The organism is Ruegeria sp. CDSB029 (genome assembly GCF_059611125.1).
Window position 1 is genome coordinate 1 of sequence record NZ_JBXWOX010000021.1, and the last position, 56272, is coordinate 56272.

General features: G+C 53.9%; 55 protein-coding genes, 1 tRNA gene and 2 pseudogenes (1 of these 58 cut by a window edge). 25 read left to right on the top strand and 33 right to left on the bottom strand.

The window, feature by feature from the left end; all coding sequences use genetic code 11:
• Positions 1 to 267: 267 nt before the first annotated feature.
• Positions 268 to 882 (bottom strand): protein-methionine-sulfoxide reductase heme-binding subunit MsrQ, encoded by a 615-nt coding sequence (gene msrQ, locus AC2FI8_RS19740; protein WP_496780695.1) that lies wholly within the window; start codon positions 880 to 882, stop codon positions 268 to 270.
• A 4-nt stretch (positions 883 to 886) separates the two neighbouring features.
• Positions 887 to 1789 (bottom strand): protein-methionine-sulfoxide reductase catalytic subunit MsrP, encoded by a 903-nt coding sequence (gene msrP, locus AC2FI8_RS19745; RefSeq protein WP_496780696.1) that lies wholly within the window; start codon positions 1787 to 1789, stop codon positions 887 to 889.
• A 337-nt stretch (positions 1790 to 2126) separates the two neighbouring features.
• Between msrP and AC2FI8_RS19750 the strand changes: the two genes are divergently transcribed.
• Together AC2FI8_RS19750 and AC2FI8_RS19755 are read left to right on the top strand one after the other, a co-directional pair.
• On the top strand, positions 2127 to 2942 hold the full coding sequence (locus AC2FI8_RS19750) for a cyclase family protein (protein ID WP_496727428.1): 816 nt from the start codon (positions 2127 to 2129) through the stop codon (positions 2940 to 2942).
• A gap of 130 nt (positions 2943 to 3072) precedes the next feature.
• A complete protein-coding gene (locus tag AC2FI8_RS19755) occupies positions 3073 to 3999 on the top strand; it encodes a class I SAM-dependent methyltransferase (RefSeq protein WP_496780697.1) in 927 nt (308 codons plus the stop codon).
• 63 nt (positions 4000 to 4062) lie between these two features.
• Here the strand turns inward: AC2FI8_RS19755 and clpB are convergent, their stop codons facing one another.
• Positions 4063 to 6681, bottom strand: coding sequence for an ATP-dependent chaperone ClpB (gene clpB / locus AC2FI8_RS19760; RefSeq protein WP_496780698.1), 2619 nt, complete (start codon positions 6679 to 6681; stop codon positions 4063 to 4065).
• 127 nt (positions 6682 to 6808) lie between these two features.
• Positions 6809 to 7129, bottom strand: coding sequence for a hypothetical protein (locus AC2FI8_RS19765; protein ID WP_496769952.1), 321 nt, complete (start codon positions 7127 to 7129; stop codon positions 6809 to 6811).
• Between the two features lie 148 nt (positions 7130 to 7277).
• Here AC2FI8_RS19765 and pyrF point away from each other — a divergent pair, with 148 nt between their 5' ends.
• Positions 7278 to 7997, top strand: coding sequence for an orotidine-5'-phosphate decarboxylase (gene pyrF / locus AC2FI8_RS19770; protein ID WP_496769951.1), 720 nt, complete (start codon positions 7278 to 7280; stop codon positions 7995 to 7997).
• 308 nt (positions 7998 to 8305) lie between these two features.
• Here the strand turns inward: pyrF and AC2FI8_RS19775 are convergent, their stop codons facing one another.
• Positions 8306 to 8713: an NUDIX domain-containing protein gene (locus tag AC2FI8_RS19775; protein ID WP_496780699.1), complete on the bottom strand. Its 408-nt coding sequence runs from the start codon at positions 8711 to 8713 to the stop codon at positions 8306 to 8308.
• 88 nt (positions 8714 to 8801) lie between these two features.
• On the opposite strand from AC2FI8_RS19775, the gene AC2FI8_RS19780 reads away from it, so the two are divergent.
• Positions 8802 to 10055, top strand: a complete 1254-nt coding sequence (locus AC2FI8_RS19780; protein ID WP_058278559.1) for a DNA polymerase IV — start codon at positions 8802 to 8804, stop codon at positions 10053 to 10055.
• Between the two features lie 2 nt (positions 10056 to 10057).
• Here the strand turns inward: AC2FI8_RS19780 and AC2FI8_RS19785 are convergent, their stop codons facing one another.
• Entirely contained in the window at positions 10058 to 10918 is an 861-nt protein-coding gene (locus AC2FI8_RS19785; protein WP_496780700.1) for an N-formylglutamate amidohydrolase, read from the bottom strand.
• 149 nt (positions 10919 to 11067) lie between these two features.
• Between AC2FI8_RS19785 and AC2FI8_RS19790 the strand changes: the two genes are divergently transcribed.
• Positions 11068 to 11142: transfer RNA gene (locus tag AC2FI8_RS19790), tRNA-Val, on the top strand.
• A gap of 93 nt (positions 11143 to 11235) precedes the next feature.
• The gene (gene ykgO / locus AC2FI8_RS19795) at positions 11236 to 11361 is read left to right on the top strand and encodes a type B 50S ribosomal protein L36 (protein WP_005648635.1); all 126 of its coding nucleotides are present in this window, start codon (positions 11236 to 11238) and stop codon (positions 11359 to 11361) included.
• Positions 11362 to 12240: 879 nt separating this feature from the next.
• Here the strand turns inward: ykgO and AC2FI8_RS19800 are convergent.
• Positions 12241 to 12401 (bottom strand): annotated as a pseudogene (locus AC2FI8_RS19800) (integrase); the annotation flags it as partial.
• A 210-nt stretch (positions 12402 to 12611) separates the two neighbouring features.
• The gene (locus AC2FI8_RS19805; protein ID WP_496780701.1) at positions 12612 to 14186 is read right to left on the bottom strand and encodes an arylsulfatase; all 1575 of its coding nucleotides are present in this window, start codon (positions 14184 to 14186) and stop codon (positions 12612 to 12614) included.
• A 157-nt stretch (positions 14187 to 14343) separates the two neighbouring features.
• Between AC2FI8_RS19805 and AC2FI8_RS19810 the strand changes: the two genes are divergently transcribed.
• On the top strand, positions 14344 to 15243 hold the full coding sequence (locus AC2FI8_RS19810; protein ID WP_496780702.1) for a LysR family transcriptional regulator: 900 nt from the start codon (positions 14344 to 14346) through the stop codon (positions 15241 to 15243).
• Between the two features lie 480 nt (positions 15244 to 15723).
• Positions 15724 to 16740, top strand: coding sequence for a Fe(3+) ABC transporter substrate-binding protein (locus tag AC2FI8_RS19815; RefSeq protein ID WP_496769938.1), 1017 nt, complete (start codon positions 15724 to 15726; stop codon positions 16738 to 16740).
• Between the two features lie 67 nt (positions 16741 to 16807).
• On the opposite strand, the gene AC2FI8_RS19820 is transcribed toward AC2FI8_RS19815, so the two are convergent.
• Complete coding sequence (locus AC2FI8_RS19820; protein WP_496769936.1) at positions 16808 to 17737, bottom strand: autotransporter domain-containing protein; 930 nt, start codon at positions 17735 to 17737, stop codon at positions 16808 to 16810.
• 241 nt (positions 17738 to 17978) lie between these two features.
• Here AC2FI8_RS19820 and AC2FI8_RS19825 point away from each other — a divergent pair, with 241 nt between their 5' ends.
• The 3 genes from AC2FI8_RS19825 (at position 17979) to AC2FI8_RS19835 (ending at position 20459) form a co-directional block, all read left to right on the top strand.
• Positions 17979 to 18194, top strand: coding sequence for a hypothetical protein (locus AC2FI8_RS19825; protein ID WP_496737020.1), 216 nt, complete (start codon positions 17979 to 17981; stop codon positions 18192 to 18194).
• A gap of 293 nt (positions 18195 to 18487) precedes the next feature.
• Positions 18488 to 20020: a phospholipase D family protein gene (locus tag AC2FI8_RS19830; RefSeq protein ID WP_496780703.1), complete on the top strand. Its 1533-nt coding sequence runs from the start codon at positions 18488 to 18490 to the stop codon at positions 20018 to 20020.
• A 73-nt stretch (positions 20021 to 20093) separates the two neighbouring features.
• Positions 20094 to 20459 (top strand): cupin domain-containing protein, encoded by a 366-nt coding sequence (locus AC2FI8_RS19835; protein WP_496769932.1) that lies wholly within the window; start codon positions 20094 to 20096, stop codon positions 20457 to 20459.
• 127 nt (positions 20460 to 20586) lie between these two features.
• Here AC2FI8_RS19835 and AC2FI8_RS19840 read toward each other — a convergent pair whose 3' ends face one another.
• From AC2FI8_RS19840 to AC2FI8_RS19860, 5 genes are all read right to left on the bottom strand, one after another.
• Entirely contained in the window at positions 20587 to 21858 is a 1272-nt protein-coding gene (locus tag AC2FI8_RS19840) for a TRAP transporter large permease (RefSeq protein ID WP_496769930.1), read from the bottom strand.
• A 3-nt stretch (positions 21859 to 21861) separates the two neighbouring features.
• The gene (locus tag AC2FI8_RS19845) at positions 21862 to 22380 is read right to left on the bottom strand and encodes a TRAP transporter small permease (RefSeq protein WP_496769928.1); all 519 of its coding nucleotides are present in this window, start codon (positions 22378 to 22380) and stop codon (positions 21862 to 21864) included.
• A 73-nt stretch (positions 22381 to 22453) separates the two neighbouring features.
• The gene (locus AC2FI8_RS19850) at positions 22454 to 23443 is read right to left on the bottom strand and encodes a TRAP transporter substrate-binding protein (protein WP_496780704.1); all 990 of its coding nucleotides are present in this window, start codon (positions 23441 to 23443) and stop codon (positions 22454 to 22456) included.
• A 115-nt stretch (positions 23444 to 23558) separates the two neighbouring features.
• Positions 23559 to 23990, bottom strand: a complete 432-nt coding sequence (locus AC2FI8_RS19855; RefSeq protein WP_496769925.1) for a TetR-like C-terminal domain-containing protein — start codon at positions 23988 to 23990, stop codon at positions 23559 to 23561.
• A 79-nt stretch (positions 23991 to 24069) separates the two neighbouring features.
• On the bottom strand, positions 24070 to 24618 hold the full coding sequence (locus AC2FI8_RS19860) for a hypothetical protein (RefSeq protein WP_496780733.1): 549 nt from the start codon (positions 24616 to 24618) through the stop codon (positions 24070 to 24072).
• A 350-nt stretch (positions 24619 to 24968) separates the two neighbouring features.
• Here AC2FI8_RS19860 and AC2FI8_RS19865 point away from each other — a divergent pair, with 350 nt between their 5' ends.
• From AC2FI8_RS19865 to AC2FI8_RS19880, 4 genes are all read left to right on the top strand, one after another.
• Positions 24969 to 25532: a GbsR/MarR family transcriptional regulator gene (locus tag AC2FI8_RS19865; RefSeq protein ID WP_496769922.1), complete on the top strand. Its 564-nt coding sequence runs from the start codon at positions 24969 to 24971 to the stop codon at positions 25530 to 25532.
• Positions 25533 to 25572: 40 nt separating this feature from the next.
• The gene (locus AC2FI8_RS19870) at positions 25573 to 26274 is read left to right on the top strand and encodes a DUF4166 domain-containing protein (RefSeq protein ID WP_496780705.1); all 702 of its coding nucleotides are present in this window, start codon (positions 25573 to 25575) and stop codon (positions 26272 to 26274) included.
• Positions 26271 to 27443, top strand: coding sequence for a saccharopine dehydrogenase family protein (locus AC2FI8_RS19875; protein ID WP_496780706.1), 1173 nt, complete (start codon positions 26271 to 26273; stop codon positions 27441 to 27443). The genes AC2FI8_RS19870 and AC2FI8_RS19875 overlap by 4 nt, the downstream gene beginning before the upstream one ends.
• Positions 27444 to 27972: 529 nt before the next feature.
• The gene (locus AC2FI8_RS19880) at positions 27973 to 28128 is read left to right on the top strand and encodes a hypothetical protein (RefSeq protein ID WP_496769916.1); all 156 of its coding nucleotides are present in this window, start codon (positions 27973 to 27975) and stop codon (positions 28126 to 28128) included.
• A gap of 581 nt (positions 28129 to 28709) precedes the next feature.
• Here the strand turns inward: AC2FI8_RS19880 and otnC are convergent.
• From otnC to AC2FI8_RS19915, 7 genes are read right to left on the bottom strand one after another with little or no spacing between them, the layout of a single operon-like run.
• Positions 28710 to 29351, bottom strand: a complete 642-nt coding sequence (gene otnC / locus AC2FI8_RS19885; protein ID WP_496727414.1) for a 3-oxo-tetronate 4-phosphate decarboxylase — start codon at positions 29349 to 29351, stop codon at positions 28710 to 28712.
• Positions 29348 to 30625 (bottom strand): 3-oxo-tetronate kinase, encoded by a 1278-nt coding sequence (otnK, locus tag AC2FI8_RS19890; protein WP_496780707.1) that lies wholly within the window; start codon positions 30623 to 30625, stop codon positions 29348 to 29350. The genes otnC and otnK overlap by 4 nt, the downstream gene beginning before the upstream one ends.
• Positions 30622 to 31419, bottom strand: coding sequence for an N-acyl homoserine lactonase family protein (locus tag AC2FI8_RS19895; protein WP_496780708.1), 798 nt, complete (start codon positions 31417 to 31419; stop codon positions 30622 to 30624). The genes otnK and AC2FI8_RS19895 overlap by 4 nt, the downstream gene beginning before the upstream one ends.
• Entirely contained in the window at positions 31416 to 31703 is a 288-nt protein-coding gene (locus AC2FI8_RS19900) for a putative quinol monooxygenase (protein ID WP_496769909.1), read from the bottom strand. The genes AC2FI8_RS19895 and AC2FI8_RS19900 overlap by 4 nt, the downstream gene beginning before the upstream one ends.
• Positions 31703 to 33214, bottom strand: coding sequence for a tripartite tricarboxylate transporter permease (locus AC2FI8_RS19905; RefSeq protein WP_496780709.1), 1512 nt, complete (start codon positions 33212 to 33214; stop codon positions 31703 to 31705). Before AC2FI8_RS19905 ends, AC2FI8_RS19900 begins: the two co-directional genes overlap by 1 nt.
• Before the next feature lie 4 nt (positions 33215 to 33218).
• Positions 33219 to 33968 carry a hypothetical protein gene (locus AC2FI8_RS19910; RefSeq protein ID WP_496780710.1) on the bottom strand — a complete coding sequence of 250 codons (750 nt, stop codon included), beginning with the start codon at positions 33966 to 33968 and terminating at the stop codon, positions 33219 to 33221.
• 57 nt (positions 33969 to 34025) lie between these two features.
• On the bottom strand, positions 34026 to 35033 hold the full coding sequence (locus AC2FI8_RS19915; RefSeq protein WP_496780711.1) for a Bug family tripartite tricarboxylate transporter substrate binding protein: 1008 nt from the start codon (positions 35031 to 35033) through the stop codon (positions 34026 to 34028).
• A gap of 135 nt (positions 35034 to 35168) precedes the next feature.
• On the opposite strand from AC2FI8_RS19915, the gene AC2FI8_RS19920 reads away from it, so the two are divergent.
• The 5 genes from AC2FI8_RS19920 (at position 35169) to AC2FI8_RS19940 (ending at position 39714) form a co-directional block, all read left to right on the top strand.
• Positions 35169 to 36257, top strand: a complete 1089-nt coding sequence (locus AC2FI8_RS19920) for an isocitrate/isopropylmalate dehydrogenase family protein (protein WP_496780712.1) — start codon at positions 35169 to 35171, stop codon at positions 36255 to 36257.
• Positions 36254 to 37285, top strand: a complete 1032-nt coding sequence (locus AC2FI8_RS19925) for a Gfo/Idh/MocA family protein (protein WP_496769903.1) — start codon at positions 36254 to 36256, stop codon at positions 37283 to 37285. Before AC2FI8_RS19920 ends, AC2FI8_RS19925 begins: the two co-directional genes overlap by 4 nt.
• Positions 37282 to 37959, top strand: coding sequence for a GntR family transcriptional regulator (locus AC2FI8_RS19930; RefSeq protein ID WP_496769901.1), 678 nt, complete (start codon positions 37282 to 37284; stop codon positions 37957 to 37959). The genes AC2FI8_RS19925 and AC2FI8_RS19930 overlap by 4 nt, the downstream gene beginning before the upstream one ends.
• A 215-nt stretch (positions 37960 to 38174) precedes the next feature.
• Positions 38175 to 39275 carry an Acg family FMN-binding oxidoreductase gene (locus tag AC2FI8_RS19935; RefSeq protein WP_496780713.1) on the top strand — a complete coding sequence of 367 codons (1101 nt, stop codon included), beginning with the start codon at positions 38175 to 38177 and terminating at the stop codon, positions 39273 to 39275.
• Complete coding sequence (locus tag AC2FI8_RS19940) at positions 39265 to 39714, top strand: MarR family winged helix-turn-helix transcriptional regulator (protein WP_496780714.1); 450 nt, start codon at positions 39265 to 39267, stop codon at positions 39712 to 39714. Before AC2FI8_RS19935 ends, AC2FI8_RS19940 begins: the two co-directional genes overlap by 11 nt.
• Before the next feature lie 216 nt (positions 39715 to 39930).
• Here the strand turns inward: AC2FI8_RS19940 and AC2FI8_RS19945 are convergent, their stop codons facing one another.
• The 6 genes and pseudogenes from AC2FI8_RS19945 to AC2FI8_RS19970 all read right to left on the bottom strand — a co-directional run bounded on the left by AC2FI8_RS19945 (position 39931) and on the right by AC2FI8_RS19970 (position 46497).
• Positions 39931 to 41103: an adenylate/guanylate cyclase domain-containing protein gene (locus tag AC2FI8_RS19945; RefSeq protein WP_496780715.1), complete on the bottom strand. Its 1173-nt coding sequence runs from the start codon at positions 41101 to 41103 to the stop codon at positions 39931 to 39933.
• A gap of 126 nt (positions 41104 to 41229) precedes the next feature.
• On the bottom strand, positions 41230 to 41784 hold the full coding sequence (locus AC2FI8_RS19950; RefSeq protein WP_496769893.1) for a CIA30 family protein: 555 nt from the start codon (positions 41782 to 41784) through the stop codon (positions 41230 to 41232).
• An 11-nt stretch (positions 41785 to 41795) separates the two neighbouring features.
• A pseudogene (locus tag AC2FI8_RS19955) lies at positions 41796 to 42137 on the bottom strand (TspO/MBR family protein); the annotation flags it as partial.
• Between the two features lie 304 nt (positions 42138 to 42441).
• Positions 42442 to 44331 carry an SLC13 family permease gene (locus AC2FI8_RS19960; protein ID WP_496780716.1) on the bottom strand — a complete coding sequence of 630 codons (1890 nt, stop codon included), beginning with the start codon at positions 44329 to 44331 and terminating at the stop codon, positions 42442 to 42444.
• 340 nt (positions 44332 to 44671) lie between these two features.
• Positions 44672 to 45778 carry an alkene reductase gene (locus AC2FI8_RS19965; protein ID WP_496780717.1) on the bottom strand — a complete coding sequence of 369 codons (1107 nt, stop codon included), beginning with the start codon at positions 45776 to 45778 and terminating at the stop codon, positions 44672 to 44674.
• Positions 45779 to 45900: 122 nt separating this feature from the next.
• Positions 45901 to 46497 (bottom strand): TetR/AcrR family transcriptional regulator, encoded by a 597-nt coding sequence (locus AC2FI8_RS19970; RefSeq protein WP_496780718.1) that lies wholly within the window; start codon positions 46495 to 46497, stop codon positions 45901 to 45903.
• A gap of 621 nt (positions 46498 to 47118) precedes the next feature.
• Between AC2FI8_RS19970 and AC2FI8_RS19975 the strand changes: the two genes are divergently transcribed.
• Positions 47119 to 47487 carry a hypothetical protein gene (locus tag AC2FI8_RS19975; RefSeq protein WP_298855186.1) on the top strand — a complete coding sequence of 123 codons (369 nt, stop codon included), beginning with the start codon at positions 47119 to 47121 and terminating at the stop codon, positions 47485 to 47487.
• A gap of 329 nt (positions 47488 to 47816) precedes the next feature.
• Here AC2FI8_RS19975 and AC2FI8_RS19980 read toward each other — a convergent pair whose 3' ends face one another.
• The 3 genes from AC2FI8_RS19980 to AC2FI8_RS19990 form a co-directional block, all read right to left on the bottom strand.
• Complete coding sequence (locus tag AC2FI8_RS19980) at positions 47817 to 48587, bottom strand: lysophospholipid acyltransferase family protein (RefSeq protein ID WP_058282256.1); 771 nt, start codon at positions 48585 to 48587, stop codon at positions 47817 to 47819.
• A 529-nt stretch (positions 48588 to 49116) separates the two neighbouring features.
• Positions 49117 to 49887, bottom strand: a complete 771-nt coding sequence (locus AC2FI8_RS19985) for a hypothetical protein (RefSeq protein WP_496742079.1) — start codon at positions 49885 to 49887, stop codon at positions 49117 to 49119.
• Positions 49888 to 49961: 74 nt separating this feature from the next.
• A complete protein-coding gene (locus AC2FI8_RS19990) occupies positions 49962 to 50477 on the bottom strand; it encodes a DUF805 domain-containing protein (protein WP_496780719.1) in 516 nt (171 codons plus the stop codon).
• A gap of 560 nt (positions 50478 to 51037) precedes the next feature.
• Between AC2FI8_RS19990 and AC2FI8_RS19995 the strand changes: the two genes are divergently transcribed.
• The 4 genes from AC2FI8_RS19995 (at position 51038) to AC2FI8_RS20010 (ending at position 53668) form a co-directional block, all read left to right on the top strand.
• Positions 51038 to 51337 (top strand): hypothetical protein, encoded by a 300-nt coding sequence (locus tag AC2FI8_RS19995; protein WP_117870867.1) that lies wholly within the window; start codon positions 51038 to 51040, stop codon positions 51335 to 51337.
• A 185-nt stretch (positions 51338 to 51522) separates the two neighbouring features.
• Positions 51523 to 51897 (top strand): DUF4345 domain-containing protein, encoded by a 375-nt coding sequence (locus AC2FI8_RS20000; protein ID WP_496769868.1) that lies wholly within the window; start codon positions 51523 to 51525, stop codon positions 51895 to 51897.
• Between the two features lie 16 nt (positions 51898 to 51913).
• The gene (locus AC2FI8_RS20005; RefSeq protein WP_496780720.1) at positions 51914 to 52771 is read left to right on the top strand and encodes a DUF302 domain-containing protein; all 858 of its coding nucleotides are present in this window, start codon (positions 51914 to 51916) and stop codon (positions 52769 to 52771) included.
• Between the two features lie 276 nt (positions 52772 to 53047).
• On the top strand, positions 53048 to 53668 hold the full coding sequence (locus AC2FI8_RS20010; protein WP_321250554.1) for an isochorismatase family protein: 621 nt from the start codon (positions 53048 to 53050) through the stop codon (positions 53666 to 53668).
• Positions 53669 to 53872: 204 nt separating this feature from the next.
• Here the strand turns inward: AC2FI8_RS20010 and AC2FI8_RS20015 are convergent, their stop codons facing one another.
• The 3 genes from AC2FI8_RS20015 to AC2FI8_RS20025 form a co-directional block, all read right to left on the bottom strand.
• Positions 53873 to 54514 (bottom strand): adenylate/guanylate cyclase domain-containing protein, encoded by a 642-nt coding sequence (locus tag AC2FI8_RS20015; RefSeq protein WP_496780721.1) that lies wholly within the window; start codon positions 54512 to 54514, stop codon positions 53873 to 53875.
• Positions 54515 to 54790: 276 nt separating this feature from the next.
• Positions 54791 to 55108 (bottom strand): hypothetical protein, encoded by a 318-nt coding sequence (locus tag AC2FI8_RS20020; RefSeq protein ID WP_496769862.1) that lies wholly within the window; start codon positions 55106 to 55108, stop codon positions 54791 to 54793.
• A gap of 264 nt (positions 55109 to 55372) precedes the next feature.
• Positions 55373 to 56272: the 3' portion of an adenylate/guanylate cyclase domain-containing protein gene (locus AC2FI8_RS20025; RefSeq protein WP_496769860.1), read on the bottom strand. It continues 75 nt past the right edge of the window; 900 of the gene's 975 nt are visible here — the last part of the coding sequence; the start codon falls outside the window, past its right edge; the stop codon is at positions 55373 to 55375.

Below are 56272 nucleotides of genomic sequence, written 5' to 3' on the forward strand. Positions count from 1 at the left end.
GCGTCCGGCTGTCTCTCCAACCCGTCCGGCCGTCTCTCCGACCCGTCAGCACCGCCTCAGCAGCGCCGGTGAAGGGGGTTCTAAGTATAACCGCATAAGTCCGCAAGCAGAAAATACGATAAACTTGCAAAAAACCGAAAAATCACATTTTATTGCTCAAAACCAATAAGTTATACGATAATAACCATTCCAACAAAAGCGGTCGTCAGAGCAACCGGCAGCGAATCTGGAGCTTTGGACAGAGTTACCCACAGACTCGACACCGAGTCAGGCGGAATCGGCCGGGCGAAACCGAGTCAGCAGGCCAGAAACCGGAATGCGCAGCAGAATCAGGCTAACGATCAGAGACAGGTAGACCAGCGGTTCGATCTGAAATCCCTTGGCAAGCATAACATAGTGCAGCCCGCCCAGAATCGCCGCAGGTAAGACAAGCCTCTGCAGGCTGCGCCACCGGGGCCCCAATTTGCGTACCGACAGATTGTTTGACGTCACCGCCAACGGGATCATCATGACAAACGCTGCCATGCCGACTGTTATATAAGGGCGCTTCACAATATCCGCCCAAATCTGACTGGGCAGCTGCACGTCCAGCACCAGCCACACCAAAAGATGCAGGCTGACATAGGCAAAGGTCAGCACGCCCAGCGCCCGGCGAAACTTGAGCAGGTTCAGCCCAAAGAATCGCCGCAGCGGCGATATTGCCAACACGACGATCAACAGCTGAAGCGCAAGTTCGCCATACCGGTGTTCCAATGCCTCAATCGGATCCACGCCCAGACCGCCGGTCAGCCCCTGGTAAAACAGCCAAGGGGCCGGAAGCGCCCCCAGCAAGTAGACCAGCCACACCGGAATGCGGCGCAATATCTGATTCAGCGTCTGCATGGTCTTAGTAGAATTCCTTCAGATCCATACCGTCGTAAAGTCCGGCGACCTCTTCTTCGTATCCATTGAACATCAGCGTCGGGATACGCTTGGCAAAGAGACCGCCGCCAATCTGACGTTCCGAGGCCTGTGACCAGCGTGGGTGATCCACGTTGGGGTTCACGTTACTATAGAAGCCATATTCGCGCGGAGCGGACATGTTCCAACTGGTGGGCGGTTCAACATCCGAAACGGTGATGCGAACAATAGACTTGATAGACTTGAAACCGTATTTCCACGGCACCACCAGACGCAGAGGCGCGCCATTCTGGTTGGGAATGGGTTTGTCGTAGATGCCAGTCGCCATGATAGTCAGTGGGTGCATCGCCTCGTCCAGGCGCAAACCTTCCCGGTAGGGCCATTCGAGGATCGGAAATTGAACGCCCGGCATCTCATCGGGACGGTTTGCTGTTTCAAACGCCACGTACTTGGCGCCTTCCTGCACACCAGCCATATTCAGCAGATCAGCCAGTTCAAACCCGTTCCACGGGACCACCATCGACCAAGCCTCAACACACCGGAACCTGTAGATGCGCTCTTCAACCGTCATCTCGGACATGATGTCTTTGAAATCATAGTCACCCGGTTTGTCGACCAAACCGTCGATTGTGACGCTCCAGGGCTCGGTCACCAGAGTATGCGCGTATTTCGCGGGATCGTCCTTGCGAGTGCCGAACTCATAAAAGTTATTGTACGAGGTGATCTCTTCCCAGGTGTTGGGTTCCAGAACTTCCTGTGCCGCCGCCGGTCTGGCTAGCCCCGCCAATCCCACACCTGCCAGGCCGGCCATCACCTGCCGCCGGTTCAAGAACGCCGCCTGTGGCGTGACGTCGGCATGTGTCAGTGTATTGGTCCAGCGATGCGCCATTTAAGTCTCCTTGGTAAGCTAGCCTGAGATTCCAGATAATCCGCTGATACCACACCGCCAAGGCAACATGCGTCACGATTGGGAGAAGAGACTGTAACGTTTCACGCCAAATCAAATACAAATTACCTATGACAATCCCCGGGAACCAATTGCGGCAATACCGTTGATACCTGTCACGCCAAGTTGATCGCATCCCGCCCAATTTAGGCGGTACACCAAGGCCTTCAATCTTTACAACTGCTTCACGCAACTTGCAGTCTTGTTGCCAGGATTGGCCAACAGGCCCTTAGATCCGCTGTCCACCCGATTGTCGGGCAAGACTAAAGGGAGAAGACGAATGTGTGACATCTGCGTGATGAACGCGGTCAAAGACCGTATGCTGTCTAGAAGAGGGTTCTTCAAAGCTGCCGCTGCCTCTGGTGTGGCTGTTGCCGCAACTGGCACCAGTGCATCGTTCGCCCTCGCCGCTGGTGAGGGTAAGGTCGAGGATATGACCCATACGATCAGTGCCGATTTCCCAACCTATTTTGGCGAACCGGGGTACGCGTCCGAACAGGTTTTCAATTTTGGCGAACACGGCTTTAACCTGCAGCGCCTGACAGTCAATGAACACACAGGCACACATATCGACGCGCCGCTGCACTTTTCAGCGGATGGTGCTTCGGTGGACGAAATCCCCGTGTCCGATCTTGTGGCACCGCTTTGCGTTGTCGACATTGCCGCCCGCGCAGCCGAGGATGTCGATACGCTGCTGACACCAGATGACCTGAAGGCATGGATGTCTGCCAACGGAGACATTCCGGATGGCGCTTGCGTGGCCTTGTATTCCGGTTGGGCCGCCAAAGCTGACAGCGACGCGTATCGCGGTTTCGACGGTCAGGCACAACATTACCCGGGTTTCCACCCCGAAGCCGCAATGATGCTGATCGAAGAGACCGGTGCACGCTCGATCGCATCCGACACGCTGTCCCTGGACCACGGCATATCGACCGACTTCGCCACCCATTATGCTTGGCTGCCCACGGGCCGTTTCGGGATTGAGAATATCGCGGGACTGGATCGCGTACCGGCGGCTGGCGCAACGCTGGTGATCGGTGCGCCAAAACATGCCGGTGGCACCGGCGGGCCTGCGCGCATTTTTGCAATGGTTTGAACGAAGTGGCCCGCCTGCTGGCGGGCCTTATCTCCAAAAGACTGGCGACTTTGACCGGATAATCTGAACTCTGCCAATTGGTAGGGTATTCAGGCTACGTTGTCATACAGACAATTGAAGCGAGCTTTTCATGTTTTATGTTCCGCAAAGTGCCATTCCCGGCCTAAGCCGCACCGCTCTTGGGGTTTGCGCCTTTTGCGCCTTGGTAAACCGCAACCCAACATATCGGCGTGTATTCTATGACCCATTTGCCGAGCAGCTGTTTCGCAACGGTTCTACCGAGGGGCCCGAGGTCCTGGATCAAGCTACCGACTGGGATGCCGTGCTCAAGTTCGCCGATGACCGTTCAGTGGCGCGCCGTCTCGTCGCGTCGGTCCTGTGGCGCAAGACATTCATGCAAAGCCGCGCGCTTACTGCAATCAAGAATGGTGCACGTCAGATCGTAGTACTTGGCGCAGGTCTTGATACGCTGGGTCTGAGGCTGTCCAACAGTCACAGCCACATTCCGGTTTTCGAGGTCGACCGCCCCGAGACCATCGAAGCCAAGCGGTCTTTGATCAGTTCAAATTTTGGCGTTCCACCAAACGTTCGATATACGGCGGTTGATTTCTCTCGTGAGACAACGCTCGATAAGTTGCAGTCGCTCGGTTACGACCATGAACTGGGCACGGTCTTTATTGCTGAGGTTTCGCTGGAATATGTAGCACCGCCCGAAGTTGCAGATGTCTACACAATGATCCGGTCGAATGGTTCAAATGAAACGCGTTTTCTGACAACATACGCGTCAACCGCCGCAGCGTCGCAAGCGCAAAAGGAAGTCGACAGTATCGGAAATGCGGTGGCCGGAGTCGGCGAACCCTTTCGTTTCAACATCTCTCCCACTGAGGTCAGCGCCTACGCGTCTGAACAAGGGTTTTCTGTGCTTGAGCACATATTTGGGCGCAGAGGGACCGAAAAATACTTGAGCGAATTGGGCCTGGGTCCAGAGACGATGGATTTCCCTATGGATTCTTTGGACGCCTCGTCTTTCTCACTTGTTCAACTGCGACCCACTTGAACAAGTTGCTTTTGAAGTGACTTAAAAAAGAAGGCCCGCCGGTGTGGCGGGCCTTTGTTTGGTTTAATGCACCACGGCATCATCCGGACGGGGCCGCTCTGACGTACCCAGCCGGTCGCCGATAATCAGACCGTCTGAGCCTGCGGTCACAGGGACGGTCTCACCATCCTTGATCTCACCGGCAAGCAGAGCCTCGGCCAGCGGGTTTTGCAAGGCACGCTGGATAACGCGTTTCAGCGGGCGTGCACCGAAGACCGGGTCATAGCCCTCGTCGGCAAGCCATTCCTTGGCGCCGCCATCCAAGACCAGCTCGATCTTGCGGGCGGCCAGACGTTTCTGCAGACGAGCCATCTGGATATCGACAATACCATCCATATCGGCCCGCTTTAGGCGATCAAAGATGATCGTTTCGTCCAGACGGTTCAGGAACTCAGGCCGGAAATGCGCCCGGACCGCGTCCATCACGTCACGCTTGGCCTGCGCACTGTCGGCACCTTCTGGCAACTGGCTGAGCGCCTGAGACCCAAGGTTCGACGTCAGGATGATCAGCGTCTGCTTGAAGTCCACGGTGCGGCCCTGACCGTCGGTCAGAACGCCGTCATCGAGAACCTGCAGCAGAACGTTGAACACATCCGGGTGCGCCTTTTCGACCTCGTCAAACAGCACAACCTGATAGGGCCGGCGTCGTACGGCTTCGGTCAGCACACCACCTTCGTCATAACCGACATAGCCCGGAGGGGCACCGATCAGACGGGCAACCGCGTGTTTCTCCATGAACTCGGACATATCGATACGCACCATCGCGTTGTCGTCGTCGAACAGGAAGTTCGCCACGGCTTTGGTCAGCTCGGTCTTACCTACACCCGTGGGCCCGAGGAACAGGAACGAGCCCAGCGGGCGGCCTTCGTCGTTCAGGCCCGCACGCGCACGACGTACAGCATTGGCCACAGCAGTGACCGCCGCATCCTGACCGATCACGCGGGAATGCAGATCGTCTTCCATCCGCAGCAGTTTCTCGCGCTCACCTTCCAGCATCTTCGAGGTCGGGATACCAGTCCAGCGTTCAACCACCGAAGCGATCTGTTCCGGACGCACCGTTTCCTCGGCCATCATCTGGCTGCTCTCGGCGTTTTCGGCCTCGGTCAGCTTTTTCTCAAGCTCGGGAATGACGCCATAGGACAGCTCACCGGCTTTCGCCAGATTGCCTTCGCGCTTGGCGATCTCCAGATCAGCGCGCGCCTTGTCGAGCTGTTCTTTCAGATCACGCGCGCCAGCCAGCTTGTCACGTTCAGCTTGCCATTGGGCGGTCATCTCGGCGGATTGCTCCTGCAGATCGGCCAGATCCTTTTGCAAGGTTTCCAGGCGATCCTTCGAGGCCGCGTCGTCCTCAAGCTTCAGCGCTTCTTCCTCGATCTGCATCTGCAGGATCTGACGATCCAGCTGATCGAGTTCTTCGGGCTTGGAATCCACCTCCATCCGCAACCGAGACGCCGCCTCATCGACAAGGTCGATGGCTTTGTCGGGCAGGAAACGGTCGGTGATATAGCGATGCGACAAGGTCGCGGCCGACACCAGCGCCGAGTCCGAGATACGCACGCCATGGTGCAGCTCGTACTTTTCCTTGATGCCGCGCAGGATGCTGATCGTGTCCTCGACGGTCGGTTCAGCCACAACAACAGGCTGGAACCGGCGGGCAAGGGCTGCATCTTTCTCCACGTATTTGCGATACTCATCCAAAGTGGTCGCGCCGATACAATGCAACTCACCCCGCGCAAGCGCGGGCTTGATCAAGTTGGCGGCATCCATCGCACCGTCAGATTTCCCGGCACCAACCAGCGTGTGCATCTCGTCGATGAACAGGATGATCTCACCAGCGGCCTCGGTGACCTCTGTCAGAACGGCCTTGAGGCGTTCTTCGAACTCACCACGGTATTTCGCACCGGCAATCAGCGCACCCATGTCGAGCGCGAGCAGCTTCTTGTCTTTCAGCGATTCCGGCACGTCACCGTTGACGATGCGCAGGGCCATACCCTCGGCAATCGCGGTTTTACCCACACCAGGCTCCCCGATCAGAACCGGGTTATTCTTGGTCCGGCGCGACAGAACCTGCATCGAGCGACGGATTTCCTCATCCCGCCCAATGATTGGGTCGATCTTGCCCTCAGCCGCAGCCTCGGTCAGGTCGCGCGCGTATTTCTTGAGCGCATCATAGCCCTCTTCCGCCGACGCGGTGTCAGCGGTGCGGCCTTTACGGATGTCGTTGATCGCTTCGTTCAGCTTTTGCGCAGATACGGCACCGGCTTCCAACGCCTCTTTGGCTTTGGACTTCACCATGCACAGCGCCATCAGAACGCGTTCGACCGGCACAAAGCTGTCGCCTGCCTTGGTCGCAATTTTCTCGGCTTCTGCAAAAACCTTAGCGGTCTGGCCATCCATGTAAATCTGGCTCGCATCACCGCTGACTTTTGGAATCTTGGATAGCGCGGCGTCCAGTGCTTCGACCACACGGGTCGGCGCGCCGCCCGCGCGTGTGATCAGGTTGCTGGCCAGCCCCTGATCGTCATCCATCAATGCTTTCAAAAGGTGTTCGGGCATCAATCGTTGGTGCCCCTCACGCAGCGCAATGGTCTGCGATGCCTGCACGAATCCCCGTGCCCGCTCGGTGAACTTGTTTAAGTCCATAGTATTCTCCTTTTCCTAAGCGCCCTGAATGTGATGCGCCCGCTTGGCGGCACGCGTCGGTCTGGGCCTCACATTCAATCTGGGAAATATCTTTGCCCGTTCAAGAGGCTGGAGCGCAGATTCAGACTTATCGTCGGGGTACGGTGTAGACATTGTATCCGCCCGTCTGCGCGACCTCGCGTGCAGGGTACATTTCCACCAACGATTGTGCGGCGTCGCTGCCCGTCGGGCAGGAAACAAGGTCTGCTGCATCATCCAGAAAATTGACTGTAAAAGACGTCTCGCCGGTCAATTGGCAATCATCGTCGGTCGAACGATACCCCCCCACCAGGCGCAAATTGTCATTTGTCGGGGATTTGATGACCGTATCCGCGGCCTCATTTTCCAATGGCATATCCTGACATCCCATCAGGGCCAGAAGTATCCCAACACTAAATACCTGTTTCATAGTCCCCCCATCGAGAAATTCTTATGAATGATCGGCACCATATCACAGTCCGGCCAAAGCTGCGTGATCTCGATCACGCGCGCGCTGCATGGACACGGCCGCCCGAAACCGCTAGGACGCAGACGTTTGCCAAAAAGGAGCCCGCACCATGTCCGATGATCGCCTGATCGTAGCCCTAGATGTTCCCAATGCCCTTCAGGGTCTGGCAATGGCAGAACAGCTGGGCGACAGCGTTTCCTTTTACAAGATCGGGCTGGGGATGCTGACCGGTGGCGGGTTGGCTTTGGCCAATGAACTGAAACAGGAACACGGCAAGCGCATCTTTCTGGACATGAAGCTGTTCGATATCGGTAACACCGTCGAAAACGCCGTTCGCGGGCTGGCGCAATTCGATCTGGATTTCCTGACGGTGCATGGTGATCCGCATGTGGTTCGGGCCGCGAAAGAAGGGGCCGCTGGCAAAGACCTCAAGATTTTGGCCGTTACCATCTTGACCTCGCTGAACCGCGACGACCTGGATGCCAGCCTACTAAAAGAGGGCGACGTTCAGGATCTGGTTGTCGAACGCGCTGCACGCGCGCTTGAGGCTGGTGCCGACGGCGTCATCGCCAGCCCGCAAGAAGCCGCGCTAATCCGTGCCCTGCCCCAGGCCGAAGGTCGTCTGATCGTGACCCCGGGCGTCCGCCCCGCAGGTGCCGCGCTTGGCGATCAGAAACGAGTTGCTACACCCGCAAATGCCGTCGCAGATGGCGTGGACCACATCGTCGTGGGCCGACCTGTCTATCAGGCCGACGACCCTAAAGCTGCTGCCGAGGCAATCCTTGCCGAATTGTCCTCACCGCAGGCAAAAGCACCGAACAGGGCTTAATTCTCGACGCATTGCAGGCTAAAATTTTTTAGGGCTTGATGCCGGGTGGTCGCGTCCGCGCAGACAATTTCTGACGGTTTCTGCGGCTCAAGCAGTTGACCCAACGTCACTTTTTGCCAATTCCGCGCCAAATCGTCCCTGTGCCCCAAAACACACATGAAATATGCGAGTTTTCGTTGTGTGACCTGGGTCCTATCTAAATCTCGGAATTTGCGCGATTCTGGGGACGTGATACTCCCCGCGGACCATCTCTTCCTGAGGTCCGTCACCTCCCCCCGCCAATCGCGGGGGGTCTTCTTCTGAAAACCTCACATGTCAAAAGACGGCCTACCTTGGGCCAAGTAGTCACGTAGGCGGATCGCGAAATTCGGCACCGTCAACGCATTCTCAAGGTAAATATCCGGCGACATCAAACACCATCCTTGCCCCTCATCGCCAAACCTGATCAGGTTGACGTCGCTGGGTGGCCGGTGTGCTGCGAAGAACCAGTTTTGCCCATACATGCGCGACCAGACAAAATCAGCCTTGGCGAGGTGCAGCCCGACTTCTTCCAGTGTTTCGCGCCTGACGCATTGCAGCGGCGTCTCTGACCCTTCGCGCCCACCGCCGGGAAAGTCGAAATGGCCCGGGAATGGAATGTCCTTCTTGTCGTCCCGTTGAATCACCAACAGGTCCGATCCAAGAAACAGTGCGACCTTCGCCCCCGTGAATTGCATGAGCGCTTTCGCTTTGTTGCCCAACCGGATAAATTTTAGCCAGTAACGCCTGATATGACAAAGCGCATAAAACTGAGATGTAAATGTAATGCCCGCTTTATGCCGCGACTGCTTTTCGATTCTGGAACAGGAAGCGCGCTGCCCTTCCTGCGGCAGCCCGCGGATCAAGACGCACCCCGAGCTGTTCGACCTGTCCATCGCGCATATGGATTGCGACGCATTCTATGCCTCGGTTGAAAAGCGGGACAATCCCGATCTGGCCGACAAACCGGTGATCATCGGAGGCGGCAAACGCGGTGTTGTGTCAACCGCGTGTTATGTGGCGCGTATTCGGGGTGTCCGCTCTGCGATGCCGATGTTCAAAGCCTTGCAACTGTGCCCGGACGCCGTGGTCATCAAGCCTCGCATGTCGGTCTACGCCGAGGTGTCACGACAGATCAGAGCCATGATGGACGAATTGACCCCTGTGATCGAACCACTGTCACTGGACGAAGCATTCATGGATCTGTCCGGTACGCAGCGGCTGCATGGCGCGCCACCGGCAGCCATGCTGGCAAGACTGGTTAAGCGGATGAAGGACGAGTTGGGCGTAACAGGCTCAATCGGTCTGTCGCACAACAAGTTTCTGGCCAAAGTCGCCTCGGATCTGGACAAACCGCGTGGGTTTTCAGTGATAGGCAAAGCTGAGACGGCCGAGTTTCTATACGATAAACCAGTGCGCTTGATCTGGGGGATCGGCCCGGCGGCACAGGAATCGCTGGATCGTGCCGGCATCCGCGCCTTCTCGGATTTATTACGCTGGGATCAGGAGGCACTGACAGCCCGGTTCGGATCAATGGGTTATCGGCTATGGCATCTGGCGCGCGGTCAGGACAAACGGCGCGTGTCTTCGCACGAGCCAATGAAGTCGATCAGCAACGAAACCACGTTTTTCGAGGATACAGCCAGCCTGGACATCCTTGACGGGCATCTGTGGCGCATGTCCGAAAAAGTTGCGGATCGCGCCAAAGCCAAAGGGCTGGCCGGGCGGGTCGTAACCCTGAAACTCAAACAAGCAAACCACAAGGTCATCACCCGACGTGTCTCGTTGCGGGACGCCACTCAGATCGCGGACCGCATCTACCGCACCGCACGTGGGCTATTCGATCAGGTCGGCGACAAAGGGCCATATCGTCTGTTGGGTTGCGGAATATCCGATCTGTGCCCCGAAGATCAGGCGGACATCTCGGGAGACCTTTTGGATCCCGACGCGTCAAGGCGGTCTCAGGCGGAACGCGCAACGGATGAAATCCGGCGCAGATTCGGAACGGATGCGATTGTCAAAGGCCGGGCTTTGCGCTGAGGTTACTCAGCCGCCAGACGCAACGGATCGCGGCCAATACCCGAAATTTCCCGTATGACCTGCCGCAATACGTCCTGAAACGCTGCGAAATTGCCGTTCGGCGCGATTTTGACCTCATCCATATACAGAGAGCGGTCGATCTCAATCTGGATAGCGTGCTGATTGCGCCCGGGCCGCCCATAGGTCTGTGTCACGTAGGCGCCCGCGAAGGGCGCGTTGCGCGCCACGATCAGACCCGCCGAGGCAAACGCGGATTCGATCCGGTCCACAATCTCGGTCGAAGCCGAAGCGCCAAATCTGTCACCCAACACGATCTGCGGGCGCTGGGACGTGGTCGTACTGGCCATCGAAACCGCTTCATGCGGCATCGAATGGCAATCAATCAAAATGGCCTGACCAAAAGCGGCGTGCGATTCGGCCAGCAGCGACTTGAGACGCGCATGATAAGGACGCCAGCAGGTGTCGATGCGCAAACGCGCCTCATCCATCGTTAGCTTCCCGCGATAGATTGCGCGCCCATTGGCGACGACCCTGGGAATCACGCCCAGCCCCGAAGCGACACGCGGGTTATGGCCGTGGCGGCGCGCGCCCTGGATCAAAGCCGGGTCCAGCTCCTCAGCACTGCGGTTAAGATCCAGATAGGCTCTTGATTTTGTTGCGGATATCAGGGGCGCACCATGATCAGTCGCTGCGGAAAACAACTGATCCACGAATGCATCTTCCGAAGATCGAATCACATTCTGGCTCAGAACCGTCCGGTTCAGCATCGCTTCGGGGTAGTTCCGGCCACTGTGAGGAGAAGAAAATACAACGCAAGACGTGCGCTTGACGGGCATATCCAATACGTAAGCAGCGTTCTTCATGGTGACTCCTTGTTCGCATTGAACATAGACCGGAAAATAGTTCTACCAAACCCCTTGAACCCCTTTGCGACTCCTTTTATAGACCCCGCTACCGGCGCGGGGTTCCGCGCCCCATTTCGTTATGGGGCAGGGCACCGCAAAGGTTAAGTGGGCGGTTAGCTCAGCGGTAGAGCACTTCGTTGACATCGAAGGGGTCACAAGTTCGATCCTTGTACCGCCCACCATCTATTCACTGTTTCGGGTCTGACCCGGGACACCCGCAAACCCAGGCGCTGGCCACGTCCTTGATGAAGGCGCCGCAGATTGGAGACAGACCCATGAAGGTCAAGAACTCGCTCCGCTCGCTCAAGAACCGGCACCGTGATTGCCGTGTTGTGCGTCGCAAAGGCCGCGTCTACGTGATCAACAAGACGCAGCGCAAGTTTAAAGCTCGCCAGGGCTAAGAACTGCACTCTACCGAATTTTAAAGCCGCGCTTTCGAGCGCGGCTTTTTTTGTTTGCGGTGTTAATGTCTGCTATGCGGAAAAAGTGTGAATTCGCTGCGCCAGAACCAAGGCCTGCAATTGGTGTATAGCGTCTTGGAGTAACGGGTATTCTCGGACTCAGAAATGTCCGCGTCGCTGCTTTGATTACTCGAAGTTTAACGGGTGGATCGCGGTTGTTCCACGTCCGTTTCTGACGATTCAGCAACTCCTACACTTTCAAATCGCGATAGCAGACTCACAGCGATGTAAATCGCGGCACACATTAAAAGAAAACCCAAGAAGTTTGGTTCATAAGCTTCCCTTACCTCACGATAGATGTTCAGGCCTTCGATGTTTCGAAGAACAGAAAACCCCAAAACCGCAACTCCGATAAATGTGGGCAACACCAGTAGGAAAAACCGCCGAACACGCCGCCTACCAGTTAAATAGAGAAGTTTCCCACAGCTTCCGCACATGTGGAAGTCGGTTTTATTGAGTCCGCGATGGGGATTAGTTGAAGCCATCATTCGTGGCGGCTGAGGACGACCGCATTCCGGGCACTTAATACCGATAATCTTTGTCCACCATGTCGGAAGCTCACCAATTCGCGGAGTGCTTACTTTGGGTGGATTGCCAGTGTTTCTTGCCAATTGTCTACAACGTGCCTTTTCGTATAATCGTCTCAACCTTCGATTTGGAATCGCTTCAACAACGACAGTTTATTTCTGCTCAGTAGCTCTTTGTACTTCCCACAAAGCGGACCTACCATCAACTTGCAGCGTCGGTCAAAGTGGGCTCAAAACGGCCCAATGACGCACAGAAGATAAAGAACCGTTCTGGATTGGCGGAGCCGCTCGCCAACTGTTGCCAGATGCTCAACGCGCCCTCCAGTTCAATGCCTGGGTAGCGCCCCGGCTGTCGACTTTCGTGTGACCCAGCAAAAGCTGCACAGCGCGAAGGATTCCGGTCTTGCGTTAGATTTTCGCGGCTTTCGCCCGTCGGAGTGAGCGCGTGCTGTAAGAACCGATCCAAAGCTGAGCGAGGTTGGGTCGGTCGAATCGATGTCACGATTGCTACTACATCGGCGTCGAGCCCAGACTTTTTGCCGTTGCGGCATACACAAGTACCCGAGCAAGGTATCAAAGCGGACCCACGTGCGCAGGTGTTTTCAAGTACTCGATTAAGAAGATCGAGAGGCACAATTGGATGCCTCCCGACTATTGTTTGTTTTACTGTGACATCCCGCCTTCGGTTGAGATTTGTTCTTCCACGTGAGTTTGATTGGTTACGTCCGATCCGCGCGGAGGATAGTCCTTGAACGTAGACAGGTGGTTCTGAACGATCTTAGCCGCAGGACCGAAGGCCCACATTTTGTTGCCCATCCACCGGGTGTACATCCCCGACTCCTCGGCCGCTTTTTCGTAGGGATCGCGGCGCAAGTTGAATAGAAGCGGAGCATTCAACTCCTCTTTGGGGCCAGCCCACCCTTCGGTTTGAATTGTGAAATGCGCTTTCCAGTCACCGTGGCGTACGGCCTGCAGGTCCGGTCCCTCGTAGTACACGATTTCTTCGCGGCTGCTGTCGCTTGCGCCGGTCAAGAACGACAACTGATTGTAACCATCAAGATGCACCTGATAGCCTTCGTGACCCTCTAACAAAGCACCCGGCAAGTCATCCGGCCCACCTGCAGCCGCGACCAGGGTTGGCATCCAGTCGAGCCCGGCAAAGATGCCATTACTCACGGTTCCGGCGGGAACTTTCCCGGGCCAGCGAATAATGGCAGGCACGCGGAAACCGCCTTCCCAGGTCGTGCCCTTTTCGCCGTGGAACGGCGTTGTTCCCCCGTCGGGCCAAGTCATGGTTTCGGGGCCGTTGTCGGACGTGAATACAACAATCGTATTGTCGGAAACGCCCAGTTCTTCCAGCCGAGCCATGACTTTTCCTACGTTGTCGTCAAGTTCCTTCATCACCACATCTTGCAATCCACGCCCATCGCCGAGCATGTCTTCGTATTCAGGGCTCAGGTGTGTCCAGACATGCGCACGCGCTGGTGCCATCCAGACAAAGAACGGAGTGTTACTTTCAACCGCGCGGTTGATGAAGCCCAGTGTATGGGCCGTCACTTCGTCATCCAGCGTCTTTTGCCGTTCAGGCGGAGCGGGGCCATCGTCGATGATGCGTTGCTTGCCGACCAGACCCCAGCGCGGGTCTACCGTTTCATCAACCGTATCTGTCGCATAGGCGTGGATGATATTCCGAGGACCAAAAGTGTCGTTGAATTTCTGATCTTTGGGCCAGTCCGGATCAGACGTGTATTCCATCGCGTTCAAGTGATAGAGCCAACCCCAATATTCATCAAAGCCTTTCACTGTTGGCAGAAACTTGTTCATATCGCCCAAATGGTTCTTACCGAATTGGCCGGTCGTGTAACCCAAGGATTTCAGCATGTTGGCCAAGGTGGGATCGTCATCACTCAGACCCTTTTCGGGGTCTCCGGGTAGGCCGACGGTATGCATCCCGGTACGAACCGGCAACTGCCCGGTGATAAAAGCCGAACGCCCCGCCGTGCAGCTTGGCTGAGCATAATAATCCGTCAGGCGCATGCCATCCGCTGCCAGTTGATCGAGATTGGGGGTTTTGATGCTTTTAACCCCCTGATGATAGCTGCCAAGACTGGCCCAACCCACGTCGTCGGCCATGATGACAAGGATATTGGGTTGGTCGGTTTCGGCTAAAACAGGCGTAGCACAGACCGAAGCTGTGGCCACCGTTGCCGAAAACGCAATGGTTCGAAGGTTGAACATTTTGACCTCTGTGGAAGTGGAAGGCGATACCGATGCTGGGAATATCGGAAGGTTCATCAGGGATAACGGTCGAAACTTTAATGCTGCAACAAAGCTTTACTAGGATTTCACATTATGAAAGTTAAAAACCGATAACTGAGATGATATTGACCGCACGATGAATGAAAACGCATTAACTGCCTTTCTTACTTTGGCTGAAACTGGCAGCTTCCAACACGCGGCCCGCGTGATGGGTGTCTCCAACGCGTCGTTTTCCCGCTATATCGGGCAAGCCGAGGACCATGCAGGGCTCGTGCTGTTTCATCGAAGGCGCAACAGCAGTACGCTGACGCGGGCGGGGCAGGAGTTTTTGCCCATCGCTAAGGCTCTGCGGCAAGACCTGGATCGCTATGCGACGCGTGTTGCCAGTTTGCGTGACGCCGGACCTGGTACTTTGCTGATCGGTTGCGGGCCTCTGACCACAAGATCTCTGATCGTGCCCGTCCTGCGATCTGTGCGGCAGGTAATGCCCGACCTTCGATTCAGAATACTGGTGAGCGCCTACGCGCGTCCGCTCGACTTGTTGCAAGCGGGGCAGTTCGATGTGTTTCTGGGCGATCTGACCTACACACCGGATGCCGACAATGTCGAAATCATGGTGATGGAAAAACGGCAAATTCAGTTTGTTGCGCACCCCGATCATGAAATTCACCAACGCGGCCCACAAACAATGGCAGGTGTTTTCGACTTTCCCTTTGCATCACCGCATCTTCATAAACACTGGAGAGCGACCCTGATAAAGTCACTTGGTGGCAACACTGACGCGGTCAATAAGGTCAATGTCCAACCGAATGTCGAATGCGACGATTACAACTTTCTGACCGGATTACTGGAAGAGCCAGACTATATCGTAGGAGGGATGCCGGACACTTTTTCAGAACTGATCAGCACAAAGAAAGTCAAACCTGTTTCGATGAAGCAGAGCCTTTCATGGAACATCTGCGCGGCGCGCAAGTCCCAAAACACGTCGGCTGCTCTTGAATTGTGTTGGAGTGAACTGGCCAAACACCGGGCGTGACCAGTGATGTGAAGAACAATAAAAGACGCCCAACTGGGACGTATCGTGGTTCGACTAAAACGTTTTCGCGAGCTCAGTTAGCTTGGCAATGTCTCGGATTACACCGCAGAGCGGCTTTTTGTTTGAAAATGGCCAATGGTGGCAATGCTGCGCGCTGTGTGAACTCGCGGTCCTAAAATCGCGGCACGCAGTCCGAATTGCTGACTTCTTCCTTGCATGGCGGGACCAAGAACTACGCAGTTGCAGCATGTTTGGTGCGGCGTGCACTCACAGCGTAGAATCCAATTCACACATTGGACCCTTAACAATCCTACCCACCAACTTTTTCTGCATCGTACTTTCCGCATCTTGCCCCCACCGGACAATAGCGACCATTTGACCAACTAATTTTGTCAGATTTCCTTGCATCCACTCGGGAATCGTTTAATTGACAATTTCAGTCGGATTACTACGCCGCACATTTCAATGTTGGGAGTTATGATGCTCAAATCCTCTACCTGCTTCGCCGCCGCATTGTCGGCCCTGATTGCCACTTCTGCCGCTGCCGAGGGTGAGTTGAACCTTTATTCCTCGCGCCACTATGACACCGACGAAAACCTGTACAGTGATTTCGAAAAGGCCACTGGCATCACCATCAACCGCATCGAAGGCAAAGCCGATGAGCTGATCGCGCGGATGGAAGCCGAAGGCGCGAACTCGCCCGCGGATATTCTGCTGACAGTCGACACCTCGCGCCTTTCACGGGCCAAGAATGCCGGCATTCTGCAACCGATCGAAACCGCCGTTCTTGAAGAACGCATCCCGAACAACCTTCAGGACAGCGACAATGAATGGTTCGGCTTCTCGCAACGTGGTCGCATCATTTTCTACGACAAGGAAAACGTCGCTAACCCTCCAGCGACATATGCCGATCTTGCCAAGCCCGAATACAAGGGGCAGGTCTGTATCCGGTCGTCCAGCAACACCTATAACCAGACCCTTCTGGCGTCGATCATCACCCATGAAGGCCCCGAAGCAGCAAAGGCCTGGGCCGAAGGCATCGTGGCCAACATGGCCCGCGAACCACAGGGCGGTGATACCGATCAGCTGCGGGGTATCGTATCCGGCGAATGCGACATCGCGGTTTCAAACACTTATTACTTTGCTCGCGCAATCCGCAAAGATGTAAAAGGCGTCTCGGCCGATATCGATGCAATCGGTTGGGTCTTCCCGAACCAGGACAGCTATGGCGCGCATATGAACCTGTCCGGTGCAGGTGTGGCTGCAAATGCGCCGAACAAAGAGAATGCCGTTCTCTTCCTCGAATATTTGGCAAGCGACAGCGCCCAGCAATATTTCTCGGCCGGGAATGACGAATTCCCCGCGGTTGAAGGCGTCGCGCTTGCGGACTCGGTGAAATCGCTGGGTGAGTTCAAAGCGGATGAGGTCGTCCTGTCCGACGTCGCCGAAAACCTGCCGACAGCGCAAAAGATCTTTAACGAAGCCGGCTGGAAATAATCTGGGCCAAAACCAGAGCAGTAAGAAGGGCGCAGGTTTTCTGCGCCCTTCTCCTTTGGTGGCAGGTTCAGAACCGAACCCCGAACCCGACCGAAAACCCCGAAAACGAATCCGCGATAACGCCGTTCAGCATGACGCGCGCGCCCTCGACGGCGGGCAACCCGATCTTTGTGGTATCGACCTCAATTCCGACACCTACCGTCGCGAGCCAATCCGTATCCAACACCATCGCGCTGTCGCCGTGATAGAGGACAACACCCCCGTCCAAAACCAGCTTTGACGGACTGCCCAGTAGTTTGACCTTGTCCAGCGGATAGCGATAGCGCGAAAACAACGTGGTCTGATTCGAGTTTGCGCGCGCATTCCCAACCTCGGGTTCGTCTATCGGGTGAAACTCCAGAAATGTTTGGCGCAGTTTGTATTCTGCGTGCCAACGGCCGAACTGTGCCTCGCGAAAAAGACTCAGGGACGCGCCGAAGCCAAAGGCGTTCAGATTGCCATCCACCTCGCCCACTCCGTTCGAGCGGGTCGGAAACAACGGGAAGTCGGAAAACACGGCGTCCGTTGTGACATGGCCAAGGGACAGATGCGCGGCTGGCCGGATGTGCCAATCATTTGTGAGCGGAAATTCCCATCCGACACCAAGGGTCGCGGCGATGCTTGACCATTTCACATCCAGTTCGGTATCAGACCCGATTTCGGGGAATATCACCACCGGATTATAGTTCTGATAGGCGAACTGACCTTCCAGATACAGGCCGTTGTCCAATGGTTTGAACCCGCCGCGCAACTGTGTGGACCGCAGATTTCGCGCGTCACCGGCTGCGCTCAGAAAGGATAGGGACGACAGTGTTTCGTTCGGTGTGGCGGCAATACTCAGCACCGCAAGAGCGGCCCGGGCGGCGGTTTCCGAGGCGTCTGGATCCAGGTTTTGCGCGTTGGTCGACGCGGCGAAACCACAGAACAATGGCAGTGTGTACGCAACAAGTCTTTTCAATCGCAGGTTCGCCTGTCGTATGTTGTCGGCCGGCAAGCGCATCCTTGTAGACGCGCTAGACGTTAAGCGAACCGTAACCCAGTCTTAGTTTACGAAAAACGAAAACAACAAATTCGCGGTCACGAAATCTGATGGCTTGCATTTTGGAAACACCCGGTCATCGTGGCGTTTTCAACAACCATCCGGAATGTGATTTGGAGTTTTCCCCCAAAACGGGTTCAATCACGTCAGGAGGCTCGCCATGAAAAACCGGGATAGTTTCGAGAAATTCTACTTTGCCAAGGTTGGCATGGGCGAAGCCTGCGGCTGTGCCGAGAAGGTGATTGATGTGTTCGAATTCAACCGACAGGGCGGCGCACAGTCCAAGCGTGCAGTGAAATCGGAAAGACGCAAACGTCGTTCATTCCGATCCTGGGCCATGAAATACGGGTTGCTGAGCCGCAAACCCCGAACCTGAAAATCGTCACCCATTTGTGGGACGGCGCAGGTGCCTTGAACCAGTTAGGTGCTTTATGATCAGAATTGGGGGCCGATCGGACCTGCAAAACCCGGCGACACCCCTTCAACCTCAGTATCCGAGACTCCGTCTTCAATTTAAAACGACGCGGTCAGCGAACACCCCTGCGCGGGCCCTTTTGGGGTTTCGCCCAAACAACACAGGCTTGAGAAACGACCCGGTGAATACGGAAACAAACTTGCAATCACCCCTACAAGCGTAGTCACCTGAGATAGAATGGGGGGAGAATGTCGATGAAGCCATGGGCCGTCGTGGTTTGTCTGTGCAGTACGCTGGCTCTTGCTGCATGCGCCCCCAAAACGCGCAGCTATGAAAAGTCTGTTTCGTCGTCCTTTGCGACCCCCGCAAACAGCGCCCTGGTGCGCGCAGCCAACCGGCTTGGCGATCCCAAGGATGGGCGGTCCGGGGTAAAACTGATCAGTGATGGGGAACAAGCGCTGGTTTCAAGGCTTTTGCTGGCCGCTGCGGCCGAGCATACCATCGACGCGCAGTACTACCTTTTGCACAATGACCCCACGGGCCACCTGTTTGCAGCCAGCCTTTTGCAGGCGGCAGACAGGGGCGTTCGTGTCCGGCTGCTTTTAGATGACATGGACACGTCCAGCTACGACGCTATGACCGCAGCGCTGGACTATCACGAGAATATCGAGATCCGGCTTTTCAATCCCTTTTGGCGGGATCAAAGCCTGCTGATTGCGGGCCTGACAGACTTCAAACGCATCAATCGCCGGATGCACAATAAATCCATGACCGCAGACAACACCTTCACGATCGTCGGGGGGCGCAACATCGGGGCCGAGTATTTCCTGGCCCGGGAAGAAATGAACTATGCCGATCTGGACGTGCTGGCGGCAGGCCCCGTCGTGAATGAGGTTTCCCAGAGCTTTGACGCCTATTGGAACAGTGAATTTGCCGTTCCCGCACGCGTGGTTGTTGGACAACCGGAATCGTTTGACCTGAACGATGCGCGCACAAGGCTGAATGAGTTGGTGGAGGAAGCAAAACAGACCCAGTACGGCGCTGCGCTCAGGAAATCCGCGCAAGAGAATTTTGCCGACGGCGCGCTGCGGCTGAATTGGGTCCCCGCGCGTTTGTATGCTGACCCGCCTTCAAAAGCTGCGGGCGTTGAAACGTCCGACCCCATTCTTGCATCGCAATTGCTGCCGTATTTTGAAATTGCCAGCAGCGAGGTAAATATCATCTCGGCCTATTTCGTGCCGCGCAACAATGGCGTCCGATGGATGACCGAGTTGGAAAATCGCGGTGTGGACGTCAAAGTCGTGACCAATTCCTTAGGGTCGAACGACGTCGTGCCGGTCTATGCCCATTACGCCAAGAAACGCAGAGCGTTGCTGCGCGGTGGTGTTGAGCTTTATGAATTGCGGCCAGACGCCTATCAGGTTCAGCGTCGCGGTATCAACTGGGCACAATCCCGATCCGGCCTGCATTCCAAGGCTTTTGCCATCGACGACCGTTACCTCTTTGTTGGCTCATTCAATTGGGACCCGCGGTCTGTGAACATCAATACCGAAATGGGCATTCTGATCGACTCTCCCGCGATGGCCGTTCAAACGATGGGTGCATTGGACGCGGCCCTGCCCGCCTACACCTACCAGGTGACGTTGGAACGCGCAGGCCAGCTTAAATGGAGAACACGAGGAGCGGACGGGGAAATACTGGAATACAATTCCGAGCCCACAGGGTCGGTCTGGGATCACATCGTCTCTGGTTTTCTGAGTATTTTACCGATCGGGTCACAGCTTTAGGCCCGCAAGTAACGACTAACGCGACCGATCATTCTTAGGTTTACCGCTGCAAAAAGCCGAAAGGACGTTCACCGTGAAGTATTGCAAGCTTTATGCCGATGCTGCTGGCGAAAGCCATTGGGATGACATTGACGTCAACCTCGAGGAACGGAGTTTCGCCCCGCCCGCGCAGGCCATCGAGGTATCCGAGCCAGAGCGCGTCAAACAGACAATGTTCCTGCGGCTTCGATCCGGTTGGAACGAGCCCATCCATCCGACCCCGGTGGCGCAAAGGCTGATATGCCTTGCAGGCACAATCCGCGTCACTGCAAGTGATGGAAACTATCGTGACATCGGCCCCGGCGACGTGTGGCACATGGAAGACAAAGTGGGAAAGGGTCACCACACCAGGGTCACAAGCGATCAGGACTTTGAAGCGGTCATAATTCAGTTTGAGTAACTTCGCCGATCCGAGGCCATATACGAAACCCCAGACGGAACCTTCACCGGAGGATGGCACCGTTTCGGCCTGACTGTATCCCGGTATGGCAGTTTGTAAGAACCAATTGAGTGCGCCGCTTGTTCCGTCAGAACAGCTTGTAAGGAATCCAAAGCGCCAAATCCTGCCAGAACCACAACAGCACGGCCGTCGCTAACATGATGAACGCAAAAGGGATGGCCCCTTGAATAACCTCTTCAAGGCGCGCCTTTCCGACAGCTTGAAGGACAAACAGGTTTAATCCGACCGGCGGAGTGATTAGCGCTGTCTCGATCAGGACGACGAAAAAGATGCCGAACCAGATCGGATCAATTCCCATGACTTCAAGCGCAGGGAAAAGCACCGGAACCATAATCAGCATCATGGAAAGTGCTTCGAGGAAAAAGCCGATAATCAACAACACGAGCCCGACCGCGAAAATAAAAATCGTCGGGTTTGAGATGTTTTCAGTGAGAAAGCTGCTGATCGATTGCGGAATCAGATACAAAGTAATGGCGTAAGAAAAAACCTTAGCCCCTGCGACGATGATGAAAATCATCACAGTGGTTATCAGTGAATCGTGCACGGCTTCTCGCAGTTTTGCGAAGGTCATTCTTCGCATCGCGAATGTTATGACTATCGCGATCACGAACCCGATGCCCGCGCTTTCTGATGGCGTCGCTATTCCTGCATAGATCGATCCAATGATTGCTATAGCCAAGACGACAGTCGGAAGCGCACTTAATGTCACCAGCAGCCGTTGTTTCATTGGCATGCGCTCGACTTTTAAGCTCTTTTTGCCGCGCGCATAAAGCATGGCGTAGATGATAAAGAGCGTTGCAAGGAACAATCCAGGTCCAATTCCGGCAAGGAAAAGCGTTGGAATCGAAGTCTCGGTAATGACGCCATAGATGATCAGCGGGATCGATGGGGGGATCAGAATGCCCAGGGTTCCTCCGGCGGCGAGTTGTCCCAAGATGAATGGACGGTCATAGCCGCGCTTTTCCATCTCGGGGATGGCGACGGTGCCAATTGTGGCTGCCGTCGCCACCGAGGATCCCGAAATCGCCGAAAAAAGCGTGCAGCTTTTGATCGTAGCGACGCCCAATCCCCCGGGCCAATGCCCGACCCAAGCCTGCACACCGGCAAAGAGATCCCGTCCGACGCCGCCTTTCAACAGCACGTTTGACATGAGCAGGAACAAAGGCACGGCCAAAAGTTCAAAACTGTCCATCGTCCCGAACAGGCGCTGCGGCACGGCAATCAATGGGAGCCCTTTCAGCCATAACAGCACAACCCCGAGGGCGCCCATGGAAAAGGCGACGGGCACGCGCAAAAGCAGCAAACCCAGCAGGGCTCCGATGATCAGAATGGTTTCCAAGGGTCAGTGACCCCCAAGTTCATGGTTTTGCAGGTTCGCCTGACTCGTCCACACTCGGTAGATTTCCACCAAAGCCTGAAGCGACAGCAAACCAAACCCAACCCAGATCGCGGATTGAGTATAGGCCTTGGGTACAGCAAGGTAGCTGTCCGTCGTGTGCCCGGCGAGCGTGGATTTCAGCCAGATGTCCCAACCATATCGCGCGGCGACGCATCCGAAAAACACGATAACAAGCAACGAAAACGTCTCGACAACCCTGCGCCTAAGCGTGTTCGCATCCCGGAACGCCAAATCAATGACGATGTGCTGGCGGTGCTTTAGAACATATGCCGTCGCGCCAAAGGTAGCCCAAACCTGAAAGATCCTTGCGATCTCATCCACCCAGACCGTCGGGCTGGTGAGCGCGTAGCGCATGAAGACCTCGTAAGCCACAAATATGCCTATGGCGAAGAACATCCATCCGGCGACAATACCAAAGAGTTCAGACAGCCAATCGACGGTTCTGGTCAGGGCTTGCAGCATTCGGGGTGCCTCGCCAATAGAAGAAGCAACCGAACGTGGGATGTCCGCTTGCTTTGACAATATGAAGAAGGGATTACATTCCGGACACGGCTGAAATCACTTCGGCGGCAGTATCGCCTGCGTCATCGACAAAACGCTGAGAAACGCTCGAGGTCGCCTCAATCCATTGCTGACGCTCTTCATCGGTCAGATCAACCACGGTCATCAGGCCGCGCATTTCGTCAATGGTTGCGTCTTCTTCTGCGTAGATCGCGTCACGCAATTGCTGTTCGACCTCAGCGGCGGCGTCCAGAATGATCTGCTGATGCTCGGGCGAAAGGCTTTCGAAAAAGTCGTTGTTCATGACGGCCACAAATTCGATAGCGCTGTCATATGACAAGGTCATGTGATCCATCACTTCGTGCAGTTTTCGCGACTTCACGGCAGACGCACCTGTCATGCCCACATCGACAGCACCCTGCTGATAGGCCAGAAACTGTTTTGACCCCGACATCAGCGTGGGTGCGCCACCAAGCGCCTCGACGGTCCAACCAATCACCTTACCGTAGGTCCGGACTTTTTGGTCCTTGAGATCGGCGGGTGTTCGGATGGCAGACCCGTTCGACAAATAGACATTACGCCCAAACGCCTGCCACCACAGAACCTTGGCCCCCGTTTCCTCAAGCACAGCGGCATCCAGAATGTTGCGCATCGGTGATCCAGTGGCAACGGCCGCCCGCAGATGGTCCTCATCACGGAAAAAGAAGGGCAGGTTCACGACGTCTACTGCCGGGACCGCCCCGGTAAACCGGCCAAGAAACGCCGAACCGGCCTCGACAGCGCCTGTACCCACTGCTTCTGGAACTTCCTTATCTTTGTAAAGCTGCGCTGACGGGAACAGCTGAACCGTTAGCTCACCGCCGGACTTCTCTTCAACGATATCCTTGAACGCGATCCAGTTCTGTCCCAACGAATGAGTCTCTGGCAACTGTAACGTCACTCGGATGATGGTTTCGGCCTGCACGATGATCGGAGCAGACACTATGAGTGTTGCAGCCAACGCCGCCTTAAACATGTTACGCATGATACCTCCGTCGAATTTTCGGATTTTCCGCTTTCTTAACTTGTTTGGCAGCGTCGCAATGCGGTGGCATTGATGTCAATTCCATATGCAATCACTTTCGAGAAAACGAGGACACTTACCCTGACTGATACCCCTGCAGATATTGGGTCATGAACTCGGACAATTCAGCTTGTACCGCATCCGCGTCCAACGCGACGAACCGGCCTTCCAGCGATAGCTTTACTATGCCGTGCACAGCAGAAAACACAGTTCGTGCACGCGAAGCCAATGTGTCGTCATCCAACTGAGGGTTCAATTGCGATAACGGAGCGATGATCTCGGCGATGAGCACCGCGTGTTCCTCAAGGTGCCATTGCGGGACCGGTACACCCGGCTGCATCCGGTGATCGAATAAAGCGGCCCATAGGTTTCGGTTTTCGTTACCGAAATCCAGGTAGGCCAACGCAAGTGCAAGCAGCTTTGCCTTGGGCGTCTCTTGTGATGCGGGGGCGTTTTGTAGTGAGACGTGCAAACGCGCCAGTGTGCGCGAGTTCAGACGAATATCCATGTAACGCTGCGAAGCCGCGTTAATTATGGCACTTATCAAATTCCGTTCCCGTTAATGTCTGCTCAACTCCGGATCCGAACTATGTTTCGGTAAAGCCCATTTCTGAGATCAACCTTGCCTGCAGTCGCATCGCTTCGTCATCAACCAGGTTTTTTCTTTTTGGCGCAAGTCCTGATTTCCGCCAGCTTCCAACCAGCTTCTCTTTCTGCCACCTACAGTTCGTCGACATATCCGCTGCTTGTACCGCAGGATAGCAAAGGAGGTCGGCAGGGATGTTTTTGCCTAAGTCGCACGCCCGAATGTCATCCTTTTTTGTCGGCTCGCGTTCAAACCTCGCCACCCTGACAAAGTACAAGTTGAGCATAGGGCGCTCCTTGAACCGGTCGAAACTGTCCCGGCTGTATCCCATCACTTCACAGGTCTGCAAAACACTGCCGAGCTGCCCAACCAGTTCCAGCATCCCGAGTTTCGGATCGATGGTCTTTTCAGGAGTGCTTGTTATTGATCGCCAAGCCTTGCTTGCGCACCAGAAGGACAAAAAGTCAGATCTAGCGATATGCCCGCACCCAAGACTACTTTCGGTAGGCTGTTTAGAAACGCGTGAAATCTTGCGCTGTTGGCGGGTCACCAGCTGGTGCTTCTAGCTGACCGATCTGATCAAGCGATCGTACTGACACATCCACCTATTGTTCTTTTGTTAGCCTGGCCCAATCATTCAAGATCACTTGATACAGCTCTTCGACGCCCATACCGGTTGCTTGCCATGTCATTTCTTGTTGATGGCCGCCGTACCTGTACCTGTCGTTCACCGGCGCGGGTTTTAATGTTGAGCGACTGCATGAATGCTGTGGGGAGAAATCCCTTTAAATCAGCTGTTTGATCGTGTTTGGACATTTGGCCGTCGCGTCAGCACGTGATTTGCATTCATGAATCAACAATGGTCTTGATTTTCGCTCCATCAAGTCTGATATTTCTGTTATGACAGAAATTTATGACATAACGAAATCAGACGCTGCAAGCCAGTTCATTCTTTATTGGGGTGATATGGGCAATCAATGGGGCGTCAATCGCTCTGTGGCGCAGATTCACGCGCTACTTTATCTTAGCTCCAAACCCCTTAATGCCGAGCAGATCGCCGAGTCGTTGGGTATTGCGCGATCCAACGTGTCCAACTCGCTCAAAGAATTGGTGAGTTGGCGCCTCATTCGCCGCATTCCGGTGCCAGGTGACCGGCGCGAGCATTATGAGGCCGAAGTGGATGTCTGGGAAATGGGGATCCGCATCGCCCAAGGGCGCAAGGAACGCGAGATTGATCCGGCAGCACAAGCCCTGCGCGCCTGCGTGGCTCAGGCTGAAACCGAAAGCAATCTTGACCCAACCGCGTTGCGGCGCATGCAGGACATGCAAGAGTTTCTGGCAACCGCCGATACGTGGTTCAGGGACATGCTTACGGTGCCCCGTCCGAAACTGGTGATGTTGATGAAAATGGGAACCAAAGTCGTTTCCCTGCTCAGCTTCACCGGAGGCAAAAAAAGCACCTAAAAATTTGACCTTTAATTTCTCTTTTGACGGAAAAAACAGAATGATCGAAATTAACAAAAGGATAGCGCCACCAGGTGCGAAGCCGGCTCAACCGCAATCCGATGCGATCAGCAGTCTGGATGATCGCTTCAAGAACTTGCTGGGGGCTTCGGCATGGTCGCGCCTGCCCAAGGCAATTCAACGCCGGTTCAGCAAGCGTCTGCGGGGGGATGCCAGCCTTGCCTATCAGGGCCGCGTGACCCAAATGCGGATGAACCCCGTCGGGCGGGCGCTGGCCTTTGCCCTGCGCGTGATCGGCGCACCGCTGCCGTTTGATCGTACCTCTGTCGGTCGATCCGCCGTGGTCACCGTCACCGAAGATGCGGCAACGGGCGGGCAGTTTTGGATCCGGCAATATGGTCGGGCGGCCGGGTTTCCACAGATGGTCGGCAGCTCAAAACGCTTTGCCGGACCCACCGGATTGGAAGAATATATCGGCTTTGGAATTGGCATCTCGCTAAAGCTCGAAAGCACAGCGAATGGTCTCTATTTTGTCAGCGAACGATACTTCCTGAAACTGGGGCAAAACCGACTGCCTCTGCCACGGTGGTGCTGTCCTGGGGGGCTTGTGGTCGGCCACGAAGAACTAGGGGATGGGCAGTTCCGGTTCACTCTGGAACTGGCGCATCCGCTTTTTGGCCAGCTGATCTGGCAGGACGCAACATTTCATGATGCTGAGATTATCGGGAGTGTCCCGTCATGAAGGTCGTGATTATCGGCGGATACGGTGTTTTCGGTTCCCTGACGGCCCGATTGCTGGCACGTGACGGGCATCAGCTTTGGCTGGCCGGACGACGCCCTGAAAAGGGCCGCGCTCTGGCTCAGGAACTCGGGGCGCAAACCCTGAAATTGGACATTGGTAAAGCACCAGAGGCAGTTTTTGAAGTAAAGCCAGACGTTGTGATTGATGCGGCAGGACCGTTCCAACACTATGGTGATGATCCGTATAAAGTCCCGAAACTCTGTATCGCTCATGGCTGCCACTATCTTGATCTGTCGGACAGCGCCACGTTCACGAAGGGTATTGGTGCTTTGAACACCGAAGCAACGGCCGCAGGTGTTTTTGCCCTTTCCGGTGCATCCAGCGTACCCGGTCTGTCTTCCTGTATCGTCGAAGATTTGATCGAAGATCTGGATGAAGTTGATGTTATCGACATCGCTATCCTGCCAGGTAACCGGGCACCGCGAGGCATGTCCGTTATCAAGAGTATTGTCAGCGGTGTCGGACGGCGGCATCAGGTGTGGCGCAATGGTGCCTGGCAAACAACTAGCGGATGGACAGATCGCAAGTTGTATGAGTTGGAATCGGGTATGAGGCGCGCCGGATACAGCGTCGACGTTCCCGACATCGCATTGCTCCCGGAAATGACAGGCGCGAAAAGCGTCATGTTTCGTGCGGGTCTGGAACTTCCGTTGATGAACTGGGCATTACATCTGCTGGCTAAACTCAGGCAGTACGGGCACTTTGAATTACCGGCCATTGCCTATTCTGCGCTCTACGTTCTTTCAAAAGCGCTTTATCCCTTCGGAAGTGACCGAGGCGGTATGCAGGTAAGTGTTTCCGGCAAGCGCGCCGGGCAGAGCCTGACCCGAAATTGGAAGCTGATCGCGGAAAAGGGGCACGGTCCTTTTGTTCCCGGTGTCATGTGCCGCGCGATCCTGCGAGAACATGACAACGTGATTGCAGGTGCGCGACCCTGCCTGGCAGAGCTGACAAGGCCCCTGGTTGAAGGCGCTATGGCAGATCTGGAAATTCGTACTGAGATCGTCGAACTGATGGATGATGGCACAACTGACCCAAGAGGCGGCGTGCAAAAGGGCAAGCGCTCAGGAAATTTGAACAGGCGGCGCCTAAATCCTGCAACACCTTGAGAGCACTGGAACTCGACTCGAAAGCAGTGCGGAAAAAGGGTTTTTTATTATACGCGATAGAGTTCATTTAATTCAAATGCGACGCTTTGACTGATAGGCTGGTGCGCACCTTATATTTCAGTCGTGATAACAGTCGCGGCAAGGACATCTGCTAAGATGTACGTCATCAAAATCTGCAAATCTTGGGCAAGGGAAATGCGCATTCGCCGGTCACTTCTAGCGGCATGAAACGTTTGACCGCAGATTTCCGAACCCGACATCGCTTATCAGGACAGATTCAACAAAATACGCAGCACTGTAGATCTGGCACGGCATCAAAAAGGAGCTGTTATTCCGCTGCCTGGACCAAGGGGCATTGGTTCGTTTGGAAGCAATTGGTAAGTTTCGGAACTGAACAGGGCTCAAGCTGTATCGATGTGCATAGCGCTATCTTTGCAAAATCTCAAAATGGTGTCCCCAGCTTATCTGGTGAATGGCCGGCCTAAAACTGAAACAACCAAGGCATCCTCAAACTCGAAAGGAAAACAGGATGCCGAAAACTAAAGCCATGACCGCCAAAGCAGCCGCGCGCATTCAATCCGCAACCTCAACCAAGACTGGCGGCCAATTGGCAAAAGGCAGTTTCACCGCACGCGCGCAAAGCGCCGCCGCAAAAAACGCCAACCGGACCAATTCCAAGAAGTGAGCTTGTCGGGATGCGACATGCACTATTCCAGAGACAAAGACTTGAACAAGATCATTTCCCAGAATGTAAAAGCGCGCGCGCATTCCGTACACGGTAAGAATCACGGAAAGCTGTTATTCCCGAATGGCGGGCTGATCGTGATCGCCAAAACGGACAAGCTGAAGTATCTCGACGCATGTCCGCCAAACTTTGCAAATTCCGATTTCTGCGCATCGCAGACGTTCACGAGAACCCCAGCAAAATGGCCGCATGGAACCCAATGTTCCTCAGTGAGTGCCCCTAGCGAGTCGAGCGCCGCAAGAGTCCGTAACCGTAACGACTACGTCATAAACTGATTAAGTTTATCGGTACGGCAGGTAATCGCGCAGCGAAAAACTATAGGCAAACTAAGCAAACCTATGGGGTGTGCGAAGTGTCATACGCAATCCTACAAGATTGTAGGCGCGCTCATAACGATGCGCTCCTGCTATTGATTTCGTGCATTAAATTCAAATGTGCTTGCCCATAACTTTGCGCGGTATTCGCGAATAATTTTACACGATTTGCCCAAAAGTCGGCACACTCCCCCTTTCGGTGTCTGATTACATCCTTCTGAAAGTCTCATTGAGTTCTGCTACTTGTCCGGCATCCAATAGGCGGGTTGGCAGGCCGCGCAAAGCCACTAGCAGCTTAGCCGTTTCTTCCAGCTCTTCAGCTGCACAGACAGCTGAGAAGAGATCCTTTCCTGATACGACGGGACCGTGATTGGCTAATAGAACAGCACTATATTTGCCGCCCAGTTCGCGGATCAATTCACCGGATTTCGGGTCACCCGGCTTGACGTATGGAACCAGTTTGACCGTACCAACACGCATGACCATATACGGCGTCAGCGGTGGAATACAGTCATCTGGATCAGTGTCTTCCAGGCACGACAGTGCGGTCGCCCAGGTCGAGTGCAGATGAACTACGGCAGCCGCTTCCGATCTCGTTTCATAGAAGGCGTGATGCAGAAAGACTTCCTTGGTCGGCTTGTCTCCGGAGACGTGGTTGCCATCCAAATCAATTTTGGCAATGCGCTCGGGGTCGATATTCCCCAATGTCGAATTGGTGGGTGTCATAAGGATGCCTTCGTTCAGACGGGCAGAGACATTGCCCGCAGTACCGACAGAAAATCCACGCGCAAACAGAGATGCACACAACTCCGACATCTGCTGCCGCATAGCCCATTCATCCGAACTCATCGGCCTGCCTCCATCATTCTCAGCGCTTTCGCGAAAAAGTCTGGATCGCCAAAGTTCCCAGACTTTAGTGCCATCGCAATGGGTTCAGTTTTTCCAACGCTCAGGACTGGCACGCCAGGGTCAATTTCTGGCCCAATTGACATGGCCGGTGACCCCAGTGCCTCAGAGACAGCCTTGGCGACAGCTCCCGACGTCTCTCCTCCTGCCACCACAAGGCGCTTGTACCCCGTTTCGGCAAGTTTTCGTGCTGTATCTGCAAAGAGACTATCCAGTTTTTTCGCCACAGCTTCCTGACCAAATTTGTTTTGGATCGCGCCCACATCATCCGGGCTTCCCGATGAATACGCGAGTGGCGCCTGACCCGGATGCGTTTCAAAGAAATCCAGAAGCGTTTGCGTGGTCACATCCCCGGCCATGACACCCGGAACATCAATGGCGAAGGTTGGATGGGATTTCGCATGAACATCGATCTGCCCGCGGGTCGCACCTGAACAAGAACCCGCAAGGATCGCGGCAGGCCCTGCGACACCAGTGAACGCACTGCCAGCACTTTTGGATGAAGTCTCTCTCAGGAAATTTCTGGGTAGCCCCAGCGCTATCCCGGATCCCCCTGTAATGAGCTTGGCATCCTTTAGAGCCTTGCCCCAGGCCAACAAATCTTCATCCGAAATCGCATCGCCAATCACAAATCGTTCGTCGGCTTTCTGCAAAGCATCAGCAATCGCCTTTGAACCTAGCTTCACAGTGTCAATTGGCACCAACCCAACCGCTTCTTCAGTCTGATACTGCAACCATCGCCTGATATTGGCATCCGTCATCGGAGTAAGAGGGTGATTTTCCATCCCAGACTCGTGCAACAGCTTACCAAGCACAAAGAGATGACTGTAATAGATAGTACGCCCCGTTGTCGGAAAGGCCGGACAGAAAATCACTTTTTCCGCGCCCAGTTCGTCGGCAAGCGCTTTCGCAACTGGGCCGATATTTCCTTCCGTCGTGGAATCGAAGGTCGAACAATACTTGAAGATGAACTGCTGGCATCCTTGATCCGCGAGCCACCGCAAAGCACTCAGACTGTCTGCAATGGCTTCTTCAACCGGTGCAGTGCGGCTTTTGAGTGAGATCACACCCGCTTCGATCTCTTCGTCGACCGGGATATTAGGAACACCCGGAAACTGCGCGGTTCGTATCCCACCTTCTGGCTCCATGCCCTTCGCCAAGGTGTTCGCAATATCACTCGCACCAGTAAAATCATCCGCTATGACACCAATTTTCATAGTTCGATGTCCCTGGTTGGCCCGAAATCCAGCCTATGGATATGTGGTGCCGCTCCGACGGGAAAAACCTCACGCACAAGTGGATCATGGCCGGGCACGATAAGTCGAGGATGCGAGGCCAACCTCTCGAGCGTCTTAAATCCATCCATCATGTCCTGCAGGTCGACGACAATGGGAAAGGCTTTGCGCGCCATGAAATTCTCATAGTAATGCGAGGCATCAGAGGCGAGCACCATCCACCCGGCTTCCGTCCTTACGCGAACGCATTGCAACCCTCGCGAATGCCCACCAATGCAGTGCACCGTGATCCCATCTATAATCTCGGCTTCTCCATCGTAGAACACGACCTTCCCTGAATAGAGACGCTTTACGACCTCGCAAATATGGCCCGCCGTGAAAGGTGCGCGCAGATCGTCGTGGCACATGCAGGGGCCTGTGGCGAAGGCCATCTCCGCCGATTGCATATGCAACTTCGCGCTCGGGAACATATGCAGCCCCCCCGCGTGGTCATAATGAAGATGGGTCACGATGATGTCTGTCACCGCTTCCGGCGTGATGTCCAAGGGGCGCAGAGCCTCGCGTGGGTCCATCGCAATGGGACGACCACGGGCGGCGGCCTCATCGGAGTCGTAGCCGGTATCGACCAGAATGACTTCGTTGCCGCGCTTCAATACCCAAACGAAATAGTCCATCGCGTGAGACGCGTCGTGATTATCATCGATGATGAAACTATCAGCTCGCGTCCGGGCGTTGCGATCCGCGTATTTCACGGCATGGATTTCCCAATCGTTCATCGGATGACCTCGGAATACTGGTGAACCACCTTGGTGGCGATCATATCAGCCACAGCCGTATCGAAGGACCGAAAATGCGCACTTTCTAGGTGTACAGAGAAGGCCGCGCTGTCATCATAAACCTCATAGAGAAAAACTGTCTCGGGATCGTCGCCGAGGCAAACGTCAAACTGCTGGCATCCGGGCTCTTCACACAAAGAGGTCGAAGCGTTTTCGACCATCAGCGGCAAAAAGGTGTCTCTCGTACCGGGCTTGAGAGTGAAGGTGACAGTAACCACAAACATCAGACGGAAAGTCCTTTCAGACGTGAGAAAGCGCGCTTCGCGACAGGCAGTTGGCTGAGGATCAGACCAATGTTGAGCACCAGCAGAATGGCCGCACCGGGCCGCGAATAGAAGACCGAAAGATCCCCGTCCGACAAGAACAGCGACCGGCGGAAGGTTTCGTCAAACAGGCTGCCCAGAATAACCCCGATAACCAATGGCGCGATTGGGTATTTCATCAGGTTCATGAAATAGGCAACGGCGCCGACGCCAAGCATCAGGTAAAGATCATTGATGCCACCACCGACGCTGAAAGACCCAATTGTTGTTAGAACCATCACAACCGGCAAGAAGATAGTCTGCGGGATGGCGAGTATTCTGATGAAAACCCGAGCGGTGAAAAGCCCCATCAAGAACATTGTCAGGGAGGCCAGCACCAAGATTGCAACCACACGCAGAATAATCTCGGGGTCTATCGTCGGTCCCGGGATCACGTTGTTGATCTTGAAAGCCCCCATCAAGGCGGCGGCGGGTGGTGAACCGGGAATGCCCAAAACCAAAAGCGGGATTAGCGCCCCCCCAATGCAGGCGTTGTTTGCGGTCTCTGAGCACAGCAGACCTTCCAACGACCCTTTTCCAAACTTGTCGCCCTCGGCAGATACGGTCTTGCCGACACCGTAACTGACCCAACCGGCGACATCTTCGCCCACGCCGGGAAGCGCTCCTACCCCGGTCCCGATCACTCCTGACCGGCCAATGGTGGGCAGGTAGCGTCGGATGGAGCGTAGGTTCGGAAGAATGCGACCTTTCAGGGCCAGAACTTTCCCGGCCTCAACGTGCCTCAAGCCGTCGATGATTTGGGGGATGGCGAAGGCCCCCATCAAAACTGGCACGACCTGAAACCCGCTCAACAGGTAAGACCAGCCGAAAGTATAGCGCGGTTCAGACAACAGAGGGTCAAGCCCCACCATGGACATCGCAAGCCCGATCAGACCGGCGATCCATCCCTTGATCACCAGGTCTTCGCTCATCAAAGTGCCAGAAAGCAGAATGCCGAACAGGGCCAGCAATGCTTTCTCCGGGCTTGCGATGTTCTTTGAAACCAAAAGCAGTGCCCATACGAAAATCAAAAGCGTGAGGGTCCCGATAACTGTGCCAATGAAACTGGCCGTTGTGGTCAGCCCAAGTGCTTCGCCCCCTCGACCCGCTTTGGCCAGTGGGTAGCCATCCATTGCCGTCGCCGCACTGGCCGCCGTGCCCGGTATATTCAGCAGAATAGACGGGTAAGAGCCGCCGTAAATCGCGCCAACATAGGCCCCGAGCAAAGCGATGAGCGAATAGTCCAGTGGGATTTTGTTGCCAAAAAATCCCGTCAGGATCGTCACAGCCAGGGTTGCCGTAAGGCCGGGCAATGCGCCGAACGTGATGCCCAGGAACACGGATGCAATCAAATACAGATAGGTCAGCGGGTCCACTGCGAGACCAACGAACGCCGCCCCAAATCCAGCCAGTTGCGATAGGATAAAGTCCATCCGATCAATCTTTCCATAACGGACGAAGCGTCACGTAGTAGTGGTATTCGATTTCCTTGAAGATCAGCCCGCCGCGTGCAGGCACGTTCTGGCGGAAAACAAAAGCCATCGCACAAACGAGGATGAGCGGGGCCAATATCGCGATGAAAGGAACGACCCGCAAAACGCGTTCGGAAGCCGCTTTGGTCAGCACCAAAAGGGTTAAAGCGACCCAAACGGCCAATGTAAACCAATCATCACCGTGTGCATTCCAATCCGCCTGAGCATAAAACACGGCGAACGCAAACAGACCGGCGACGACAACTGCGATACAAGCAACCAAAGCACGCCGCGCATGACCCCCGTAGTAGCCGTAAGTCAAAGCTGTAATCAGCAACCCAGAACACAGAATGAAGTCCACTCTTGGAACCAACCCAACGACATATGCAAGAAGGATCAGGCCTATTGTAGAAGCTCGATAGGCTTCCGACTTATCCCACCCGATGCCCAAAGCACTGAGCGCGTTTTGGGCACCACCTGAGCGGATTGAAATAGCCAGCAAAACGAAGGACAAGCCAAGCAATCCCCCGAAGATGAACAGCGGTACAATTGCAGCCGAGTTGTACCAATCCGATCCACTTACACCTGCGCGGTTTTCGCCCCAAAGTGGAATGTCCGACGTCTTCCAAAGAAAAAAGACGGACACTGTTATTAGGACAATTGCTGCCCAAAAGTCGCGCGACCGCATGACCAGTGTTTCGTCAGGTTTGTCCATTGCCTGCCTCCTGAGGGAAAGGGCGCGATCAAGCGCGCCCCTTCAAAATTGATCGGATTAGGGCTGCTCGATACCCAGCGAGGCCGGATCCACTGTGGCAGCGCCAAGGTCTTGCAAGGTATAGGCAAAGGTAGCTTCGAGGTTCGCAAACAGCTCTTGAGCTTCTTCGCCGTGTTGACCACCGACATCGTAATTGTTTACCGCGGCCCATTCGGCGACGGTGTCGGAGGCAATAGCTTGCTCGAAGGCATCACCAAGTGCGGCCTTTACATCGTCCCCGGCTGAACTGTGAACTGCAAACCCGATGGCCTGCTTGAGCGGCAAATACTGATCAAGACCGTCATAGATGCCAAAGGCAGAAGGCACTGTTGCCCCTGCAATCTGCGCATCTTCGGGCGTCAGCATCGCGAGCGGCTTCAACTGACCGCCTTCGATCAGCGGAGCTTGTTCAGCCAGTGAGGTCACAACCAACGCAACTTCACCCGCTATCGCTGCTTCCTGACCTGGCGCCGAGCCTTTGTAGGGAACAAACTTGAATTCTGCGCCGGACCCTTTTTCGATGGCCAGAAGGTTCAAGTGGTGGATTGAACCTGCGCCGGAAGCCGCCGCGGGAATAGTGCCAGGAGCGGCTTTCGCAGCGTCGACCAGTTCTTCCAGCGTATTGTAAGGGCTGTCCGCCGGGACCGAGATCAGATCAGGTGATCCGCCAACAATGAACGGATACCAAAAATCAAATTTCTTATCCCAACCACCCTGCACAGCAGCGGTGACGTTCGACTCTGACAAACCAACCAATGTATAGCCATCGTCTGGTTGGTTCATGACGTAGACCATACCATTGGAGCCTGCGACACCACCTGTTTGATTGATCACATTGATCGAGACCGGAAGGTGTTTTTCCATCTCGGCCATGATCATCCGGTTGATCGTATCCGTACCTCCTCCGGCCCCCCAGACCACAGCTGTGGTGATATCACGATAGGGATAATCCTGCGCAGCAGCTGCCCCTGTAATCCCGGTCGCCATCACGGCTGCGGCCGCCAACCGCCCTAGCTTTAGTTTCATTTCCAAGTCCTCCCAAACATCTTTGCGTTTATTATTGCATTTATTTGCGTATACATTAAAGAATGCATTGTCAACGTACTGTAGTGGAAGCTGCTATCGCGCTATGAATGCGAAACGGGAAGGAAACGGGCCAAGATGAAAAAAATGTACGATGTTGCGGTGTTCCACGGGGACGGGATCGGCCCGGAAATTATGGCCCCTACGCTTGAAATCCTGCGCCAGCTCTCGGGCAACAGTCCCAGCTACGAGCTGGCGTTTACAGACGCGCCGGCAGGCGCAGGCCACTACGCCAAAACAGGAGAATCGTTTCCGGCTGGATCACTCGAAACTGCACGCAATGCTGACGCAATTCTGCTGTCTGCAATGGGCTTGCCGGATGTTCGATATCCTGACGGAACCGAGATTTCACCGCAGATTGATCTGCGAAAGCAACTGGGACTTTTTGCTGGTGTGCGGCCAGTAAAGGTAAGCAGCGGACAAATGACCCCTTTGTCGCTCCCCAGTGGAAAAGAGATCGACTTTATCTTGATACGCGAAAGCACAGAAGGGCTGTTCTTCACCCAAGGCGCTGGCGAAGTTACCGATGACGAAGCACGTGAAACTCTGCTGATCACTCGTGAGGTGTCCGAAAAACTGTTCCGGTTCGCGTTTGAACTCGCCCAGAACCGCAAAAGAACCGGGCGCGGTCGGGGTCGAGTTACATGTGTCGACAAAGCCAATGTATTCCGCGCCTTTGCGTTCTTCAGATCGATGTTTGATGCAGAAGCCGCCCACCATCCCGAATTACAAGCAGACCATGCTTATGTTGATGCTACCGCTCTGTGGATGGTCCAGAAGCCTTGGGAATTTGATGTCTTGGTGACTGAGAACATGTTCGGAGACATCCTCTCAGACCTTGGTGCGGGTCTCATGGGTGGTCTTGGACTGGCTCCGTCAGCGGATATCGGGTTGAACCACGCTGTATTCCAACCCTGCCACGGCTCCGCTCCGGACATTGCTGGACAGGGTATTGCCAACCCGTTTGCGATGATCCTGTCCGCAGCAATGATGCTTGAATGGTTGGGGTTCACCCATGATCATCCAGACCTGTCCAGCGACGGCGAACGATTGCGTGAAGCCGTGGAAAAGGTGACGGCGAACGGACAGAACTTGACCCGCGACCTAGGTGGCACCGCCGGAACGCAGGATGCAGCCGCGTCAGTATCTGAAGCATTGCGGGCATGAATACTCAACAAGCCATCAGGGTTGCGTGTGTTGGAGCGGGATACTTCAGCAAATTCCACTACGAAAGCTGGTCCCGAATGCCCGGAGCGGTTCCGATTGCATCCTGCAACCGTGATATCAACAAGGCGAAAGAAACAGGACTGGCCGCTTACGATGATCTGTCAAAAATGCTGGAGGCGGAAGAACCGGATCTCGTAGACATTATCCTTCCGCCTGTGGCGCAGGCCGAGGCAATCCGCTCGGCACTGCGATTTGGTATCAAGTGGCTGATCTGCCAAAAGCCATTTTGCTTATCTCTGGATGAAGCTGAGAAGATTGTTTCAGAGGCTGAAGCGGTTGGGGCAACTATTGTTGTACACGAGAACTTCCGCTTCCAGCCTTGGTATCGCGCAATCAAAGAGGCGATGACCGAGGGTCGAATTGGTACACCTCTCCAAGCTACTTTCCGGCTTCGGCCCGGCGACGGACAGGGACCACGAGCCTACCTAGACCGGCAGCCGTACTTTCAGGACATGCCGCGTTTCCTGGTTCATGAAACAGCGGTTCACTGGGTAGACACGTTCCGGTTTCTATTCGATGCGCCCAGCGCAGTTTATGCGGACTTGCGCCAAGTTAACCCAGTTATCGCAGGCGAGGACGCAGGTTACATCCTGTTTGACCACGCCAACGGTTTAAGAGCTCTGTTCGATGGCAATAGATGCCTTGACCACAGCGCCGAAAACCTGCGTCAGACCATGGGCGAAGCGCTCATCGAAGGAACGGAAGGATCACTGGTTCTTAACGGCGACGGTTCAGTCGAGCTCCGCGCTTTTGGAAAACAGGAGCGACAGCAGATTCTACCTCCAAGCGATCACGATGGATTTGGAGGAGACTGTGTCCACGCCTTGCAAAGTCACGTCGTTTCAGGCCTTCTACGGGGCACGCCGTTGGAAAACACGGCTCGCGACTATTTGGACGTGATCCGCATCGAAGAGAACATCTATCTCTCGGCCGCGGAGGGACGAAAGATCAACCTGGAGACGCCGTGAAGGATCAGGACGCAAAAACTCTTTCCAATACGCAACGCGCTGTCAGGGATTTGCGAAAGATGATCCTGTCCGGCGAACTTGCAGCCGGAACTGACCATCTGGAGTCGGAACTCGCCGAGACCCTTGGCATGTCCCGCACCCCGATACGGGAAGCTGCGCTGATGTTGGAAAGTAAGGGCTTGCTGGAAATGCGGCCCCGAAAGGGCGTTCGGATACTGCCTGTTTCATCAGATGATATGCGTGAAATTTACGACATACTGACGGAACTCGAGAGTCTCGCAGCACAGCGCGCTGCCGAAGCGGGCTATTCAGAAGATGAACTGGCAGTACTTGCCGGATCAATTGCAAAGATGGACCAAGCCATCGAAGCCGAAGACCTTGAAGCCTGGGCCGAGGCCGACGAGTTGTTTCATCAGGAGCTCGTTCGGTTGGGCGGCAACAAACGAGTCGAAGCGATTGTCGCCATGATGAGCGATCAAGTGCGTCGCGCGCGCGCAACGACGTTGTTTATCAGACCCCTGCCCGTCAAATCCAATGAAGATCACCGGGTTGTTTTTCAAGCGATTAGTGAAGGTCGTCCAGATGCCGCCCGCGAACGTCATCGAGAACACAGGCTGCAAGCACAGGCTATGCTTTGCGGGATACTCGAAAAGCATCGGCTCACCAGCCTCTGATCTTCTCGTGTCCGGTCGTTAATCAACTAAAATAACTGCCTATTTTCGGCATAAAAGGCGCTACGAATACTTGTCTACAACGGCAGTCCGCCGTTGCCTTCGGCTGTTTTGATTTACTTTTTTCAAGTCACTCAACCAATCACTGCATCGATTGGGGTTGATATAGTACGGATTCGTATTAAATTAGTTCGATATCGTACTATTGGAGAGTCAAGATGCCAAACCGAAGACGTTTTCTCAAGATTCTAGGCGGAGGCACAATACTGGCGGCAAGCGGTGCGGTTGCGTTCCTCGCTACACGCACGCCGCATGCCGCGCTGGCTCCGTGGACGCCAAAACCGTATGACGACCCACGCAAAGCCGCTTTGTCCTACGCAATTCTCGCCCCCAATCCACACAACTTGCAACCTTGGCTGGTCGAGTTGGTTGGACAAGACAAGGTGCGCATCCACCGTGATCCTGATCGCGAGCTTCCTGAAACCGATCCTTACAACCGCCAGCTCTATATTGGCCTCGGCGCATTTGTTGAGACGATGATTCTAGCAGCAGGTGCTCTCGGGTTCGATACCAAGGTCAAGTTACTGCCAGATGGGGATGACGGACCCATCGCAGAAGCAGTGTTCGTGCCGGGCGGGACATCCGATCCACTATCAGATCAAATCCTCAAACGGCATTCCAACAAAGAACCATACACTGAACAGCGGCTGTCCGAGGCGGAAACCTCGGTCCTTGAAAACTATGCCACTCTGATTTCCGATGAGGATCTAGTGGCCCGTGTTCGAGACTTAACGAAACGCGCTTTTGAAATCGAAATGCGTACACCGCAGACCTTGAAAGAATCCGTCGACCTTATGCGGATCGGGAAAGCAGAAATCAACGCCAACCCGGACGGGATTGAATTACGTGATCCCATGCTGGAAACGCTGCGACTTACCGGCCTGTTGGATAATGAGACCCTTATGAACGTTGACCACCCAGGCACTCAGTCACACATGCGAGACTACTTCGCGATGCTAGACGCGACGCCGCAATACGCAATCCTTACGACAGCCACAAATACGCGAAGCGATCAACTCGATGCCGGACGTCAATTGATGCGTTTTTATCTGAAGACAACCGAAATGGGCCTGGGCGTTCATCCGGTTAGTCAGGCACTTCAGGAGTACCCTGAGATGGCCGATGAATACGCTCTGGCGCATGAGCTTCTTGCGTCGCCGGGCCACACGGTGCAAATGTTACTGCGTTTGGGGTATGGGCCTGAACCAATTGCCACACCCCGCTGGCCGCTGGAGACACGAATTCTGAATGAAGCCTGAGGATGAGACCAACGAAGTTTACCGGTTCTTCACCGAGGTCGGGATCATCAATCAATTGATCTCGACCAAGCTTGAAGCGTTCTTACCTGGCAGAATGACCGCAACCCAATTTGGCATATTGGGCCACCTGGTCCGGCGCCCCGAGGGAGAGACACCACTGCAACTTTCGAAAGCGTTTCAAGTGCCCAAAACTTCGATGACGCACATGCTCTCAAGTCTTGAAAATCATGCCCTGATTACCCTTGAAGCCAACCCCAATGATAAGCGTTCGAAAATTGCTCGGTCTACACCGGAAGGCGTAGAGTTATTGAAAGCTTGTATGGAGCAGATGTCAGAAGCTCTTGGTCCAGTTTTGTTGGAACTGGGGCCTGAACCGTTTCACAGTTCTTTACCTAATCTGACCCTCATTCGCGAAACATTGGACCGTGAGCGGGACTAGGCGCAACCTGCGCCAGCTTAAGCAAGCAGTAAAATTCTCAAAACATCATAAAGTCTCCGCCCGTGGGAAGCAGCAGTGATCCTTCCGGCAAGGTGGGCGTGTAGTCAAATGTCACAATCTTAGAACGTGGAAATTGATAATGAACGATGTGCTTCAACGCATGGTGGATGCAATTCCCGTTTGGCAATGCCACAACCACCAGAAGCACAAACCATATTAAGGCGCACGTTCAGAGAGAAAGAACAGCTCAATTGGCTGAGCAAGGCCACGTATTTCGTGATCTCCACAGCTGACGAACATGTTTGGTGAAGCACTTGCAACAGCTGACGTCGCCAAAACTCTCCGACCGATTGATTTTGTTAAGCCTTCAATTCGGCTTGCGACGTTTACCGCGCCGCCCAGAACTGTAAAGTCAAGCCTGCCGGGGCTGCCGATATTACCGTAACTGACCTGCCCAACGTTAATTCCAACACCAATGTCCAAAGGCGGTTTTTGAATACCGTCTCGTCGTGAATTGAGAGAAGTCAAACCACTCAATATGCTCTGGGCTGCGAACGCTGCCATGCGGCATCGGTCGGCGTGGTCATTTTGAGTTTCAATAGTAAAGACTGATAGGATGCCGTCGCCCATGAACTTGAGAACGTCTCCACCGTTGTCTTCTACGGCTTTGACCACCAGATCAAAATAGTCAGTAAGCGTGTCAAAGATTTCTTCTTCCGGAGAGGTCTCGGAAAGTGCCGTAAAGCCTCGCAGATCAGAAAACATAACCACGGCATCCAGAGTTGTTCGCTCGCCGCGCTTTATTTTGCCGCTCCAGACTGCCTCGGAAGGTCCATCTCCTAAATAAGTTCGAAGTAAACCTTTAGACGATTTGCGCATCGTAACGGGCTCAAGAGCGGAAGAAAGGCCCGGTAATGCCGCTTCAATCAGTCTTAGATGCTCCAGAGAGAATCCGTCCGGCGACTGCGTAACAAAGGTGCAACCATGCAACGATCCATCACCGTAATAGAGCAAAGTAGCATAGTAGTCAGTGCCGCCCTGCTCTGCAAATTCCAGATAGGATGAATGCTCTGTTTCTAAGTCCAGTTGACGGAGACTTTTGTGAAGTGGCTTTCTGTTCGCAAGAATATACTCGAATGAGCTCCCGACATAACCATCTGTCAACATCGTCTCATGGGTGACGTCGTAGCTGTCGGTGCCTTCAGGCGTCCAAACTACCCCCCAAGCAATAAGCAATGGGTTGGCAAAGCGCTGGCCAATGTTTGTTCGCCACAGCGGAACTCCGGCCTCGATCAAGGAGGAACAGAACTGTGACACCACCTTTACGGGATCGCCGGAGCGACGACCTTCTGTAATCATCCATTCGGTTAGTCGAGCGACTTGTTCCATGGAACCAAGTTAGTCGCTTGAAAAAGATGAGCAAAGACTATTGAAATTGCATAGTCGCTTGTATTTATTGAGCCGCCCAATCTGATTGGTGCAACAGAAGATTGCAGCCCCTCGCTTGGGCGAACTTCAATAGAAACCAATCCTACTGATATCTACGAGTACTTCGTGATCGCGCCCGAAGGCTACAACTCCAACTGAAGTGATTTCGTCAGCAACGGGAATAGCGCGTAACATAGCACCTGAAGCCTTGAAGTCAGACAGAGGTAAAGAGACTTCGGTCCATTCTTCAGAAGTTGCGAACTGGGCCTGATAGTATTGCCATGGAAGCACCGTGCCACGTGTCCTGAGGTGAACGAAGTATTGTTCGCCGTTGCCCCGGACCAAGAGCCTGACGCCCGAAACACTCGCATCTGGTCGATCAGGCAACTTGCGCCGAAACTGGATGAAGCCACCGTTGTTTTCTGTACTCACGGTTCCGGTCAGCCGCGCGAATGCAACTTCACCTTCCGAACGAAACTGCACCTGCCCTGAAGAGACCCCTCCCATAACAGTGTCGGCAACGTAGTCCCAACGCGTCTTTGGAGCCTCGGAGAAGTCCTCAGCAAGATTTCCATCAGCCTGTGCCATAGTAGATCCGATGATAAATAGACCTGAAACAAGCCCAACGAAGTTGCCACGCATATTGTTCTTCCTCAGTTCAATATCGCAATGGAAAGGTTAAGCGCCGTGGCAAATGCGACCCATGCTAAATACGGCAGGAAGGCCAGTGCAGAGACTCGATCAATGTGCCTGACTTCAGCGATGAACACGACGATGACAGCCAGCAACGCGACAATGACCACAAGGGCCACCCACGGCATTTGCAATACGAAAAAGGTTGGGGACCACATGAAGTTCAGACCCATCTGCGCCCACCACAACTTCATTTTGGTGGAGCTTCGGCCTGCTTCGAACTGGCGCCAACCCGCCATGGCGATCAACACATAAAGCACCGTCCAGACCGGGCCAAATATCCAATTTGGTGGATTGAAAGCAGGTTTAGAAACCCGTCAAACCGATGATCAGGTGTTCGAAGGAACTTCATTGTGAACTCTCCAATATGCCGACGATATTGGCCAAGCAACAGTGATCGATGAAACAAAAACGGTCCAGTACCAGCGTATGTCGACGTCAGGTTTGCATTTGTTCGCCGCCCTTCTTCTCTTGCTCGCAGCGAAGGTCCATTTGCATAGATCTCGGATCTGCTGCTCCAACAAAAGGATTGGTCTCAAAGACCTCATCTTACCAGTTCTTCTCAGCTGAAGCAGAGTTCATCAATGCGGATCGCCAAGAAGCGCATCAGAAGAAGAGCGCAAGTCCGGTCATTGAGACAACCAAGAAAAGTAGAGTCATGATTCCACCCGAGCGAACGAAATCGACCACCCGGTAGCCTGCCGGGCCCATGATCAACGCGTTCACTTGGTGTGTTGGGATCAAAAATGAGTTGGACGTTGAAATTGCCACGGTGAGAGCAAACACAGCCGGATTGCCACCCGCGGATACGGCAATAGAAACTGCTAGCGGCACCAGGAGGACAGTTGCGCCTACATTGGACATGACCAGCGTGAACGCAGTCGCCAAAACGGCGATCCCTGCTTGCAACGACCAGATCGGCCAACCCTTCAGGAGGGCCAACACATGCGCGGCAATCCAATCCGCAGTGCCAGTGTTCTGAACTGCTTGGCCCAACGGGATCAGCGAAGCCAGTAGAAAGACTGTGCTCCAACTGATCGACTCGTAGGCTTCATCAATCGATAACACCCGGCTCAAAACCATGCCAACAGCGCCAATTAATAGGCACAGCGACAAACGCAGATCAGAGAACAGAATTAAGCTCAACGCTATAAGGAAGAAGGCGAGCGCCCAACCGACCTTGTGTGGTCGTAACTCTTCCTGGGGAAAGTCCGAAGTTACGACGACAAAATCCCTGTCCGACATCAGTCGTGTCAGACGGTCCCACTGCACGTGCACCACACACGTATCACCGGCCTGCAAAGGGACTTGCCCGATATGCGTTGCAGCATGATCTTCAGTTTCCACATGGCTCAGTGTTTCTTCGCCTCGCTGAATGGCCAACAAAGATAGCCCATGTGTCTGACGGAGACGCAAATCAATCGGAGTCTGGCCGATCACTGAAGAACCGGGGGGAATAACAACCTCTGCCACCCCCGATTGAGTCGCGGCGAAATCATCCGCAAAGACATCTAGTTGGGGTAGCATCTCTAATCCGTAAGGCTCAGCAAACTGATGCTCAACCACCCGACGCAGGCCAAGCACTGCGAGCCGCGCAGGGGCTTCGATCTTGGTATCCGCCATCGGCGCGATGACCTTGTGGCCGCGATAGGATGTGCCGAGAATGTAAATGTTATGGGCGACCATGACATCCGCGAGCGTTTGTCCTATCAAGATCGAGCCTTCAGGAACACGAATCTCGAACATATCAGCCCTAAGCCCATAGGTGTTTTCGACATAAGTCTGCATGGACCTAGCTGAGCTTGCGTCTTCTCCACGCTCCCGCTGCGTTGGGAGGACCCAACGACCAAAGAGCACAAAATAAAGCACCCCTGTCAGCACCAGCATCACACCGATAGGCGTGACTGAAAACAACCCAAATGTCTCCATTTGTTGATTAGCCGGAAGGGATGAATTTGCCGAAACAATCAGGTCATTCAACAGGATGAGGGGCGACGACCCGACCAATGTGATCGTACCACCCAGAATCGCGCAAAACCCCATGGGCATAAGCAACCTACTCATCGGGATTTCCGTACGTGCTGAGATGCGGCTCACAACAGGCAGAAAAAGCGCAGCAGCTCCCACGTTCTGCATGAAAGAACTGATGACACCAACCGTTGTTGATATTATGGGAATTATCCGGGCCTCTGTCGTACCACCATTTTTGAGGATCAAGGCAGCGACCTTTGACATAAGTCCAGTCTTATCAAGCCCAGCCCCAATTACCATAACTGCGATGATGGACATCACGGCGTTCGAGGAAAAACCTTCAAAGAGCTTGGATACATCGGCTAGATTACCTAGCCCCGGTAGATAGCTCAGTGCGCCAAGCAGTACCATTACAAGAATTGCTGCGACATCGATCCGTATAATCTCGGTAACAAAAAGTAAGACCGTAAAAGACAATAGACTCAGTACGGCTATCATTTCGTACGTCAGTGTTGGTAATTCCATATCGTACTCCCAACCTAACGTTACCTGACTACCAGCAAATACGAAGGACCAACTCTGCGCAGCAGATAAGGCCAAAATCCCTCAGGCCGACTTACGCAGCTCGTTTTCTCGGACGAGGTATCTGCTGAAACCTGGATTTCGCCAACTCAAAGAGACGCTGAAGATAAACTCAAAAGCCTCTCTTAATCACTGCAATCGGAGGGAAGCAGTCCATTCATAGACTTGTGACAGAACCCCGCTTCAAGAAAGGATATTGCCGTACCCGCGAAGTGAGCGCGTCCAAACCGGCGCGCTCACTCTATTTGGTATTGCCTGTCACCAAGGAGTTAAGAGTGATGCATCACTCTGCGGCAACCGCTTTCTCCTCCAGTGCCGGGTAGTCGGTGTATCCTTTTTCATTACCGCCGTAGAGGGTAGTTGCATCCAGCTCATTCAGCGAGGTGTCTTTCTCCAGCCGACTGACAAGATCCGGGTTGGAAATGAACGGTCGGCCGAAAGCCACCAGATCGACGGCACCGGTCTTAACCGATTCAATCGCCATTTCGCGGTCATAAGCGTTGTTGCCCATTTTCGCACCGTCAAACAATTCATAGAGCGCCTTCAGATCGCCACCTTCCGGAATATCGCGCGGGCCGCCGGTCTGTCCCTCCACGAGATGGAGATAGGCCAGCCCATAACCATTCAGCAATTTGACCGCATGGGTGAATGTCGCCTGTGGGTCGCTGTCGGAGATGTTGTTGGCGTCCGAGAATGGGCTGAGGCGGACACCAACGCGGTCGGCGCCCCAGACATCGACAACCACGTCCATGACCTCTTTCAGGAACCGTGCTCTATTCTCGACAGGACCGCCGTATTCGTCTTCACGCTTATTGGATTCGTCCCGCAGGAATTGATCAATAAGGTATCCGTTGGCTGCGTGGACCTCGACACCGTCGAAACCGGCCTCTTTGGCGTTTTCCGCGGCCCTCCGGTAGTCCGCAACGATGCCAGCAATTTCTTCGATGGCCAGAGCCCGCGGTTCAGATGTTTCAACAAACTGCTCACCATCAAACGTCTTGGCCTTAGCTCCAATTGCGGATGGTGCAACAGGGGCGCCACCGTCCTGTTGCAAGCTGGTATGGGAAATCCGACCCACATGCCAAAGCTGGATCACGATCTTGCCACCCTTTGCATGGACGGCCTCAGTCACTTTTTTCCAGCCTTCTATCTGTGTTTCGGAATAAATGCCGGGCGTCCAGGCATAGCCTTTGCCTTGAGGCGAGATTTGCGAAGCTTCTGTGATGATCAGACCAGCACCCGCCCGCTGGGCGTAGTATTCGGCCTGCAATTCATGAACGCTGTCATCTTCTGCCCTTGCCCGGTTGCGGGTCAGTGGCGCCATGACAACGCGGTTTTTCAGCTCGATTGCACCAGCTTTGATGCCGGAGAACAGTTTTTCATCAGCCATTGCTGCTTCCTTCTTTGGTAAACTTCGTTCAGATATTATTGGACCAATCAGTCCAATATTAGGGTCACTGTCTCATGATTGAGTTTGTTTTAGGTTTCATTTCTTTATGGCGGCGGGAGGCCTTATGGCGAAATCACCAACCGGGCTTGTTTCAGGGTTTGCGATATCTGCTCAGCGGGAACGCCCGCCTTGCGCAAGGCTAGTGTTCCGATTGCAAGGGACGCAAAGGCGCGTGCCTTGTTGAGGGCCTGTCCCGGATCCGAAGGCTCAAGCGCTCTCGCAATAATCTCGTCAATATTCTCCAAATGCTGCCGCCCGAGAGCCGCCACTTCATCATCATGAGGAGCAAGTTCCGTCAGGCAGTTGATAAGCATGCAGCCATCACGGCCGCCTTGCGGGTTCGCCAAAGCTTCCATTATCGCACCAACAGGGTCATCTCCGCCTGCATCAGCAACGTCACGCAGCTCTTTCAAACCACGCCTTGAATAGTGGCTGAGGGCTTTGTGAAACAAAGCCTGCTTGTTGCCGAACGCACCATAGAAGCTAGACCGACTCAAACCCATGGCCTTGGTCAGATCGTCCAGGGACGCGGTCTCGTAGCCCTTGTGCCAAAATACACACAAGGCTTTTTCCAATGCCTCAGCTTCGTCAAAGGCACGAGGTCTACCTGGACCTGCGGATGGCTTGATGTCGCCATTTGGGAGAGTTTTTTTGCTCATGTGGATGATTTGGAATGATTGGTCCAGAAATTCAAGGTGGCGGTAGGAAATTTTTGGAATGGTCAGTCCTTATTGTGACCAGAGAAAGGAATTTAGGTCGGTAGAAATACAAAACCTCCCCATCCCGCTTGGTGTCACGCTAATCTTAGGATCAGGACTGTTTGTCATTTTGCCGGAGTGTCAGACGACGAGGATCGTGATCGTAGAAAAGAGAGCCCGCGCTCGGTACTAGTTTCCAACACTGGACAGAATGACTGGCGGCTTTGTCCAACGCGTTGATGTTGATCACTAACAAACCAGAGATTGGTTCGGTAGATTCATGGCCAATGCCCTCAGCTTGTGAGGATTAATACTCCAATGAGTAACAAAGCCAAGAATTCAGAACTGGTTTTACGAGCATTAGAACGGCGGGTCGTCGTAAGCAAACCAACAATAATTTCCGCGCGTTAGGCAAAAAAAACGAGGTTAGCTGAAGTTTAATTTGCCCAATGTGAACTTCTTAACTTTGGTTAGAACGGTTTTTTGGCAGTATCGTTTCATGAATTGTTAGTGAGTTCAGTGAGTAAGTAGATGTATTTGCATAATTTCGAGGGGCATTGTTGCGCGGTCAATTACATCCGGATGGATGATTTTGCGCGTGAGTATCCGTTGCTGGACGATGTAGGCGTGCACGCACAATGGCAGAAGGGCTCCTGGCAGATCACGCGGATAGCCGACATCTGGACACGAACCGGGAAGGTACTTTCTTTACCTTACAAAGGAGCCAACGCCTATCCATCTTTCCAGTTTGCTCAGGATGGAACCCCGCTTCCTTTGATGGAAAAAGTGTTGAAAGCCCTGCCACGTGAAATGACCCCGTGGCAATGCGCGTTCTGGTTAACCTCACCCAAACTGGAACTCGGAGGGGAAAGCCCGGCAAATCGCATTCAGATCGGCGATGATTGCATAGTCGGTATCGCAGGCGATGCTGGTGGTCTGATGGCAGCTTAGTGTTAGCTTTTGGTCACTCATACGTCGTACAGCATCTGGCAAATTCGTGTCTCCCCTGCTTTTTCTGCCTCCGGCAAGAATCGCGAGATCAGGGCACTTAATTGTCCATTCTCTTCTGAGAATTCAGAGACAATACCAAGCAGCCCAGCCATAAATACGAATGGCCAAGAGCATACTGAAATACGGGTACTAACTAGGTCTTCGAATATCGATACCCGTTGGAGAAAATCCCACCAACAAGTACAACTGCTCTGCAAATCTGTTATCTGCCGCTACGCGTAGCGGAAACTCAACAAACTCGGTTTCTGCATATTTCTGTCAAACAGACTTCACCGCTCAAATACAGCCATCATCTGCCTGCGCAATCGCGCCAGATCCTCATCCACACTAGCGGTAGGATCGCACGTAAATGTTGGCAAAGCCTCCACACGGATCGTCCCGCTGCGCGGTAAATGTTTGCCGCGTGGAAGTAGACTATCGCTGTCGTGGATGACAATAGGGGTGATCGTGCGGCCGGTTTCTCGGGCGACTAATACAGCACCCGCCTTAAAGTCCCCTAGCGATTCTGTTTTGGCCCGGGTGCCTTCTGGGAATAGCACAATGGAACAACGGGCAGGCATTTCCCTGACAGCCTTTGTCAGCGTATCCATGGCCGTTGAACCGGAATCCCGGTTGATAGGGACGAGACCCGCTCCATCAAAACCAGTACGCAGGAGTTTGCTGTTCCAGAACTCTGATTTCGCCGCGAAAGTGAACCATTTGGTGTCGGGCACCACATGCATGAGACTGAAGCCATCGAGATGGCTACGGTGGTTAACCACGATGATGCTGTTGGTGTCGGCGGCGAGGGCATTCTTTTCCTCAGGACGCATCTCGACGCGGATGCTGAGGAGCCACAGCAGGCGGGAACATGACCGTTTCACCAGGCGCCAATACCAACCCCGAAACCCTCTGCGCCGAACGCAAAGAAGAGGGGCAAAGGCCACGAAGAGGAAATAAAACAGGCCGACAAGAACCAGTATAGCGCGCTTGATAAGGCGTATTGGCAATGGGTCAATGGCGCGAGTAGCGCGGTCTTGACCGTCAGGTGAAAAGGGCATGACGTCCTCTGATAGGGCCTGTGGCTGGTGCGTAAGCCATGAATAAATGCCACCGGAGGTCCTCCGGCAGCGCTTTGACATGCGCCACTTGCGAAGGAAGACAGCCACCGCACACCTCTCTATCTGTCGAAGTCAGTACCAGATCAATGAGAAAAGACGACGTAGCGGAATGTATCTTGGTGCTTCAGTCTGACTTGAGTAACAACTGACCGGCCTTGGCATAGAATATCGGTAAGAGCCCAAAGTTACATCATCGGTCGAGAGCATCCGCAATTAGTTTGGCAAAGGTTCGGAGCTCGTTGTTCCCCGGATTCGGGATTGGTTTGAAGGTGATTACTTCTTGCTCGATGTAGCGTCGCGAGGTGACATCGTACTTGTCGAGAAGCGGTATCAGATGCGCATGAGCATGGGCGAGATCACCACCCGAGAATTGAAATGCCACACGCTTCCTAGACCCGAAACCAGCACCATACCGGAAGCCAAACATTTCATCTGACGCACTACTTTGGCAGCTGGTTGGAAGGAGATATCAATTGCACTGATCATACCTGTAGTCCCCGTATTCCAGCCAGTTTGCCGAGCCTTCGCTAAAAATCAGAAACTCGGACCTGTCCTCCCCAAGGAGGGCGACGACAAATCCGGCGGGCGGCTCAGAGTTTCCGAAGTAGCTGTAGGCTGTCATGGCTCTGATCGACTCGCCGTTAACCGCTACTCGCGCGTCCCACTCCCCCTCTGGATTGTCCAAAATTACGGGTTCGATCACGCGTTTTTTCGCTCCGCCACCACAATAGACGATGCCTTCGGGCGCTTCGTAGGAGGTCTCTTGGTTAACTTCTGAATCGCACGCAGAACGAAGGGACCGAATTGCTGCGCTGGAACCTTTCAAGTCAAAAATTCCATAGCTGACATCTTGATCAATCATCGACAGATTAACCGATGCATTGGCCGCAAGCTGGTCCAGAACAAAACCATAGTCCGGCTGACTATTGAAACTGACCTCGACGGGATAGTTGTCGACGATCTGCACGGCAGCGTTTTCTGCGCCAACCTGAAATGCCCCAACTTCGGTGGTGCCGTTCTTCAAGAAACGAATGGAAAGCCCCTGCTTGTCCGCAATGTCCTGGCTGTCCTCGAATCCAGCCGGAGCAAAGCGAATACGGTCACACTGAAGTTCCAGCGTCATGTTTCCTGTCTGAATAAACGCATTGGGGTTGGGCCCGGAGCTGAACGACCACTCCGCTGATGCTGTGGTCGCCACTGCCATCAGTAGCATTCCAATGGAAATGGTTTTGCAGCTCATTTTTTTCTCTCCATTGAGTTACGGTTCGCACTGTCGTTCAGCAGAAGTTCCAGCCAATTGCCCGGACAGCCAGATCAGGAAACAGGTTCGCCGTATTCGTTTGCGCCTTCTTGGGAAGGTCGTGTCAGCCACCAGATCATCAGGATAGACAGAACCAATTGAAGAATTGAGACAACAACAATACCGGTCACGCCCAGTACTGCCGCGGGTCCCCTTAATGCATCGGGGTTTTCGGTCCCTTGCTCCAATACCGAAAAGAACGCCACCCCACCCAGCATAACAAATAGCGTTGTAATGCTGAGCGCCATCGGCAGTAGCAAGTACCAGCCAGGTCGTCCTGTATCATGTAACCTCCGCCAACCGGCGGCCACCATTGGTATGAGAACGGCCAGTTGGAAAACAGAGGACAGAACCCGAGATCCCTGTCCTGTTTCGGGATCGGTCCCGAATATAATTGTGTCCAGCACAGCTAAAGCCGCACTCACGAGAACCACAAACAAGAAGAACCACCAGTATTCTGAGCGTATAGCCCGACCGGAGAACTGGAAGTATTTCGAGAAACACGTCTTAACGGCTTCACCAAATCCCATCTTTCAATCCCTTTATTGTTTCTGTGCGGCCTCAAATCGCTTCGCCGCTTAGGGGAACACACTCGCAGCTCCCACTTACTTTTTTGTTTGAACGCAGAGGCCTATCGTACGAGAGCATAGAGAAATTTACGCGCGGAAAAAATATTGATTTATTAAAAATTAGATTCAAACATGCGAATTCGACACAACTTTATTTTACCTCCGTTGTTGTCGTTGCTGCTCGCTGTGCCGAGCCCTTCCGACTGCTGGAGTGAGTGCTGGCGGTCGGAAGGCACTTTATTATGATTGAGCGCTGGGAGGACGCGATGCTTAGACTTAACGAACTCGCCCTCTCTCCTGAATTCGCTCTAGCATTTGCTAGTGGCGTCATTCAGCCTTCGCACGTTATTGGCGGCCCCGATAGTCAACAAAATATCGTCCCGCCGACCAAGCCCCCCACGGCAAGTTTTGGGAAAGGTAGTCACAGGATCAAGGTATGTTCAATTGGCTGCACAGGCGCGAGAGCTTCAAACAAGCGCATCCAATTTCACTAATTTCAAGGGAACCAGAGGGAGAAGAAAATGTCTAACAAGATGGTGATGATTGCGGGCGCAACTTGTTTCACACTGCTTGCGGCCTGCGACGATACGAGTACATCAAGCGCGTCCGCCGAGCTCACGCCGGCTCAGCAGGCGTGTTTGCGAGATGTAGCCAATACGACAAACAATTCGCAAGTCGTGGTGCTCTCATCCGCGTTTAGCGAGGCGGGAACACAGGTCACAGTCGGCGTTGGCGAGGATCGTGCTCCTTGGAATTGCATTGCTTACAGTGATGGCGCGACAGCTGGTATCGAGTTCCTGGGCGACGAAGGCGCATTGTGATCTGTTTGGTGCGCAGCTGAATACGGTTGCGCAGTACCGGTTCGCTCTTCAGAAAGCTCGACTTGGCCTGTCGGATACGCCTTTCAAAGCGTAGCGTGGGCATCCGTTTCGGATCATCGGATGCCTCAATAAACCGATCAGGAGTTTTGTAAACAAAGCGAAACCTCTACAAGAAGGAGTCCTCCATGAGTGCTAGATTTGTCCTTCTGCTTGCTGCCGTCGGCCTCGTGCCAATTGCGTTATCATACGGTCTAATGCCCGGCAGTTCGATCCCAGTTTTGCTGGGTTTTCCTGTGGAAGGGACGAACCAAACCCACGTGTTCCGAGCGATTATGGGTCTTTATCTGGCAAACGCTTTGTTTTGGTTGGCGGCCGCTTCGAAACCAGAATTACAACGCCCCGCGCTGTGGGTTCTATTTTTGTTTATGTCGGGACTGGCCGTTGGACGCATACTAAGCATTTTTATCGATGGAGTTCCGAACGGGATACTTCTCTTTTACCTTGCGGCCGAGATAGCTTTTGCGGCTCTGGCGGCGGTTTCCCTGACAAAAATACGATAAAAAAGGAAGTGGTAAAATGGTGAGGTTTGGCTTTGTTCTCTCGATGATTGCAACTTTTTCGGTTGCGACATCCGCTTTTGCACAATCGACATCTGTCCAGACCGCGGTGGACGAAAACTTCTTAGCGCTTGAGACTGCCGTTGACGAAGCGGGAGCTACTCCAATCGCATCGATAGATCACGCGCGCTTGGCCAAAGCTGAAGGCGTAGCAATGCCAGCATCACGTGTACTCATTTTCTCTGATCCAGAGATAAACACGCCCATTCTGGAAGAGAACGTACGAGCAGGTCTGGACCTTCCTTTTCGCGTTCTTTCCTTCGATCAGGATGATCGCCCGCAGATCGCCTATACAGACTCTCAGTTTCTCAAAGTGCGGCATGGTCTGAATGACACACAAGCGTTAAATACATTTCATAGCAAGATGCTCGAAGTTCTAAACAACTTGGATGCAACACCAGCGCCGACCAACGGGTTGTTTACCGACTATGGGGTCATCGAACTGCGATCTCAGCTCAGCGTACCAGAGGCAGTCGAACGTCTCAGGGCAGCCGTGATGGGGCAGGACGATACTGTCTGGTTTGGGGAAATCGATTTTGCGACCGAAGCGTCCCATCTGGGGGTGGAACTGCCGGATGCAGTTCTCTTACTGTTCGGCGGACCAGCACCCGGTGGCGTGGCTATGGCGGGCTTTCCGGCAATTGGTTTGGATGCCTTTTGCCAAAAACTATTGGTTTACGCGAATGAAGAAGGCGGCTCCGTAGTCATTTTCAATGACATCGCTGCCTTGGCAGAGTTGCACTACGGTTCCTCAGCCGAGCCTCATCACGGTTTGAACAAACGGCTTACCGCAACATTTCGCACTGCAATTGAGTAGCCGCTGGTTGGAAGTCACAATTTTTCTGAATTGCTATATTCCGTATTTGGCTGCCCATTCTGAGCTGGGTACAGACCATCGCAACACTTAACCCCTAACGGCAGTTTGCGGGCAATGTTGCCCTGGGCGCGAGCATATAGTTTTCATTCCAAAACAACGCAGCACGGTCTTGACCATACTCAGTTGCACATTTAGTCAAAATTGATCTGCCCGCTGGGACGACCCGGCCCAACAAGGGCATTTCTTCAGGACGACCTGGCAAATTGGAGGTCGAACATGACAACTAAAACCAAACAAGCTAGGAAACTGATCGAGGGTAGACCTGCCCTAATCGTAATCGACATTCAAAAGAGCACGTTTATTGATAACAGCGAAGTACGCTCCATCGACAACATGCCGGGCTACAAAGAGCGCATGATCGCTGCGCGTGATTTGGTTGATGCCGCACATGATTACAATGTGCCAGTCATTTTCATCCAAGAAGTCCATCGTCCCGATAGGATAGACTTCGGCCGTGAACTGGATGGTGACGAAGACATACACTGTCTCGAAGGCGATCCAAGAACGGAGGTTGCAAAAGATGAGATGGGATATCGCAAAGGTGACTACATCGTCCCGAAGCGACGGTATTCTGCATTTTTCGGAACCGATTTCGAAATCCTGCTACGAGGTTTAAAGGTAGACACACTTTTGTTGTGCGGCGGGCTGACAGATGTTTGTGTGCACTACACATTCGTCGATGGCCACCAATCAGACTACTTCTGCCGCGTAGTAGAAGATTGCGTTGGCGGGTCATCTGTCCAAGCCCATGAAGCTGCTCTCAAAGCTATGGAATATCTACAAACTGGCGCTGTTCAGAGCCGAGAAGCAGTGATCAATGCGATTACGTCGCTCTAAATTGCAATCGAAACGTTAGTGCCAGTTGGGGTGCATAGTTTTTTTGGGTGCGGAAGCGCAGGAGCCGAGGTTTGTTATGAGGCTCTGGTTTGGAGTAATGGGAAGATTTTAACCGTAGGATCGTCGCAAGAGTAAGCCCTCGCGGCGCTAGCGGTTGTTTACGCGCCTGGCCTAATGGGCCAGAACTTTTGGATTGAGCTTTATCTAGTCTATCGTGAACAGCTCCTGTCTTTCAGCAACACCGCGCAATCTGTATTGCCCCAGGGAAACAAGACTTGGAATGGAGCCCACCAAGTCGCCTGCCACCTTATCGGAAACCACAATGTTCTGATCAAGCGCGCTGCACATGCCTAAAATGCGCGAAGTTGTGTTTACCGCTGGGCCGACCACTGTGAAATCTAAGCGAGATCTACCGCCGATGTTGCCGTAAAGAACATCGCCTGCGTGCAACGAAAGAGTGAAGCCGGTCATTGGCAAACCATCCGCTTGCCGTCGTTGGTTGAGTTCCTCAAAGGTATCTCGCAACTCCGCTGCCGCGTGAATTACGACGCGGCGAGCGTCCGGAACTTGATTGATATCGAAGATGGCAAGCATTCCATCTCCCATGAATTTCAAAACGTTACCGCCATTGCGTTCGACTACGTCAACACCTTCCGCGAAGTAGTCGTTTAGCAATTCTATGATTGAGTCCCCCGGAAGCGCCTCTGACAATTTGGTAAATCCTTGCAAGTCAAAATACCAAATCACCGCTGAAATAGTTTCCGATGAACCTCGGGTGATGTCCCCGGAAAGAACGCGCCTGCTGGCGTCCTTGCCCAGATATGCGGCTGTAATGTCTTCAGCCATCAGTCGGTTCGCCCCACATTTCAGCGTCAGGCAAAGTGGAGATATCAGTTGACGCAAACCATCAAGTTGCTCGCTTGTGAATCCCCCGCTCGCGTCGGTTGTCAACGAGATTATAGCACCTTCATAGGCCTGCATTGGATCGACTGGCGTAGTATTGTCCTGAATAAGGAAAAACCGTTTAACAGCGAAGTAGTCAGTTGCACCGCGCTCGCGAAGTTCGTCGAAGATCGGAAAGTTGAGCGCGGGTTCTTCGACTGTCAGATCTTGTCTGATCTCTTAAACGTTGTTTGCCAAAAGATAGTAAATCGGGCTTAGAACGTATTCCTCAGGCGCATCCGTTCTTCGGACAAAGTTCTCTCGCTCATGACCGCCATCCCTGTGCCAGCGGAAAGCGACTGTCCCAATCTCGGGATGATGAGCGCGCACAGTAATGTTTGCTCTCAGAAGCGGAATCCCTGCCGAAACAAGACGTTTGCAGAATGCTTCCAACCAGGTTTCAACCGGCGCATTCTCCAAGCCCTGTTGAACCAGCCAATCGGCTAAGTCCTTTATGGCGGCTGTGAGTTCCCAGTCTTGGATTAATGGAGCTGCCATGATGACCTCACGATGAGATGTCTGAACAGTTTGTTACTAGTCTAATTCAGTTCAAGTACACATCAAATTCAATTCTCCCACTGCGCTTGCAGCCCTAAGGTATATGCTGATCTTGTGGCGTATTGCACACGCGACACCGGGGCAATGGCCGCAATTCATCAGGAATTGCTGGCGATGTGAGCTGTGGCGCGTACCGCAAGACTTTTGCGACTGAGCTTTGCGGGGTATCTGTGTGATCTGTCGGCATTGAGGCAACCGAAATACTCAATCTTGCCACTCCAACCGATACAAGACGTGGTGACCGCGTAGACCTTTCAGGAGTCTGGGTTCTATTTCAGAAAATGAGAAATCGGTTCGTCCTCCGACCATGGCGCGAGTCGCATCTGAAACGAGTATCTCGCCTGCCGCACCAACCGTGGTTATGCGTGAAGCTTTGTTGACCACAGTGCCAAAAAAATCTCCACGAGATTGCACGACATCGCCAGTGTGAATTCCAATCCGCACACCGAAAGACGGCTCCTCGGAAGCCGGTGCAATGGCCTTCTGAATCTTGACAGCGGCCGTTAGCGCTTCCTTCGCGGACGGAAAGACGGACAACGTTCCGTCTCCAAGGGATTTCACGAACTGGCCATGATACTTTTCAATGATCGCCGCCAAGACTTGGAAGTGATTTTCGATCAGCACCGACCAACGCTGATCGCCCAACGCCTCCGCCAACGTTGTACTGCCTTCTACATCAGTGAAAAGTACTGAAGCCAAACCTTCGGTTTGGATCAGCTCGGGTCCATCTTCGCGCGCAGCATCAACAAGTTTTTGGATGGCCAGCTGCTCTTTACCCACGAGTTCAATATTTGGAGTTGGCACTGAAGCGTGGCGATTGATGATCTTCCAGGCTGCTCCCTCCAGGACAAAAATCAGAACGGTGCGGTAAAAGACGGCTTCATCAAAGCCGACAAACTGAATCTTGTGGACGAAGGATGACCATCCCGTCTCTCCGTTTTCGAAGGCCTCAGCTTCAACTTCTTCGAAAACGACGGGAGCGGGGATCTCCGCGAAAAAGCCGCTAACCCCATCGCGAACTGCTTGCCCGCTCCAAAACTCTCCTTCGCCTGTCCCAACAAACCGTAGTTCATCTGCCTTCGACAGAAAATCCTGCAACTCGTC

What these genes read in the sequence shown, in the direction of transcription:
- AC2FI8_RS19765 (WP_496769952.1), bottom strand. Translation starts at nt 7,129, where the DNA reads ATGAAACAGGTATTTAGTGTTGGGATACTTCTGGCCCTGATGGGATGT.
- AC2FI8_RS19975 (WP_298855186.1), top strand. Translation starts at nt 47,119, where the DNA reads ATGGATGATTTTGCGCGTGAGTATCCGTTGCTGGACGATGTAGGCGTG.
- AC2FI8_RS19900 (WP_496769909.1), bottom strand. Translation starts at nt 31,703, where the DNA reads ATGTTTGTGGTTACTGTCACCTTCACTCTCAAGCCCGGTACGAGAGAC.
- AC2FI8_RS19755 (WP_496780697.1), top strand. Translation starts at nt 3,073, where the DNA reads ATGTTTTATGTTCCGCAAAGTGCCATTCCCGGCCTAAGCCGCACCGCT.
- AC2FI8_RS19875 (WP_496780706.1), top strand. Translation starts at nt 26,271, where the DNA reads ATGAAGGTCGTGATTATCGGCGGATACGGTGTTTTCGGTTCCCTGACG.
- AC2FI8_RS19990 (WP_496780719.1), bottom strand. Translation starts at nt 50,477, where the DNA reads ATGGGATTTGGTGAAGCCGTTAAGACGTGTTTCTCGAAATACTTCCAG.
- AC2FI8_RS20005 (WP_496780720.1), top strand. Translation starts at nt 51,914, where the DNA reads ATGGTGAGGTTTGGCTTTGTTCTCTCGATGATTGCAACTTTTTCGGTT.
- AC2FI8_RS19870 (WP_496780705.1), top strand. Translation starts at nt 25,573, where the DNA reads ATGATCGAAATTAACAAAAGGATAGCGCCACCAGGTGCGAAGCCGGCT.
- AC2FI8_RS19965 (WP_496780717.1), bottom strand. Translation starts at nt 45,778, where the DNA reads ATGGCTGATGAAAAACTGTTCTCCGGCATCAAAGCTGGTGCAATCGAG.
- AC2FI8_RS19985 (WP_496742079.1), bottom strand. Translation starts at nt 49,887, where the DNA reads ATGAGCTGCAAAACCATTTCCATTGGAATGCTACTGATGGCAGTGGCG.
- AC2FI8_RS19865 (WP_496769922.1), top strand. Translation starts at nt 24,969, where the DNA reads ATGACAGAAATTTATGACATAACGAAATCAGACGCTGCAAGCCAGTTC.
- ykgO (WP_005648635.1), top strand. Translation starts at nt 11,236, where the DNA reads ATGAAGGTCAAGAACTCGCTCCGCTCGCTCAAGAACCGGCACCGTGAT.
- AC2FI8_RS19855 (WP_496769925.1), bottom strand. Translation starts at nt 23,990, where the DNA reads ATGGATATTCGTCTGAACTCGCGCACACTGGCGCGTTTGCACGTCTCA.
- AC2FI8_RS20020 (WP_496769862.1), bottom strand. Translation starts at nt 55,108, where the DNA reads ATGGCAGCTCCATTAATCCAAGACTGGGAACTCACAGCCGCCATAAAG.
- otnC (WP_496727414.1), bottom strand. Translation starts at nt 29,351, where the DNA reads ATGAGTTCGGATGAATGGGCTATGCGGCAGCAGATGTCGGAGTTGTGT.
- pyrF (WP_496769951.1), top strand. Translation starts at nt 7,278, where the DNA reads ATGTCCGATGATCGCCTGATCGTAGCCCTAGATGTTCCCAATGCCCTT.
- clpB (WP_496780698.1), bottom strand. Translation starts at nt 6,681, where the DNA reads ATGGACTTAAACAAGTTCACCGAGCGGGCACGGGGATTCGTGCAGGCA.
- AC2FI8_RS19780 (WP_058278559.1), top strand. Translation starts at nt 8,802, where the DNA reads ATGCCCGCTTTATGCCGCGACTGCTTTTCGATTCTGGAACAGGAAGCG.
- AC2FI8_RS19995 (WP_117870867.1), top strand. Translation starts at nt 51,038, where the DNA reads ATGTCTAACAAGATGGTGATGATTGCGGGCGCAACTTGTTTCACACTG.
- msrP (WP_496780696.1), bottom strand. Translation starts at nt 1,789, where the DNA reads ATGGCGCATCGCTGGACCAATACACTGACACATGCCGACGTCACGCCA.
- AC2FI8_RS19750 (WP_496727428.1), top strand. Translation starts at nt 2,127, where the DNA reads ATGTGTGACATCTGCGTGATGAACGCGGTCAAAGACCGTATGCTGTCT.
- AC2FI8_RS19980 (WP_058282256.1), bottom strand. Translation starts at nt 48,587, where the DNA reads ATGCCCTTTTCACCTGACGGTCAAGACCGCGCTACTCGCGCCATTGAC.
- AC2FI8_RS19950 (WP_496769893.1), bottom strand. Translation starts at nt 41,784, where the DNA reads ATGCGTGGCAACTTCGTTGGGCTTGTTTCAGGTCTATTTATCATCGGA.
- AC2FI8_RS19895 (WP_496780708.1), bottom strand. Translation starts at nt 31,419, where the DNA reads ATGAACGATTGGGAAATCCATGCCGTGAAATACGCGGATCGCAACGCC.
- AC2FI8_RS19960 (WP_496780716.1), bottom strand. Translation starts at nt 44,331, where the DNA reads ATGGAATTACCAACACTGACGTACGAAATGATAGCCGTACTGAGTCTA.
- AC2FI8_RS19970 (WP_496780718.1), bottom strand. Translation starts at nt 46,497, where the DNA reads ATGAGCAAAAAAACTCTCCCAAATGGCGACATCAAGCCATCCGCAGGT.
- msrQ (WP_496780695.1), bottom strand. Translation starts at nt 882, where the DNA reads ATGCAGACGCTGAATCAGATATTGCGCCGCATTCCGGTGTGGCTGGTC.
- AC2FI8_RS19935 (WP_496780713.1), top strand. Translation starts at nt 38,175, where the DNA reads ATGCCAAACCGAAGACGTTTTCTCAAGATTCTAGGCGGAGGCACAATA.
- AC2FI8_RS19905 (WP_496780709.1), bottom strand. Translation starts at nt 33,214, where the DNA reads ATGGACTTTATCCTATCGCAACTGGCTGGATTTGGGGCGGCGTTCGTT.
- otnK (WP_496780707.1), bottom strand. Translation starts at nt 30,625, where the DNA reads ATGAAAATTGGTGTCATAGCGGATGATTTTACTGGTGCGAGTGATATT.
- AC2FI8_RS20000 (WP_496769868.1), top strand. Translation starts at nt 51,523, where the DNA reads ATGAGTGCTAGATTTGTCCTTCTGCTTGCTGCCGTCGGCCTCGTGCCA.
- AC2FI8_RS19920 (WP_496780712.1), top strand. Translation starts at nt 35,169, where the DNA reads ATGAAAAAAATGTACGATGTTGCGGTGTTCCACGGGGACGGGATCGGC.
- AC2FI8_RS19775 (WP_496780699.1), bottom strand. Translation starts at nt 8,713, where the DNA reads ATGCAATTCACGGGGGCGAAGGTCGCACTGTTTCTTGGATCGGACCTG.
- AC2FI8_RS19815 (WP_496769938.1), top strand. Translation starts at nt 15,724, where the DNA reads ATGCTCAAATCCTCTACCTGCTTCGCCGCCGCATTGTCGGCCCTGATT.
- AC2FI8_RS19925 (WP_496769903.1), top strand. Translation starts at nt 36,254, where the DNA reads ATGAATACTCAACAAGCCATCAGGGTTGCGTGTGTTGGAGCGGGATAC.
- AC2FI8_RS19805 (WP_496780701.1), bottom strand. Translation starts at nt 14,186, where the DNA reads ATGTTCAACCTTCGAACCATTGCGTTTTCGGCAACGGTGGCCACAGCT.
- AC2FI8_RS19810 (WP_496780702.1), top strand. Translation starts at nt 14,344, where the DNA reads ATGAATGAAAACGCATTAACTGCCTTTCTTACTTTGGCTGAAACTGGC.
- AC2FI8_RS19850 (WP_496780704.1), bottom strand. Translation starts at nt 23,443, where the DNA reads ATGCGTAACATGTTTAAGGCGGCGTTGGCTGCAACACTCATAGTGTCT.
- AC2FI8_RS19845 (WP_496769928.1), bottom strand. Translation starts at nt 22,380, where the DNA reads ATGCTGCAAGCCCTGACCAGAACCGTCGATTGGCTGTCTGAACTCTTT.
- AC2FI8_RS19945 (WP_496780715.1), bottom strand. Translation starts at nt 41,103, where the DNA reads ATGGAACAAGTCGCTCGACTAACCGAATGGATGATTACAGAAGGTCGT.
- AC2FI8_RS20015 (WP_496780721.1), bottom strand. Translation starts at nt 54,514, where the DNA reads ATGGCTGAAGACATTACAGCCGCATATCTGGGCAAGGACGCCAGCAGG.
- AC2FI8_RS20010 (WP_321250554.1), top strand. Translation starts at nt 53,048, where the DNA reads ATGACAACTAAAACCAAACAAGCTAGGAAACTGATCGAGGGTAGACCT.
- AC2FI8_RS19880 (WP_496769916.1), top strand. Translation starts at nt 27,973, where the DNA reads ATGCCGAAAACTAAAGCCATGACCGCCAAAGCAGCCGCGCGCATTCAA.
- AC2FI8_RS19825 (WP_496737020.1), top strand. Translation starts at nt 17,979, where the DNA reads ATGAAAAACCGGGATAGTTTCGAGAAATTCTACTTTGCCAAGGTTGGC.
- AC2FI8_RS19940 (WP_496780714.1), top strand. Translation starts at nt 39,265, where the DNA reads ATGAAGCCTGAGGATGAGACCAACGAAGTTTACCGGTTCTTCACCGAG.
- AC2FI8_RS19785 (WP_496780700.1), bottom strand. Translation starts at nt 10,918, where the DNA reads ATGAAGAACGCTGCTTACGTATTGGATATGCCCGTCAAGCGCACGTCT.
- AC2FI8_RS19915 (WP_496780711.1), bottom strand. Translation starts at nt 35,033, where the DNA reads ATGAAACTAAAGCTAGGGCGGTTGGCGGCCGCAGCCGTGATGGCGACC.
- AC2FI8_RS19910 (WP_496780710.1), bottom strand. Translation starts at nt 33,968, where the DNA reads ATGGACAAACCTGACGAAACACTGGTCATGCGGTCGCGCGACTTTTGG.
- AC2FI8_RS19830 (WP_496780703.1), top strand. Translation starts at nt 18,488, where the DNA reads ATGAAGCCATGGGCCGTCGTGGTTTGTCTGTGCAGTACGCTGGCTCTT.